Annotated in this window: 39 protein-coding genes and 2 tRNA genes (2 of these 41 only partly in view); 7 read left to right on the top strand and 34 right to left on the bottom strand. The window is 65.4% G+C overall.

Annotation, left to right across the window (positions count from 1 at the left end):
- Together FJV43_RS35530 and FJV43_RS35525 are read left to right on the top strand one after the other, a co-directional pair.
- On the top strand, positions 1 to 59 hold the 3' end of the coding sequence (locus FJV43_RS35530; protein WP_239623547.1) for a b(o/a)3-type cytochrome-c oxidase subunit 1. 1564 nt of this gene lie to the left of the window's left edge; the window shows 59 of its 1623 coding nt (coding positions 1565-1623); the start codon falls outside the window, past its left edge; it ends in the stop codon at positions 57 to 59.
- Positions 59 to 874 carry a c-type cytochrome gene (locus tag FJV43_RS35525; RefSeq protein ID WP_239623546.1) on the top strand — a complete coding sequence of 272 codons (816 nt, stop codon included), beginning with the start codon at positions 59 to 61 and terminating at the stop codon, positions 872 to 874. The genes FJV43_RS35530 and FJV43_RS35525 overlap by 1 nt, the downstream gene beginning before the upstream one ends.
- A gap of 187 nt (positions 875 to 1061) precedes the next feature.
- Here FJV43_RS35525 and FJV43_RS35520 read toward each other — a convergent pair whose 3' ends face one another.
- Positions 1062 to 1532, bottom strand: coding sequence for a type II toxin-antitoxin system RatA family toxin (locus tag FJV43_RS35520; RefSeq protein WP_239623545.1), 471 nt, complete (start codon positions 1530 to 1532; stop codon positions 1062 to 1064).
- A gap of 6 nt (positions 1533 to 1538) precedes the next feature.
- Positions 1539 to 2495 (bottom strand): lipoyl synthase, encoded by a 957-nt coding sequence (gene lipA / locus FJV43_RS35515; protein ID WP_239623544.1) that lies wholly within the window; start codon positions 2493 to 2495, stop codon positions 1539 to 1541.
- A gap of 130 nt (positions 2496 to 2625) precedes the next feature.
- Here lipA and FJV43_RS35510 point away from each other — a divergent pair, with 130 nt between their 5' ends.
- On the top strand, positions 2626 to 3228 hold the full coding sequence (locus FJV43_RS35510) for a DNA-3-methyladenine glycosylase (RefSeq protein WP_239623543.1): 603 nt from the start codon (positions 2626 to 2628) through the stop codon (positions 3226 to 3228).
- 110 nt (positions 3229 to 3338) lie between these two features.
- Here the strand turns inward: FJV43_RS35510 and FJV43_RS35505 are convergent, their stop codons facing one another.
- The 11 genes from FJV43_RS35505 to FJV43_RS35455 all read right to left on the bottom strand — a co-directional run bounded on the left by FJV43_RS35505 (position 3339) and on the right by FJV43_RS35455 (position 17347).
- Positions 3339 to 6215, bottom strand: a complete 2877-nt coding sequence (locus tag FJV43_RS35505; RefSeq protein WP_239623542.1) for a valine--tRNA ligase — start codon at positions 6213 to 6215, stop codon at positions 3339 to 3341.
- Between the two features lie 126 nt (positions 6216 to 6341).
- Complete coding sequence (locus FJV43_RS35500; RefSeq protein ID WP_239623541.1) at positions 6342 to 7109, bottom strand: DUF2497 domain-containing protein; 768 nt, start codon at positions 7107 to 7109, stop codon at positions 6342 to 6344.
- A 395-nt stretch (positions 7110 to 7504) separates the two neighbouring features.
- Positions 7505 to 8890 (bottom strand): TolC family outer membrane protein, encoded by a 1386-nt coding sequence (locus FJV43_RS35495; protein WP_239623540.1) that lies wholly within the window; start codon positions 8888 to 8890, stop codon positions 7505 to 7507.
- Positions 8891 to 9093: 203 nt separating this feature from the next.
- Complete coding sequence (locus FJV43_RS35490; protein WP_239623539.1) at positions 9094 to 9756, bottom strand: protein-L-isoaspartate O-methyltransferase; 663 nt, start codon at positions 9754 to 9756, stop codon at positions 9094 to 9096.
- A gap of 139 nt (positions 9757 to 9895) precedes the next feature.
- The gene (locus FJV43_RS35485) at positions 9896 to 10075 is read right to left on the bottom strand and encodes a hypothetical protein (RefSeq protein ID WP_028176399.1); all 180 of its coding nucleotides are present in this window, start codon (positions 10073 to 10075) and stop codon (positions 9896 to 9898) included.
- Between the two features lie 210 nt (positions 10076 to 10285).
- Positions 10286 to 10360, bottom strand: a tRNA-Asn gene (locus FJV43_RS35480).
- A gap of 271 nt (positions 10361 to 10631) precedes the next feature.
- The gene (locus FJV43_RS35475) at positions 10632 to 11015 is read right to left on the bottom strand and encodes a RidA family protein (RefSeq protein WP_061881558.1); all 384 of its coding nucleotides are present in this window, start codon (positions 11013 to 11015) and stop codon (positions 10632 to 10634) included.
- A gap of 13 nt (positions 11016 to 11028) precedes the next feature.
- On the bottom strand, positions 11029 to 13359 hold the full coding sequence (locus FJV43_RS35470; protein WP_239623538.1) for an acetamidase/formamidase family protein: 2331 nt from the start codon (positions 13357 to 13359) through the stop codon (positions 11029 to 11031).
- 160 nt (positions 13360 to 13519) lie between these two features.
- Positions 13520 to 14761: an acetamidase/formamidase family protein gene (locus FJV43_RS35465; RefSeq protein WP_239623537.1), complete on the bottom strand. Its 1242-nt coding sequence runs from the start codon at positions 14759 to 14761 to the stop codon at positions 13520 to 13522.
- A gap of 43 nt (positions 14762 to 14804) precedes the next feature.
- Complete coding sequence (locus FJV43_RS35460; RefSeq protein ID WP_239623536.1) at positions 14805 to 16427, bottom strand: amino acid ABC transporter permease/ATP-binding protein; 1623 nt, start codon at positions 16425 to 16427, stop codon at positions 14805 to 14807.
- Positions 16427 to 17347: an ABC transporter substrate-binding protein gene (locus tag FJV43_RS35455; protein ID WP_239623535.1), complete on the bottom strand. Its 921-nt coding sequence runs from the start codon at positions 17345 to 17347 to the stop codon at positions 16427 to 16429. Before FJV43_RS35455 ends, FJV43_RS35460 begins: the two co-directional genes overlap by 1 nt.
- Before the next feature lie 839 nt (positions 17348 to 18186).
- Here FJV43_RS35455 and FJV43_RS35450 point away from each other — a divergent pair.
- Positions 18187 to 18381, top strand: a complete 195-nt coding sequence (locus FJV43_RS35450; protein WP_239623534.1) for a hypothetical protein — start codon at positions 18187 to 18189, stop codon at positions 18379 to 18381.
- Positions 18382 to 18459: 78 nt separating this feature from the next.
- Here the strand turns inward: FJV43_RS35450 and FJV43_RS35445 are convergent, their stop codons facing one another.
- The 8 genes from FJV43_RS35445 to FJV43_RS35410 all read right to left on the bottom strand — a co-directional run bounded on the left by FJV43_RS35445 (position 18460) and on the right by FJV43_RS35410 (position 29808).
- On the bottom strand, positions 18460 to 18606 hold the full coding sequence (locus FJV43_RS35445; RefSeq protein WP_239623533.1) for a hypothetical protein: 147 nt from the start codon (positions 18604 to 18606) through the stop codon (positions 18460 to 18462).
- 241 nt (positions 18607 to 18847) lie between these two features.
- Positions 18848 to 19270 carry a hypothetical protein gene (locus FJV43_RS35440; RefSeq protein WP_239623532.1) on the bottom strand — a complete coding sequence of 141 codons (423 nt, stop codon included), beginning with the start codon at positions 19268 to 19270 and terminating at the stop codon, positions 18848 to 18850.
- A gap of 476 nt (positions 19271 to 19746) precedes the next feature.
- Positions 19747 to 19820 (bottom strand) — tRNA-Cys (locus tag FJV43_RS35435).
- A 94-nt stretch (positions 19821 to 19914) separates the two neighbouring features.
- The gene (locus FJV43_RS35430; RefSeq protein WP_239623531.1) at positions 19915 to 20649 is read right to left on the bottom strand and encodes a tRNA-uridine aminocarboxypropyltransferase; all 735 of its coding nucleotides are present in this window, start codon (positions 20647 to 20649) and stop codon (positions 19915 to 19917) included.
- A 36-nt stretch (positions 20650 to 20685) separates the two neighbouring features.
- Positions 20686 to 23790, bottom strand: a complete 3105-nt coding sequence (locus FJV43_RS35425) for an efflux RND transporter permease subunit (RefSeq protein WP_239623530.1) — start codon at positions 23788 to 23790, stop codon at positions 20686 to 20688.
- Entirely contained in the window at positions 23790 to 26939 is a 3150-nt protein-coding gene (locus tag FJV43_RS35420; RefSeq protein WP_239623529.1) for an efflux RND transporter permease subunit, read from the bottom strand. The genes FJV43_RS35425 and FJV43_RS35420 overlap by 1 nt, the downstream gene beginning before the upstream one ends.
- 36 nt (positions 26940 to 26975) lie before the next feature.
- Positions 26976 to 28367: an efflux RND transporter periplasmic adaptor subunit gene (locus FJV43_RS35415; protein ID WP_239623528.1), complete on the bottom strand. Its 1392-nt coding sequence runs from the start codon at positions 28365 to 28367 to the stop codon at positions 26976 to 26978.
- Positions 28357 to 29808 carry an efflux transporter outer membrane subunit gene (locus FJV43_RS35410; protein ID WP_239623527.1) on the bottom strand — a complete coding sequence of 484 codons (1452 nt, stop codon included), beginning with the start codon at positions 29806 to 29808 and terminating at the stop codon, positions 28357 to 28359. The genes FJV43_RS35415 and FJV43_RS35410 overlap by 11 nt, the downstream gene beginning before the upstream one ends.
- A gap of 758 nt (positions 29809 to 30566) precedes the next feature.
- Here FJV43_RS35410 and FJV43_RS35405 point away from each other — a divergent pair.
- On the top strand, positions 30567 to 31601 hold the full coding sequence (locus FJV43_RS35405) for a cysteine synthase A (protein WP_239623526.1): 1035 nt from the start codon (positions 30567 to 30569) through the stop codon (positions 31599 to 31601).
- A 61-nt stretch (positions 31602 to 31662) separates the two neighbouring features.
- Here FJV43_RS35405 and FJV43_RS35400 read toward each other — a convergent pair whose 3' ends face one another.
- From FJV43_RS35400 to FJV43_RS35370, 7 genes are all read right to left on the bottom strand, one after another.
- Complete coding sequence (locus FJV43_RS35400) at positions 31663 to 33906, bottom strand: tetratricopeptide repeat protein (RefSeq protein ID WP_239623525.1); 2244 nt, start codon at positions 33904 to 33906, stop codon at positions 31663 to 31665.
- Between the two features lie 106 nt (positions 33907 to 34012).
- Positions 34013 to 36256: a tetratricopeptide repeat protein gene (locus tag FJV43_RS35395; RefSeq protein WP_239623524.1), complete on the bottom strand. Its 2244-nt coding sequence runs from the start codon at positions 36254 to 36256 to the stop codon at positions 34013 to 34015.
- Positions 36257 to 36379: 123 nt separating this feature from the next.
- The gene (locus tag FJV43_RS35390) at positions 36380 to 38620 is read right to left on the bottom strand and encodes a tetratricopeptide repeat protein (RefSeq protein ID WP_239623523.1); all 2241 of its coding nucleotides are present in this window, start codon (positions 38618 to 38620) and stop codon (positions 36380 to 36382) included.
- 101 nt (positions 38621 to 38721) lie between these two features.
- A complete protein-coding gene (locus tag FJV43_RS35385; RefSeq protein ID WP_275973698.1) occupies positions 38722 to 39459 on the bottom strand; it encodes an amino acid ABC transporter ATP-binding protein in 738 nt (245 codons plus the stop codon).
- An 11-nt stretch (positions 39460 to 39470) separates the two neighbouring features.
- Positions 39471 to 40991, bottom strand: coding sequence for an amino acid ABC transporter permease (locus FJV43_RS35380; protein ID WP_239623522.1), 1521 nt, complete (start codon positions 40989 to 40991; stop codon positions 39471 to 39473).
- On the bottom strand, positions 40988 to 42193 hold the full coding sequence (locus FJV43_RS35375) for an ABC transporter permease subunit (protein WP_239623521.1): 1206 nt from the start codon (positions 42191 to 42193) through the stop codon (positions 40988 to 40990). Before FJV43_RS35375 ends, FJV43_RS35380 begins: the two co-directional genes overlap by 4 nt.
- 24 nt (positions 42194 to 42217) lie before the next feature.
- On the bottom strand, positions 42218 to 43234 hold the full coding sequence (locus tag FJV43_RS35370) for an amino acid ABC transporter substrate-binding protein (RefSeq protein ID WP_239623520.1): 1017 nt from the start codon (positions 43232 to 43234) through the stop codon (positions 42218 to 42220).
- Between the two features lie 395 nt (positions 43235 to 43629).
- Here FJV43_RS35370 and metC point away from each other — a divergent pair, with 395 nt between their 5' ends.
- Positions 43630 to 44814 (top strand): cystathionine beta-lyase, encoded by a 1185-nt coding sequence (metC, locus tag FJV43_RS35365; RefSeq protein ID WP_239623519.1) that lies wholly within the window; start codon positions 43630 to 43632, stop codon positions 44812 to 44814.
- A 178-nt stretch (positions 44815 to 44992) separates the two neighbouring features.
- Positions 44993 to 46684: a Na/Pi cotransporter family protein gene (locus FJV43_RS35360; RefSeq protein WP_239623518.1), complete on the top strand. Its 1692-nt coding sequence runs from the start codon at positions 44993 to 44995 to the stop codon at positions 46682 to 46684.
- Position 46685: 1 nt separating this feature from the next.
- On the opposite strand, the gene FJV43_RS35355 is transcribed toward FJV43_RS35360, so the two are convergent.
- The 6 genes from FJV43_RS35355 to FJV43_RS35330 form a co-directional block, all read right to left on the bottom strand.
- On the bottom strand, positions 46686 to 47024 hold the full coding sequence (locus FJV43_RS35355; RefSeq protein ID WP_061881543.1) for a lipid-A-disaccharide synthase N-terminal domain-containing protein: 339 nt from the start codon (positions 47022 to 47024) through the stop codon (positions 46686 to 46688).
- Positions 47021 to 47755, bottom strand: a complete 735-nt coding sequence (locus FJV43_RS35350; RefSeq protein WP_239623517.1) for a glycosyltransferase family 2 protein — start codon at positions 47753 to 47755, stop codon at positions 47021 to 47023. Before FJV43_RS35350 ends, FJV43_RS35355 begins: the two co-directional genes overlap by 4 nt.
- Before the next feature lie 64 nt (positions 47756 to 47819).
- Entirely contained in the window at positions 47820 to 48665 is an 846-nt protein-coding gene (locus FJV43_RS35345) for a phosphatase PAP2 family protein (protein WP_239623516.1), read from the bottom strand.
- Between the two features lies 1 nt (position 48666).
- Positions 48667 to 50409 (bottom strand): glycosyltransferase family 39 protein, encoded by a 1743-nt coding sequence (locus FJV43_RS35340; RefSeq protein ID WP_239623515.1) that lies wholly within the window; start codon positions 50407 to 50409, stop codon positions 48667 to 48669.
- A 50-nt stretch (positions 50410 to 50459) separates the two neighbouring features.
- On the bottom strand, positions 50460 to 52652 hold the full coding sequence (pbpC, locus tag FJV43_RS35335; RefSeq protein ID WP_239623514.1) for a penicillin-binding protein 1C: 2193 nt from the start codon (positions 52650 to 52652) through the stop codon (positions 50460 to 50462).
- Positions 52653 to 52682: 30 nt separating this feature from the next.
- On the bottom strand, positions 52683 to 57671 hold the 3' portion of the coding sequence (locus FJV43_RS35330) for an alpha-2-macroglobulin (protein WP_239623513.1). Its footprint extends 216 nt past the window's final position; the window shows 4989 of its 5205 coding nt (coding positions 217-5205); the start codon falls outside the window, past its right edge — the gene reads right to left on this strand; it ends in the stop codon at positions 52683 to 52685.

The following is a 57671-nucleotide window of genomic DNA, read 5'->3' as shown; positions in this document are numbered from 1 at the left end:
TGACGCTGGCGCTGAACGAGGGCACCTCGGTGCCGGCCGTCTATGTGGGAGCGCAGTGATGATCGCGCGCGACCTCTTCACCTTCCGCAACAGGCATTTCACGGCAGCCGTCGGCATCACCGCCGCGATCCTGATCGTGACTGCGATCGGCGGCTTCATCGTGCTGCCTTTCGCCCAGCCCTGGGTCCAGTTCGCCAATGTCTGGGATGCGATCTGCAGCGCCGCCGGACTGCCGCAGCGGGCGGCGACCGTGGCGGCGCCGGAGCAGACCAGGCGCCTGTCCGAGGTCGTGCTCACCTCCTCCACACTGGCGCGCCCGAACCAGGAGGCCATCGGCCGCGGCGCCACGCTGGCGCAACGCTGCGCCATCTGTCACGGCCCGACCGGCATCAGCCGCGCGGACTCGCCGAACCTCGCGGGTCAGTATGCGGCGGTGATCTACAAGGAGCTGCACGATTTCCGCTCCGGCGCACGCACCAATGCCGTGATGTCGCCATTTGCGGTCAACCTGACCGACCAGGAGATCGCCGATCTCTCGATGTACTACGCCTATCTGCCGCGGCTCCCGGCCTACCACCCGACGCCGCAGCTGCCGAAACCCAACATCGTCATCTATGGCGCGCCGATGCGCGGAATCGCGCCCTGCGGTTCCTGCCATGGCAGCCTCGACAACAAGATCGGCAGCCCGTGGCTGGAGGGGCAGTCCGAGGCCTACATGAAGGCGCAGCTCCAGGCCTTCGCCTCCGGCGAACGGCGCAACGACATCAGCCAGCAGATGCGCAACATCGCGCGCGCGATGACGCCGCAGGAGATCGATCAGGCCGCGGCATACTACGCCTCGCAGCCGCCGGATGTGGTGAAAGCGGTGGATTGAGGCGAGGATCTCGTGCCCCGGACGCAGCGCAGCGCTCCTTTAGCGGTGCGCTGCACAGCCGGGGCCCATTTATCGAGTGAGGGGCCATGGGGTCCCGGCTCTGCGGAGCAGCGCCGTAAGCCGTTTACGCGCGTCTTCGACGCGCTATGGCGCTGCGCCGCGTCCGGGACACGAGAGTTACGATAACCTACGTCGATGCCAGCTTCGGCCGGCCGTAGATCGCGTCTGCGCGCTTTTCGAACGCGGTCGAGAAGCGCGCGAAGGCGGCGTCGAACATCGAGCCCATCAGCATCGCCAGCATGCGGCTCCTGAACTCGTAGGCGAGAAAGAACCCGACGTCGCAGACGCCCTCGCCCTTGGGCTCGAACGCCCAGCGGTTTTCGAGGTTGCTGAAAGGACCCTGCAGATATTCGACCAGGATCTTCAGATTGGCGCGGTCGAGCGTCACCCGGCTGGTGAAGGATTCCTTGATCAGCTTGAACGATACCGTCATGTCGGCAACCAGCACCTCGGTGCCGTCGGGCTTTGCCAAGCGCTGACGAACCTTCAGCGCGCTGCACAGCGGCACGAATTCCGGATAGCGCTCGACGTCGGCGACCAGATCGAACATCTCGGATGCGCTGTGATTGACACGGCGCTTGCTGGAAAAACGGGGCATATCGGTTCAGTGGGCGTTAGCTGCCCGCGCGGCCTTCAGTCTCGCAAAGTCCTCGCCGGCATGATGCGACGAGCGGGTCAGCGGGCTCGCCGACACCATCAGGAATCCCTTGGTGTAGGCGACCTTCTCGTAAGACGAAAACTCGTCCGGCGGCACGTACCGCATCACGGCATGGTGCTTGCGGGTCGGCTGGAGATATTGCCCGATGGTCAGGAAGTCGACCTCGGCCGAACGCAGATCGTCCATCACCTGGAGTACCTCGTGGCGCTCCTCGCCGAGGCCAACCATGATGCCGGACTTGGTGAAGATGGCGGGATCGAGTTCCTTGACCCGCTGCAACAGCCGGATCGAGTGGAAGTAGCGCGCGCCGGGCCGCACCGTGAGGTAGCGCGACGGCACCGTCTCGAGATTGTGGTTGAACACGTCGGGCTTCGCCGCAACGACGACCTCGAGTGCCCCCTCCTTGCGCAGGAAGTCCGGCGTCAGGATCTCGATCGTGGTCGAGGGGCACGCGGCCCGAATCGCGCCGATCGTCCCTGCGAAATGTTGCGCGCCGCCGTCGGCGAGGTCGTCGCGGTCGACGGAGGTGATGACGACATGAGCGAGGCCGAGCTTGGCGACCGCCTCGGCGACGTTCTGCGGCTCGGCCGCATCCAGCGCATTCGGCAGGCCGGTCTTGACGTTGCAGAAGGCACAGGCGCGGGTGCAGGTGTCACCCATGATCATGAAGGTCGCGTGCTTCTTGTCCCAGCACTCGCCGATGTTCGGGCAGCCCGCCTCCTCGCATACCGTGTGCAGGCCGTTCGCCCGCACGATGTTGCGGGTGTCGGCATAGCCGCGGGTATTCGGCGCGCGCACGCGGATCCAATCCGGCTTGGGCGGCGAAGCGGAATCAGGCCGGTTCACCTTTTCGGGGTGGCGCGGGCGCAGCGGGTTCGAGATGGTATCGACAATAACGACCATGGGGTGTCCGGTCTGTTCAGGTCCTACCTAATCGGTCTGGCTGCCTGCCGCAACCCGGCTCGCGCCGCTTCAGGGAACATGGCAGATATGGGCAATATCCTGCTCTGTTCTCAGGCGATTCTCACCTCGAATGGCTCCAATCTCGAAGGCATCCACACCGCGGCTCGGCAAGCAGCTGAAGCGGACCTTTTTCGGCCGCAGCGTCCACGAGGTCGCACCCGACCTGATCGGCGCGACCATGCTGGTCAACGGTGTCGGCGGGATCATCGTCGAGGTCGAGGCCTATCATCATACCGACCCGGCGGCGCACTCCTATCGCGGGCCGACGCCACGGAACCAAGTGATGTTCGGCCCACCCGGCTTTGCCTATGTCTATCGCTCCTACGGCATCCACTGGTGCGTGAACTTCGTGTGCGAGGCGGAAGGCTCGGCCAGCGCCGTGCTGATCCGCGCACTGGAGCCGACGCACGGCTTGGCTGCGATGCGCCGGCGCCGGCATCTCCAGGATGCGCATGCGCTGTGCTCAGGCCCGGGCAAGCTGACCGAAGCGCTCGGCATCACCATCGCGCACAACGCGCTGCCGCTGGACCGTCCGCCAATCGCACTGCATGCGCGGACGGAGGATGTGGAGGTCGCAACGGGCATCCGGATCGGCATCACCAAGGCTGTCGAGTTGCCCTGGCGCTATGGCATCAGGGACTCAAAGTTCCTCAGCAAGCCGCTTCCCAAATGATTGTCATTCCGGGGCGGCTCGCAGAGCCGAACTCCGGTGCGCAATTGCGCACCTGAGAATCTCGAGATTCCGGATTCGATGCTGCGCATCGCTCCGGAATGACGGCGAGCTCACGACGCCTGCTTCAGGCGCTCCAGCGCCTCGAGCAGCTTGGCCTTGCGGGCCAGCGCGGCCTCGCGCTTTTCGCGCTCCTCCTCAACGACCTCCTCGGCCGCGTTGGCGACGAACTTCTCGTTCGCCAGCTTGGACTCGGCGCGCTTGATGTCGGCGTCGGCCTTGCCGATCTCCTTGTCGAGGCGCGTGCGCTCGGCAGCAACGTCGATCACGCCCTTCAGCGGCAGCGCAGCCACTTCGCCACGCACCAGCAGCTGGACCGCGCCATCAGGCGCGCGATCGGCGAAGGAGATGTCGGACAGCCGGGCCATGCGCTTGATGACATCGGTCCAGCGCGGCGCGCGCTCCCGGGTCTCGGCCGAGGCGCCGGCGAGCACCAGCGCCGTCAGTGTCGCCGGCGGGATGTTCATCTCGGCGCGCACGGAGCGGATCTGGGTGACGAGGTCGATCACCCAGCCAATCTCGGCCTCGGCCGCGGGATCGGTGAAGTCGGCATGATCAAAGAACGGCAGCACCCAGGCCGGCGAAACGAGCGCATCGGTCGGTCCCGTCGTCGCCGCGAGCATCGCGAGCTGCTCCGGCGTCGGCTCGGACGGCTTCAGCGGCCACGGCGCCAATGCGAGCAGGCCCTCGCGCTTCGCCGTCACCTCCCACAGCTCCTCGGTGATGAAGGGCATGAAGGGGTGCAGCAGCTTCAGGATCTCGTCGCGCGCCCAGGCGACCATGGCGCGGGTCTCGTCCTTGGCGGGACTGTCAGGACCAAGCAGCACGGGCTTTGCAAGCTCGACATACCAGTCGCAATAGACGTTCCAGACGAAGCGATAGATGCTGCCCGCAGCGTCGTTGAAGCGATAGGCTTCGATCGCCTCGGTCACCTCACGCGTGGTGTGCGCGGTCTCATGCGCGATCCAGCGGTTCAGTGTCTCCTTCGCGTTCGCCGGCTCGAACCCTTCAGACACGGCGCAATGGTTCATCTCGGCGAAGCGACACGCGTTCCAGAGCTTTGTCGCGAAATTGCGATAGCCCTCGACGCGGCTGGTGGCGAGCTTGATGTCGCGACCCTGCGCCGCCATCGCCGCCAGCGTGAAACGCAGCGCGTCGGCGCCGTATTCGTCGATCAGGTTCAGGGGGTCGATGACGTTGCCCTTCGACTTCGACATCTTGGCGCCCTTCTCGTCGCGGACGAGGGCGTGGATGTAGATGGTCGAGAACGGCACTTCCTTCATGAAGTGCAGGCCCATCATCATCATGCGGGCGACCCAGAAGAAGATGATGTCGAATCCGGTCACCAGCGCGTTGGTCGGATAGTAGCGCTGCACCTCGGGTGTATCGTCGGGCCAGCCGAGCGTCGAGAACGGCCACAGCGCCGAGGAGAACCAGGTGTCGAGCACGTCCTCGTCGCGGGTGATGAAGCCTTCGCGCTTGTTGCGGTCGAGCGCCATCTCGCGCCCCTGCTCGACCGTGATGACTTCCTGCTCGACGTAATAGCCGAGCGCATGACTGACAGCCTCCTCCTCGGTCTCGGCCACGAACACCTTGCCGTCAGGTCCGTACCAGGCCGGGATCTGGTGGCCCCACCAGAGCTGGCGCGAGATGCACCAGGGCTGGATGTTCTCCATCCACTCGAAATAGGTCTTTTCCCAGTTCTTCGGCACGAAGGTCGTTTCGCCCGAACGCACCGCCGCGATCGCGGGCTTGGCCAGCGTCTTGGCGTCGACATACCACTGATCTGTCAGGTACGGCTCGATCACGCTGTTCGAGCGGTCACCATGCGGCACCATGTGGGTGTGCGGCTCGATCCGCTCGACGAAGCCGAACGATTCCAGCCGTTCGACGATGCGCTTGCGCGCGACGAAGCGGTCAACCTTGTGGAACTCCTCGGCGAACTGCGCGGCGCCTTCAGGCAGGTCGCGCAGATAATCCTCGTTGTCGAGGAGATCGAGGCAACCTTCCCTGTCGAGCACGCTGATCCGGCGCAGGCCGTGGCGATTGCCGACTTCGAAATCGTTGAAGTCGTGCGCCGGCGTCACCTTCACCGCGCCCGAGCCCTTCTCCGGATCGGAGTACTCGTCGGCGACGATCGCAATCTTGCGGCCGACCAGCGGCAGGATGACGTTCTTGCCGATCAGCTTCTGATAGCGCTCATCCTCGGGATGCACGGCAACGCCGGTATCGCCGAGCATGGTCTCGGGACGCGTGGTGGCGACGACGATGAAGCTCGAGGGATCCTCGGGGCTGAAATTCTTGCCCTCGATCGGATAGCGTAGGTACCAGAGGTGGCCCTTGACTTCGACCTGCTGCACTTCGAGATCGGAAATCGCGGTCAAGAGCTTGGTGTCCCAGTTCACCAGCCGCTTGTCCTTGTAGATCAGTCCCTCGCGGTGCAGCTCGACGAACACCTTGACGACGGCTTTCGACAGGCCCTCGTCCATGGTGAAGCGCTCGCGCGACCAGTCGCAGGACGCGCCGAGCCGCTTGAGCTGGTTGATAATGGTGTCGCCGCTCTCGGCCTTCCATTGCCAGACCCGCTCGAGAAACTTCGCGCGGCCCATCTCGCGGCGGCCGGGCTGCTGACGCTCCATCAGCTGCCGCTCGACCACCATCTGGGTGGCGATACCGGCATGGTCGGTGCCGGGCTGCCACAGCACGTCGCGGCCGCGCATGCGCTCGAACCGGCACAGGATGTCCTGCAGCGTATTGTTGAGGGCGTGACCCATGTGCAGCGAGCCCGTCACGTTCGGCGGCGGGATCACGATGGTGAAGGGCACGGCATCACGGCGGTCGGGGCGACCAGCCTTGAAGGCAAGGCCGTCCTCCCACACGACGGACATGCGGGCTTCGATATCGGCGGGCTGGTAATTTTTCTCGATCATGGGGCTGCTAGAAAGCCGCGCGAGGGGGCCAAGTCAACGAAAAGGTCAGCGCACGGGCCTTCCGGCCCGGTCGACAAGCCCAATATGGCGTACGAGCGGGGCTATATAGGGGCCGCACGGCCCTTCTCAGCGGCCGCCGCGCGAGACTCGCTCGATTTCGGCCTTCACGATGCGTTCAACGAGACCCGGAAGGTTGTCGTCGAGCCAGGACTTCAGCATCGGCCGCAGCATCTCCTTGACCAAATCCTCCAGCGTCCGTGCATTGCTGCTGAGCACCGTATGGGCCAGGGAGTTGAAGGCGGATTCGACCGCGGAGACCGTCGATTGCGCGAGGATCGGCTGCTGCGGCGGCAGCGGCGGGGCGTCAAAGTCCACCGGCGCGTAGGACGGCGGCGGCGTAGGCCGCGGCGGGGGCGATTCGGCGAATTCGAGATCGTCGCGCGGCTCGACCTTGCGGAAGCTGGGCGGCGGCGGAGGCGGTGTCGGATCCACCGCCATCTCGTCCGTCAATTCGAGCACGTCGGGTTCTGGTTCTGGCTCCGGCTCGGGAGCGCGGACCTCGGGCGCAGGTGTGGCCGCGTCGAGCCCCGCCAGCAGCGCGTCGATATCGTCCTGGTTATTGGTGGCGTCCGCCGCGGGCGCGGGTGGCGGCGGCGGAGCCGGCTTCGCAACTGGCGGCGCCGGCTTCTCGGCAGCAGGTTTTGCGGGCGCGACCTTGGATGGCGGAATGTCGTTCATTGCCTGCGGCTTCGGCGGCGTCGCGGGCGCTGCGGCCTTCTCGGGCTTGGCGGCCTCAGCCGGCGGGGGCTTTGCCTCATCGTCGGCAATGATGCGCCGGATCGAGGCCAGAATCTCCTCCATCGAGGGTTCTGTGACCTTTGCAGGCTGCGTCATCTCCGACTCCACATCATCAACGCCCTCGCATGCGTCGTTTTACCACCAAGCACGACAGGATTGGCCGGTTCCGGACGGGAGGCCCCTCATTTTCGTCGCGGCAGCCCGACTTGTCCCCAGATCACGGCTCAACGTGCAGCGGTGCGCCCCTGCCCCCGGCACTCAAGCATTACGCACACGACATCAACGCGGGGCCGAATCGACCCGCATCATTCTGGCAAGGCTATGTCAGGGATTTTGACGATTGCAAGCAAAGCACCGGTCGACCTCGGCTATCGGCGATGTCGACCGAATCACTACGCATGATCCGGAGAGGTATTCCGAAAAGATCATGCTTGAACAAAAACTAAAGCGCGATGGCGATTCATCCTGATCGCATCGCGCTTTAGGAGGGATCAGCGCCCGTCGGGCGTACGCACGCCGGCCCAGCTGTCGCGTACCTGATGATAGTGAACGCTGGGGTCGTAGGTCGTGGTCCGCAGACCAAGCACCTGCGGCGACAGGCGGCCGATGGTATTGAGGACCCTGTAGGAATTCACAACGCGATCATGCTGTGCGTTCACGAGATTGATGCGGGCGTTGACCAGCGCCTGCTGCGCATTGAGAACGTCGAGCGTGGTGCGCTGCCCGGCCTTTGCCTCCTCGCGCACACCGTTCAGCGCGATTTCGGATGCTGTCACCTGGGCTTGTGCGGACGTCACCTGCGCTTTGGATGCCTGGAGCAGGCCCCAGGCAGATGCGGTGTCAGCGCGAGCCTGGTCACGAGTCTGATCAAGCGTGAGACGCTGCTGGGCCAGCGACTCCTTGGACTGTCGGATCAGGGAATATTCGGAGCCGCCCGCATAGAGCTGCCACGAAGCTTGCGCGACAGCGGAGGCGCTGAACGCCCTGTTTTGAATCAAGGTTTGTTCGTTTGCCTGCTGGGCGGTCGCCTGCAATGTGACCGTCGGCAGCAATGCGCCTTCATTGATCTTCACGTTCATATAAGCGACATCGATGCCGAACATCGCTGCGGTGACTGCCGGGTTCTCGATAAGCGCAAGCTCGACCGCTCTTGCCAACGACGGCGGCAGCAAACGATCCACCGGGGAGCCGGGCGCAAGGTTGACAGGGTCGTTGCCGATCACACGGCGATAGGTCGCGCGCGTCGCCGTCAGCGTGGCCTCGGACTGCTGCTCCAGCGTTCGCCCTGCAGCCAATTGCGCTTCCGATTGCGCCACGTCAGTGCGAGTGACTTCGCCGACGTTGAAGCGGTCGCGCGTCTGCTTCAACGTCTGCTCGAGGACGCGGACGTTGCTCTTGTTGACATCGACCGTCGCCGAATCGCGCAGATAATCCATGTACGTCTGCGCCGCCAAGAACAGAACACTTTGCTCGAGATTGCGCAGCCCCTCGCGCGCGCCGGAGACCTGATGCTCTGCGCCCCGAACCCGGTTGGCGGTTTGGTTGCCGTTGTACAGAGACTGCTGAATGGTAAGGGCGGAGCTGCGGGGGACGGTGGTCCCGTTGATTGGTCCAGTGCCCGGCGCGCTCAATATGTCCTGATATTGATAGCCGGCGCTCGCAGTCAGCGAAACTCTCGGGCGATATCCGGACAGTGCCTGAGGCACGTTTTCGTCGGTCACACGCACCTGGGCGCGCTGCGCGTTGAGCTGCGGATTGTCCTGATAGGCACGCACAAGCGCGCCTTCCATCGTCTCCGCCAAGGCAGGCATCGGCCCGGCAAGCGCCAGCAGCAGGACCGAAACCGCAGCTCCGGTGAAGAGCTTCACCCCATGCATCCCTTAAATTCCGTTCATCTAACGCCCACCCCGTGCCCACGAGCTGGGTTTACCGTCTACGAGGAGTCATCGCCCCGCCGCAACATAGGACGGAGGCAAGCGCGACGGAACTACCCGAAGGTGGTTCTCAGCGGAAACTCTTCACGTGCAGCATCCCTGCCACACTTCTGATTCGGAACGGGATTTTGGCGGGCTTTGGCCCGTCAGAACACGAAGGCGGCGGCCCGTTCCAGCCCGGGAAGGACCGGGGCTGCGGCATCGAACAGGGCCCGATGGCCGAATTCACCGTGGGTACGGGTCACGATCATGGCGCGCGGCGGCCTGGATTCGGCCGACACCCCCACCAGGCGCCCCCCCTCCTTGAGCTGCCCGAGCAGGGCTTCCGGCATAACCTCGGCCGCTCCGTTGAGGACGATGACGTCATAGGGAGCGGCAGAAGGTTCCCCTTCGGGGCACGCCGCCGCCCGGCAGGTGACATTGGCAAGCCCCAGGGCGGCGAAGGCGTCCTTGGCTTTCGTGGCCAAGGCCGAATCGCACTCGGTCGCAACAACCTGCCGCGCAAGCTTGGCGGTCAGCGCGGCGAGGTACCCCGTGGCGCAGCCGACGACCAGAACGCAGTCATCCTCGCCGATCTCAGCGGCCTGAAGCAGCTTGCCGGTGAGCGCCGGCTTGATCAGGAACCGCTTGGCGCCGCCTTCGCTCACGTCGAGGTCGAGATCGAGATAGGCCAGCGCCTGCCGGGCGGCAGGCACGAAGGCCTCGCGCGGAACCGTGAGCATGGCATCGAGAACACGACGATCGGTGACGTCATTGGTGCGCACCTGGCCATCGACCATTTTCTGGCGCGCGGTCGAGAAACCGGACATTTGCGGACCCTGCAATGCGGACGATGCCGCGGAACAAATTCGCGGCATCTTTGGAGCATGCTCGGTCAAAACGCAACATGGCCGTTGGCCCCGAGAGACCAAGGCTTCCGCAGCTGCCCAATCGGAGGGTCGACCAGTCCTACTCGATCGCCACAGCGAGGCGGCCGATCAGAGCTGCGACCTCGTCCAGCCGCGCCGAATCCGGCGTCTCGACCGCACGCGCCAGACGGGCGATGCATTCGTCGTCGCTGAGTTCGGGAACGTCGGCCGGCAGAATCGAGGGGGCCATGAGAGAACGGTCGGCCTGGATGTCTGGCATGGAATGAGCTCCGTAAATGTCCGGCGGGTCGATGCTCGATTGGAATTGAGTCGATTTGGCGCCGCCCGCATGGCGCGCCCGCGCCCGCGCACACATCCGTTCAAGCGTGATTCCACGCTGGATTGCGAAGACCGTGCTCCAAAGTCAGGCGAAGAAGATCACGCGCCGCATGAGGATGCGGACATAAATTACTGAGTTGTCAGCAAAATTTGGCTCCCCGGGCTGGATTCGAACCAGCGACCATCCGATTAACAGTCGGATGCTCTACCGCTGAGCTACCGAGGAAAAGGCGAACCGTTCGTTCGCGCGCGGCTGCGTATAACAAAGCCGCTAGCGCTTGCAAAGGACGAATTCGTCATCATCCGCAACGCACCTTGAGGAAGGTCTGGAACGGCCCCTCCTTCAGGGACTTTCCGAGGATGGGTTCTGGATGCTTGCGCTACGCTCGCAACGACGGAGCTCGAAGCAACGCCTCTCTCCAGCGACGCAAATCTCTGTTGCAGACACGCGCGCGCTTCCTCGCGGCTTGTCTCGCCCGAGCTTTGCTGAATCTTGATCACGGCCGCCGGCACACCAGATCGATCTCGATCAGCGCGTCGTAGGCAAGCCCGGTCACGCCGACGCAGGTGCGCGCCGGCAGGCGATCCGGCGCGAAGAACGTGCGGTAGGTCTCGTTCATCGCGGCATAGTCCTCCTTGAAGCGGGTCAGATACACGCGCGTCATCACGACATGCTCGAGGCCGAGATCGAGGCCGGCGAGCACCACTTTCAGGTTCTCCATCACGGCGCGGGTCTGCGCGACGATGCCTTCGGGCAGCACGCCCGGCGCCTGCGGCGTGTCCGGCATCTGGCCCGTGACGAAGACGAAGCCATCGGTTTCTACCGCATGGCTGAAAGGCGCGACCGGCTTCGGTCCGCCGCTGATCATGTGGAATTTCACTTGAGTGTCCTTGTTAAGATGCGTCCTGAAACAGGCGCTTGCTGAGGATTGCGTGCACGCCCCAATTGCCGTCGACCACCTGCGTCACGCCGAAATCGACGGCGGCCGACATCAGCGCGATCGCCTCGTCCTCGCTGAGGCCTTTGACGTTCATCAGGAAGCGCCGCATCTTGCGGAACGCGTCCTTCATGGCGAGGTCGAGCGAGGACTTGGCGTAGACCTCGCTCTGCCCTTGCGCGCCGAACTCCGCGAGATAGTTCGGGTGGCTGAAGCCGGTCAGCACCCAATCGGTCTCGGTCTCGATCAGGGGGTAAGAGAGATCGGCGAAGGGCTGGCCGGCGAGATCGGCCTTCTTGTGCAGGATCACCTCGAAGGTGCCAGTCATCGAGCACTCGATTGCGGTGCCGCTGAGCTCGCCGTCGCCCTGCGCGGCATGGGGATCGCCGACCGACAGCAGTGCCCCGGGAACAGAGACCGGAAGATACACGGCCGCCCCCTTCCCCAGCCGCCAATTGTCGAGATTGCCGCCGAAATAGGACGGCGGCACGGAATCGACGAAATCGACCTCGCGCGGCGCCACAGCGATCACGCCGAAATGCGGACGCAGGGGGATCTTGATGCCGTCGAGTACGGCATGGCGGCGCTTGATCGTGGCGGATGCGACGGGAACGCCGGGGTAATCGTAGGTGGTGTGCACGACGCCAAACGGATCGGTCTGCGGCTCCCAGCGGTAGGAATAGAGCGCCCGGGCGTGCGGCACCTCGGCGTCGTCGAAGATCTCGTAGATGGTGACCGCTTCGCGCGGCTTGGGACCGCCGAGAAACTCGTTGTAGTGATAGCCCCACCACGCCGCGACCGAGGAGCCGAACACGCGGCCCGCATGGTTCGGATTGCGGCTCGCCCGCGGCACGATGTCCAGGATGCGCACCTCCAGCACATCACCTGGCTGGGCGTCCTTCACAGCGACGGGTCCGGTGCAGATGTGCACGCCGAACCCCTCGCCGGCACCGCGGCCGAACACGCTGGCATCCATGGGCCCTGCGCCGCGGCGGTCGACGTTCTTCCTGTCCCGTGTCCAGCCGAACACGCTTTCGGCAGCGGCATCGCCGGCGATCATCAGCTCGGGATCGTCGGAGGCGTGCTGCGTCAGCGTCTCGACGGTGATGGTGTCGCCCGAGGCGATCTCGATCTGCGGCGGCAGCGAGCGGCTGAAATAGCCCCAATGGACGCGGCTGGCCTCGACCGGCAGATGGTGATGACGGCGTTCGGCGGTCGTGCGCGCCTCGGCGCCGGCGCAGGCGACGCTGCTGCGCGTCTCCACGCTCTGATGGACGCGAAGCTGCGCCAGTGCCTCCTGCGGCCAGCCGCGCTGGCCGGCGACGCCGTGCTGGGCAGTCGCGCGCTCCGCCTCCTGCTGGCGAAACTCGCGCGGCGGCAGGCCGAAGCGATGTCGGAAGGCGCGGCTGAAATGCGCGGAGTCGCCAAAACCGTAGGCGTAGGCGATCTCCGAGATCGAGCGATGCGCCTCGGTTGGGTTGGATAGGTCGGCCCAGGCGCGCTGGAGGCGGCGCTCGCGAACGTAGTGGGTGAAATTGTCCCCGACCGTCTCGAACAGCTTTTGCAGGTAACGTTCGGAAATTCCCTCGGCCTGCGCGACACGCGCCGGCACCAGATCGGGATCGTCGAGGCGACGCTCGATGGTCTGGCAGATCCGGTGCAGCAGCGCGGCCTGCGTCGCGCTCGATCCAGCATCGGAGGCCGAGGACGCCAGCTGATGCACCAGCGTCAGCAGCAGATCGACGAAGGATTGCGCGACCGAATTCCATTCGGGATCGCTCAGGGTGTCGAGCGTCCGTGCAGTGGCATCGAGCAGCCGGGAGAAGACGTCGGCAAAGCCGCTCGGTGGAACGACGCGGGGCCCGCCGAGCCGCGGCTTGCCCGAGAGGCGGCCGTGCAGCGCCTCCGATGTCACCGACAGCACGATGGCGCGCATGTCGCGCTGGAACACGATGCTCCAATCGCCGCTGCGCGGCAGCAGCACGAGATGACCGACGGGAACGATACGATGGCTGCCGGCGCTCCTCAGCACCATGCCGTCCTCGACCGGCATCAGCGCGATGGGAAGGTCATCGCTTGCTCGTGAGAGCGGAACGACGCTCTGCGCGCCCGCAGCCATGCGCGTCAGCGCGACACCGGCGGCATGCCGGTGCGATGCGGTCGCGTGTCCGTCCAATACGCTGTGGCCACCCGCCGGCTGCAGGCCGACCGCGGCCAGCACGTCCCGCCAGGCTTCTGGGCGGTCGTCTTGCGCGTAGGACTCGCTCGTGAACGGGCGGAAGCTCATCGGATCGACCCAGATTGCAGTCGATCGAAGCAACCTCCGTGCCAGACGCACGCGGTCATCCGTCGCAGCGACGGGCCGAAGACGAGGTTCGTCGGTCACCATCCGATCCTGAAAAACGGGCTGCTCTTCAGAGCGTTAGAGCAGGACGACGTGGAGAGATTCAGTCGCACCGGAAGATGTTCTTGCGGATCGTGCCGTGGACGCCCCAATTGGCGTCGACGACCTGGGTGACGCCGAAATCGGCCCCGACCGACATCAGCGAGATCGCCTCGTCCTCGCTGAGACGATGCGCGGTCATCAGGAAGCGGCGGAGCTTTCTGAACGCATCGCGCATCGCACGGTCGAGACTCGAGTGATTGGCAATCTCGGTTTGTGCATCGGCGCCGAGCGTGGCGAGATAGTTCGGATAGGTGAAACCGTAGAACGACCAGGCGTGGTCGGTCTCCAGCATCGGGTGGTCGAGGCCTTCGAGGCTGGTGCCGGCAAGGTCGGCCTTCTTGTGCAGGATGAACTCGAAGTCGCCGGTCAGCGAGGTCTCGATCGCGGTGCCGCCGAGCTCGCTGTCGCCCTGCGCGGCGTGAGGATCGCCGACCGAGAAATAAGCGCCGGGGACGGCAACCGGATAGAACATCCGCGCGCCCTTGCCGATGCGCCAGTCGTCGATGTTGCCGCCGGTGTAGCTCGGCGGAATCGAGCTGACGAAGTCGGCCTCCGACGGTGCGAGGCCCATCGTGCCGAAATGCAGTCGCGCCGGCACCTTCACACTGGAGAGGATGTTCTCGCGCTTCCTGATGGTGGCGTGGTCGACGCGGACGCCGGGATAGTCGATGGTCGGATGCACGATGCCGTCAGGATCGGTCTGCGGCGTCCAGACGTAATTGTAGACCGCCTTCGCATAGGGCTCGCCGGAGGTGTCCAGCTCGAAGATGGTGACGACCTCGCGCGGCTTCGGCTCCTCGATCAGGTCGTGATAGTGAAAGCCCCAATTGGCTGCGACGTTGGAGCCGAAGCAGCGGCCGGCATGGCAGGCGCTGCAGCTCGGCCGTGGCCGCACGTCGAGGATGCGCACCTCCAGAATGTCGCCGGGCTCGGCGCCTTCGATTGCGACCGGTCCGGTGAGCAAATGCACGCCGATCCCCTCGCCTGCGCCGCGAATGAACGGACCCTCCGTCGGGCCGGAGCCGCGGCGCGCGACGGCCTTGTGCTCGCGCGTCCACTGGAACACGCTCTCGGCGCCGGGATCGCCCTGGATCATGCGCTCGTAATCGTCATTGGCATGATGGGTCAGTGTTTCGATGGTGGCGCGATCACCTGAGCGCAGCGTCAGGGCCGGCGCGACTGTCTTGGAGAAATAGCCCCAGTGGACGGTTTTCGGCGAAACCGGCAGCGTGACATGCTTCATGAGGTGGCCTCTTCGGGAGTCTTGAACCTTGCGGATGCGCCGCTCATCGCACCGCCTCCGGAGTCTTGTCGGCTTCCATCACGCTGAGGAATCGCGCCGTCAGCGGATTGCGGGGATTGGAGAGCACCTCGTGCGCCGGCCCTTCCTCGATGATCGCACCGCCGCTCAGGAAGGCGACGCGGTCGGCGACCTCGTCAGCGAAGCGGATCTGGTGCGTCGAGATGATCATGGTGAGGCCGTCGTCGATGGCGAGGCGGCGGATCACTTCCAGCACTTCGTTGACCAGCTCCGGATCGAGCGCCGAGGTCGGCTCGTCCAGCAGCAGCACGCTCGGGTTCGGCGCCAGCGCGCGGGCGATGGCGACGCGCTGCTGCTGGCCGCCGGACAGATGCCGCGGCAGCGCGTGGGCGCGATGCGAGAGCCCGACGCGGTCGAGCAGCTCGGCGGCGCGACGGTCGGCATCGATGCGGGTCATGCCGTGAACCCAGCGCAGGGGACCGGCGATGTTCTCCTTCGCCGACAGATGCGCGAACAGATTGAACTGCTGGAACACCATGCCGACGCCGACACTGGCGCGCTCATTGGCGATCGCCCGCGGCGACAACGGCTTGCCGTTCTCGCTGAAGCCGAGGCGCCGGCCGCCGACGCGCACGGTGCCGGCGTCCCAGTTTTCGAGATGGTTGATGCAGCGAAGAAGCGTGCTCTTGCCGGAGCCGCTGGGCCCGAGCAGCGCGACCACTTCGCCGACGCGCACCGTGAGGTCGAGACCGGCGAGCACCTTCTGGGGGCCGTAGCTCTTGGTGAGGTCCTTCACCTCGACCGCGATATTGTTGCGCGCAATCGTCGCGGCGCGGCGGGCGCGCTCCTCGCGCGTCAGGGCCAGCGGCGGGGTGGCGGCCAGCTCTGCTGGTGCGGGCTCGGGATCGGCGACGGTCGCATCGGCGAGTTCGAGCTTGGTGACCAGATCGACACGGCGCCAGGGCAGATAATCGGCGAGCTTGCGCTCGCGGCGGGTGGTGCGGTCGAGATCGAGCAGCCATTCGACGAAGAGCTGGATCGCGCTGATGGTTGCGGTCAGCACGAGATAGAGCAGACCCGAGGCGAAGAAGATCGAGAAGAAGTCGAAGGTCGAGGACGCCAACTGCGTCGAGCGCAAGGTCAGCTCCTGCACCGCGACGACGGAGGCGAGCGAGGAATTCTTCAGCGCGCTCACCGCCTCGTTGCCGAAGGCCGGGATCGTGGTGCGGATGGCCTGCGGCGCGATGATCCTGCGCATCAGCACTGACGGCGTCATGCCCAGCGCCTGCCCCGCCGTCAGCTGCCCGCGGTCGACGCCGAGCACGCCGGCACGCAGCATCTCCGCGATGAACGGCGCCTCGTTGCAGGCGAGCGCGAGGCCGGCGGCCAGCACCGCCGGCAGCTTGATGCCGATATGCGGCAGCGCGTCGTAGGCGAACACCATCTGAAGGATCAGCGGCGTGCCGCGGAAGATCACGGTATAGGCCCTGGCGATCGCCGCCAGGGGCCAGAAGCGGGATAGCTGCATGCCGGCGAGGATCAATCCGAGGATCAATCCGCCGCCGAGCCCGAGGGCAGTCACCTCGAGGGTGAGCTCGATGCCCGCGAGCAGATACGGCATGCTCAGATAGTGGAGGAACAGCGACATCAGTCGGCCGTGAGAATTTCCGGCTCCATGAAGTTGTTCACATCGAGCCCATGCTTCTTCAGAAGCTCCATGTGCGTGCCGGCCTTCTGCACCTCGATCAGCGCGGCGAGCACGGCGTCGCGGAATTTCGGCTTGTTCTTGGGCACGGCGATGCCGACGGAATACGGGATCGTCACCGCGATCGCCTTCTCCAGCTTGTCCGGATAGGCTTTTACGGCGCTGTCGACGGTGTTGACGTCGTTGATGTAGGTGTCGGCGCGGCCGGCGAGGATCGCCTGAATGCAGTTGGCGTTGTTGTCGTAGAGCTGGATGGTCGGTTCGGGCTTGCCGGCCTTCTTGCACTCCGGGATCAGCGCCTGGATCAGGGGCACCTCGACATAGCCGGTGTTTTCGGCGGCAGCGGCGCCGCACAGCGACATGTTGATGCCGTTGATGCCCTTCGGATTGCCCTTGGCGACCAGCACGCCGTCGAACACCTTCGAGTAGGTGATGAAGTCGGCGGCCTTGGCGCGCTCCTTGGTGGCGTAGATGTCGGAGATCACGATATCGGCTTGTCCGGCGGCGAGCGTGGTCAGGAGTGCCGCGAACGTCACCGGCTTGTAGGTCAGCTTGAAGCCGAGACATTCGCCGATGGCTTCGCCGAGATCGATGTCGAAGCCGATATACTTGCTGGGATCCTTGGGATCGATCGTCTCATAGCCCGGCGTGTGCGGGTTGATGGCGTTGACGAGCGTCTTGCCCTTCCAGTCCGGGTACTTTTCCTGGAGCGCGGCGCAGGCAGCGGGCGCTGCGGCCTGCGCGCTCAACGGAGCGGCAACGACGAGGCCGAAAGCAATGGCGGCACCGAGCAAGAGCTTGCGCCGTGGCAATGATGCGCGCGCCACTCCCCGCTGCGCCTGGGGCCAAACCGATTTCTCCATCTCGCCAGTTCCTCCGAAATGTCATGGCGCCTGCCATGGTCCAGTGATCGGGGCGGAAGGGTGCGGGAGTGCGCTGCAAAAAGCTTGTCCGCGGACGTACAAAAAATTGGATGGAGTGCGCCCGGCGTTTGGGCAGACGGCTGCACAAAAACTGTTCGCATGCCACGAAGCGGTGCGGGGCGGGATTTTCGAATTCGGGAGAACCAAATAATCCCGGCTGCCGCAGCGATATGCCCGATCAGAGAATCATTTGGTGAGATGATTTGACAGAGATGTAACATTTTCCGATGGAGATGCGCCCCCGGACAGAAGCATCTACGGTCGGCATCCGCAGCAAATCCACCGGCCCTACACAGCCTGTCCGCAGCATATCCACAGGCTCACTATGCCGGATTCGTGAGCCCGTGCGAGGTACTTGCTGCGCACAAACCCACAGGCCGCACAACTCAGCCGCCAGCCTGATCGTGCCGCGCGACAGGCCTCGTTGAGGCTGGACCGGTTGCGGCGCAAGCAGGCCGTGATGGCGCGGACGTCGGGGATCTCGCCGGCGCAGAGGCGGTAAACAGGGGTGCATGCCCCTCGCTGCTCCGTTCCGCGCTGGCCTCCCGGCCTGCGCCGGGCGACTTTGGTGCGAAGAGCCAGGAGAAATAAGCCAGTGGGAATGTGATCTCTTTCACACCAACGAGGCCGTGGCGGCACGTAGGATTCGCGCGGGACTTTTTCAGGAATCGCTAACCAATCGGGTCCCGATCGCCGGATCGTTAAAATGCGAGCGATCGGGTCAATCCGAAAACAAGCCGGCTTTGCGACATTGCCTCATCCGCGTTCCGGAGGGTGTGATGAGCGAAGCCGAATTCAACTTGCTGCTGGATGCCGTCAGGGACGTCATGGTCCTTGAAGATCTGGCTCCCGCGCCGGAGGAGGAATTCGTGCCCCGCTCGTGGAGTTTCGACGCGATGCCCAAGGCCGCCAATGACAACGAGGGCGCTTGGCCCCTCCTGCCCTTTCCCGACGGCTGGTACGCGGCCTGCTGAGGGCGCTTTCGCCTGACCGGATGCGGCCCCCTCGCGGGCGCTTTGGCAATATCGAGCCCGGGCCGGGCGCGACCAGGATCAACTCTTGATACGTTCCTCGCCGTCCTGCGGCGCCCGGTCGGGTGCAGCCGGCGGAAAGATGCTGTCATAGATCGCACGCGCCTCACGAATGAGGCGAGCCCGCTCCAGCTCGGATTTCGGAACAAATCGGACGATCTCGCCCACGGTTTCTCCAGCGCTCGATTGATCGGATATTCCACCTCACCGATGCGAACTCTATGCCAGTGGGCCTAAATCGCTGGTTTGCGGGAGGCCCGGACAAACCCGGTGTCAGCCCGCCACCCCGTTTGGAACTGGCGGAAGGTAGAATGCAGCCGCTCAAAGGCGGCCAGACGAAGGCTGGCAATCCGCCAGCGGGCCACGACCAGAATTGAACTGGTGTACACGGTTTTGCAGGCCGCCGACGTCAAACGGATTGCGGCGCGACTGCGATATAAGGAATGCAGGCCACGACAGCGGCAACTTGGACCGCGTTGCTCAGCATGCCGCCCCAGTGTAGCCGTCGCAGCTGGCGTGCGGCGTCAGCTCCGCTCTCACTGAGCCGGGCATCCATCCGCCGCAAGAACCAGCGGCGAGACAAGGCCGCGAATGCGGCTATCAAGCCTATTCCAGCGGTTAGAAGTAGACGGCCAGTCACTGCGAGGGCCATCGTTCCAACGACGCCGGCAATTGCCACAGTCAGGAAATAACCACTGAACATGGAGCGCAATAGCAAGGCAACGGGTGGGATGTCCAATCTCACCAGCAGAAAGGCCGGTGCTGCTAGCAGGAAATAGGCCATCGGAAGCAACAGAATGATGATGGCGAACAAAGCGACGTTGTCTGGCATCCTACGGACTTTCCCGAGTACCGGTTTTCCGGCGGCAGTCGCAAAAAAATCGCGTCGGCCATCAGGTTTGGCCGGATCCAAACTCAAACTTAGCATGAAGGTTGTTCAGGACAAGATGTCTCTGCCCGAGGCAATAGCGGACCAATCGTCCACTTCCTCTAAGCGCCCGGCGATGTGAACGCCTGCCGCCTCCGCAATGTGGGTGGAAATCCACTAGCTCGCGCGTACCGAGCGTGCGTGCGCATCACCTTTTGAAGTAGTAGCCGAACCCGTCATCCGCTTCGACGCCGCCAAGGCTATCGGCGCTGGCATCGGCAGGCGGAGACTCGATAACGGCCCGACGGTGAAAGACCTGCAATTGTCGGGAACTCACACTCGGTACCCCGAGTGTTCCAGCGAGCCCCATCCCTCTGAAGAAGGGTCCCTAGCGGGTCCCCAACGCAGCTCTTGGCCCCCGACTAAGTCATTGATTTAAATGGAGGCCACGTCGGGACTCGAACCCGAGTAAACGGTTTTGCAGACCGGCGCGTAACCACTCCGCCACGTGGCCCCGTAAGGGCGGAGCAATATAGGGGATGAAGCGTTTAGGCAACCGCCTTCGTCCGACCATGGCGGCGACGGGGCTCTTCCGATGTGGATCGAAGTCAGGCGCGTTTGCGACGCCGGAAGTCGCGCTGGCGGCCCTTCGGGGCAGGTTTGGGCGCCAATTCCGGCATCTCGGCCTGGACCTCGCGGTATCGTGTCAACAGCCGCTCAAAACTCGCATGCAGCGTGTCGGCGATGTCCGGACGCCGCTCGAGCCCGGCGAGGATCGTCGCCGCGGCCTCGATGGTCGAGAGCCCGTCGCTGCGCGGCTCGCGGCGCAGACGTCCGTAACGCGAGGGGTGCGCCGGATTGAGGATCACGCGCTGGCACTTGAGCATCCACGGATTGCGCCACCACAGCGCCTTGGCCTGGCTCCAGGTGCCGTCGAGCAGCACCACGCCTTCGAGCTTGCCGAGGATCGCGCGCTGGTTCTCGGCGACCTCACCCTTGCGGTTGAGCGCGACGATCTCGCCTTCGGCCTCGAGATCGGCCGCGCGCGCCGAGCCGAGGTAGAGCACGGCCCAGTGCGAGGCGTTCTCGACCGGCCGCCCCAGCGCCTTGGACAGGCTCGGCCAGGACAGGCCGACCCGCACTGTGGCATCGGCGAAATGCCTGGCAAGCAGCCGCGCGGTGCCGAGCGCCCTGTCCTGCTCCTGCGGATGCTGGAGGATCAAGAGCGACAGCCGGTTTTCGATCGGGGTGACGCTGTCGCAGATGCACAGCGGCATCGGCTTCTGGCAGTGCGGGCATTCGGGAATGGGATCGGCAGCGGCCGTATCAGCTGGGTTCGACATGGGCGCGCTATACGCTTCGCGCGCCGCTTCAACAACCTATTCCGCCGGTGCCGGCAGCGGACGCGGCTCGGAACGGCGCCGCAGGCGGTCGATCAGGAGATAGATCACTGGCGTGGTGTAGAGTGTCAGGATCTGCGAGACGAACAGGCCGCCGATGATGGTGATGCCGAGCGGGCGGCGCAGCTCCGTGCCGGGGCCGGTCGCGACCACGAGCGGAATGCCGGCGAACAGCGCCGCCATGGTCGTCATCAGGATCGGACGGAAGCGCGCCTGGCAGGCCTCGAAGATCGCCTCCGCCGAGGACAGGCCGCGCCGGCGTTCGGCGTCGAGCGCGAAATCCACCATCATGATGCCGTTCTTCTTGACGATGCCGATGAGCAGGATGATGCCGACGAAGGCGATCACCGTCAGCGGCGTGTTGGTGATCTGCAAGGCGAGCAGTGCGCCGAGCCCGGCCGAGGGCAGCGTCGAGATGATCGTGAGCGGATGGGCAAGGCTCTCATAGAGCACCCCCAGCACGATATACATCGCGACCAGCGCGCCGAGGATCAGGAGCGGCTGACGGCCGCTGGTCCTGGCGAAGTCCCCGGCATTGCCGTCGAAGCTGCCGCGAATGCCCTCTGGCATGTGCAATTCCTCGACCGCGCGCTGGATGTTCTGCGTTGCGGCCTGCAGCGGCACGTCCGGCAGCAGGTTGAACGACACTGTGGTCGAAGGGAACGATTGCGAGTGATAGACCGCCAGCGCGGCGAGCCCGCGCGTCGCATGCACCACGGCCGAGAGAGGCACCTGGGCGTCGCCCGCGCCGGCGACATAGATGCGATCGAGGTTGGAGGGATCGACCTGGAATTTCGGGTCGATCTCCAGCACGATCATGTACTGGTTGCGCTGGGTATAGATGATCGAGATCTGCCGCTGCGCGAACGCATTGTTGAGCGCGTTGTCGATGTCCTGAACCCTGACGCCGAGCGCCGAGGCTTTCTGGCGGTCGATGGAAAGCGTGAGCTGAAGCCCGCCAGGATCGCGATCGCTGGAGATGTCGGTGATGCCCTCCACGCTCTCCATGCGTTTGGCCACGATTGGCGCCCATTTCTGCAACAGGCCGAGATCGGTGCTGGAGAGCGTGTACTGGTAATCGGAATCGCTCTGCCGTCCGCCGGCGCGCACGTCCTGGGCGGCGAACATGAAGAGGCGGATGCCGGGGACGGGGTACAGCGCGCGCCTGAGGCGGTCGATCACGACCTGCGTCGAGACGTGGTCGCGCTCTTCCGGCGGCTTCAGGCTGATGAACATGGTGCCGCGGTTCGAGGTCGCCCCGCCCGGCCCGCCTCCGCTGCCGACGGTCGAGCCGATGCCAGCCACGGCCGGATCCTGCATCACGATGTCGGCCAGCCGCTGCTGCAGACCAAGCATCGACTGGAACGAGATGTCGGCCGAGGCGCGCGTCGCGCCGATGATGAAACCGGAATCGTCCGTCGGGAAATAGCCCTTGGGGACCTTGATATAGAGTGTCACCGTGAGCGCGATGGTCGCGAAGAACACCAGCAGCGTCAGGAGCGGAAATTCCAGCACGGTGCGCAAGGTGCGGGCGTAGAAGGCGACGAGGCGCGACAGCGAGCCTTCGACGACGCGGTCGAACAGGGTCGCGGTGCCGGACGTCGTCTGCCGGATGTAATGGGCGCAGATCATCGGCGTGACCGTGAGCGACACCAGCGTCGAGACCAGGATGGCGAAGGTCAGCGTCAGCGAGAACTCGCGCAGCAGCCGGCCGACGATGCCGTCCATGAAGATCAGCGGCGTGAACGCCGCGATCAGCGACAGGCTGATCGAGACCACCGTGAAGCCGATCTGCTTCGCGCCCTCCTGCGCCGCTTGGAACGGCCGCATGCCATGCTCGAGGTTGCGGTACATGTTCTCGATCATGACGATGGCGTCGTCGACCACGAAGCCGACGGAAATCGCCAGCGCCATCAGCGACAGATTGTCGATCGAGAAGCCCGCGACCCACATGCCGGCGCAGGTGCCGGCCAGCGCCAGCGGCACCGAGATGCCAGCCGCGATGGTCGGGGTCAGCCGCCGCAGGAACACGAACACCACGGCCATCACCAGGAACGCGGTCGCCAGCAAGGTCCACTGCATGTCCAGCACGCTGGCGCGGATCGTGCCGGTACGGTCGACCAAAGTGGAGATCTCGACGCCGGCCGGGATCCACTGCTTCAGCGCCGGGATCAGCGCCTTCACACTGTCGACGGTGTCGATGACGTTGGCATCACCCTGCTTGGTGATCTGGATCAGCACCGCCGGCTGCTTGTTGAACCAGGCGATCGAGCGGGCGTTGCGGACGGAATCCTCGATGTCGGCGACGTCCGAGAGCCGCACGAAATTGCCGTTGGAGCTCTTGATGATGATGTCGCGGAACTCTTTCGCAGTGCGCATCTGCCGATTGAGCGCCAGCGTCTCGCTCTGACGCTCGCCCTCGAAAATGCCGACGGGACCGAGCGGGTTGGCGTTGATGATCGCGGTCCGGACGTCGTCGGTGGCGATCCCGGCGTTCGACAGCGCCACGGGGTTGAGCTGCACCCGCACGGCCGGCTGGTCGGCACCGGACACGGTGACGTCACCGACGCCCGGCACCTGCGAGATGCGCTGCGCCAGCACGGTATCGGCGACGTCGTAGATCGCGCTTGCCGACAGCGTCTTCGAGGTCAGCGCCAGCACGAAAACCGGCGCTCCGGCCGTGTTCGCCTTGCGGAAGCGCGGCAGCGTCGGCAGGTCGCTCGGCAGGTCGACCATCGCGGCATTGATCGCCGCCTGCACGTCGCGTGCGGCCTTGTCGATGTTGCGGCCGATGTCGAACTGGAGCTGGATGCTGGTCGTGCCGAGGGTCGAGGTCGAGGTGATCTGGTTGATGCCGGCGATCTCGCCCAACCGCCGCTCCAGTGGCGAAGCCACCGTGGCCGCCATCACGGACGGATCCGCGCCGGGCCGGCTGGCCGAGACGAAGATGGCGGGAAAATCGACGTTCGGGACCGAGGCGACGGGAAGGAAATGGTAGGCGACGACACCCAGCAGGAACAGCCCGATCGACAGCAGCGTGGTCGCAACCGGGCGGCGGATGAAGGGCTCCGAGATCGATGCCATCACTGCATCCCCTCGGTCGCGCCGGCGACCGGCGGCCCGCCGGATTCGGCGGGCGGCAGCGCCTGCTCGAGGCGGCGGTTGATGCGGTCGAGTGCGAGATAGATCACGGGGGTGGTGTAGAGCGTCAGGAGCTGGCTCAGGAGCAGGCCACCGATGATGGAGATGCCGAGCGGGAATCGCAGCTCGGCGCCGGTGCCGCTCTCGATCGCGAGCGGCAGCGCGCCGAACAGCGCCGCCAGCGTCGTCATCATGATGGGACGAAAGCGCAAGAGACACGCCTGCACGATCGCCTCGTTCGGCGACATGCCCTGCCGGCGCTCGGCCTCCAGCGCGAAGTCGATCATCATGATCGCGTTCTTCTTGACGATGCCCATCAGGAGGATGATGCCGATCAGGCCGATCACCGAGAGATCCTGACCGCACAGCATCAGCGCCAGGATCGCGCCGACACCGGCCGAGGGCAACGTCGAGAGGATCGTGATCGGATGGATGTAGCTCTCATAGAGCACGCCCAGCACGATGTAGATGGTGATCACGGCAGCGAGCAGCAGCCAGGGCTGTCCGGCGAGCGCCTTGGCGAATTCGGCGGCATCGCCGGCATAGACGCCGACGATGCTGTTGGGCATGCCGATGCGGGTCTCGATGGTCTTCACGGCCTCGACGGCATCGCCAAGCGCCGCGCCCGGCGCGAGGTTGAAGCTGAGCGACACGGACGGGAATTGCGCCTGGTGCGAGATCGCGAGCGGCGCCGTTGTCCGCTTCAGCGTCGCCACCGCCGACAGCGGCACCTGGGCGTTGGGCGCGCCGACGGTGGTGCTGGCGGCGCCCGGCAGATAGAGCTTTGACAGGATCGAGGGATCGCGCTGGTACATCGGCAGCGCTTCCAGCACCACACGGTACTGGTTGGCCTGCCCGTAAATGGTCGAGATCTGCCGCTGGGCGAAGGCATCGTTGAGCGTGTCGGTGATGGCCTGAAGGCTGACGCCGAGCTGGCCGGCGCGGGTGCGGTCGACATCGAGCTGGGCCCGCAAGCCCCCCTCTTGCGCCTCGGAGGAGACGTCCCGGAACAAGGGATCGCGCCGCATCTCCGCAACCAGCTTGCGCGCCCATTCTGAGACCAGCGTCGCATCGGTGCCGGTCAGCGTGTACTGGTATTGCGAGCGGCTCGACTGGGTCGAGATCTGCACGTCCTGCACCGGCTGGAAATAGACGGTCATGCCGGGGATGCCTGATACCCGCTCTTTCAGCCGGGCCACGACGCCCGTGATGTCGTCACGCCGCTCGCCGCGCGGCTTCAGGCTCATGACGAGCCGGCCGACATTGGTGGTCGGGTTGACCGAGCCCGCGCCGATCACCGAGACCACGCCGACCACGTCGGGGTCGGCCCTGATGGCGTCGGCCGCCTCGGCCTGCCGTCTCTTCATCTCCGCAAACGACACGTCGGGCCCAGCCTCCGTCACCGCCGTGATCGAGGCAGTGTCCTGCAGCGGGAGGAACCCCTTGGGCGCGACAACATAGAGCACGAGGGTTGCGATCAGCGTGGCGAAGGTCACGACCAACGTGGCGCGCTGGCGCTCCAGGACCCACAAAAGCGATCTGTGATAGCCATCGACCGTACGGTCGATGAAGCGGCTGATCGCGGCCAAGCCCGGCACCGCCAGCTCCTCATGGGCGTGCTTGAGCAGGCGCGAGCACATCATCGGCGTCAGCGTCAGCGAAACCACCGCCGACGTCACGACCGCGATCGTCAAGGTCAGTGCGAATTCGCGGAACATGCGCCCGACGAGACCCGACATGAACAGCAGCGGAATGAAGACTGCTATCAGCGACACCGTCAGCGAGATCACGGTGAAGCCGATCTCGCTGGCGCCTTTCAGCGAGGCCTCCATCGCACTGTCGCCGTTCTCCATGTGGCGGACGATATTCTCGATCATGACGATGGCGTCGTCGACGACGAAGCCGGTGCCGATCGTGAGCGCCATCAGCGAGAGATTGTCGAGGCTGAAGCCGGCAAAATACATGATGCCGAAGCTCGTGATCAACGACAGCGGCAGCGCGACGCCGGCAATCAGCGTGGCGCGCAGCGAGCGCAGGAACAGCAGCACCACCAGCGTCACCAGCACGACGGCAAGGATCAACGTAAACTGCACGTCACGCACCGAGGCGCGGATGGTGACGGTGCGGTCCGAGACGATGGTGAGGTTGACGCCGGCCGGGATCGCGCGCTGGACCTTTGGAATCTCGGCGCGGATCTGGCTGACGACGTCGATGACGTTGGCGCCGGGCTGGCGCTGGATGTCGATGATGACCGCCGGCGTGCCCTGGTACCAGCCGCCGGTGCGGTCGTTCTCGAGGCCGTCGACGATCTGGGCGACGTCGCCGATGGTGACGGGCGAGCCGTTGCGATAGGCGATGATGACCGGCCTGTAGGCGTCGGCGGCGGCGATCTGGTCGTTGGCTGCGATGATGTAGGATTGCTGCGCGCCGTCGAGCGAGCCCTTCGGCCCCGAGACATTGGCATTGGCGATCGCAGTGCGCAGATCTTCCATGGCGATGCCGTAGGCCGCAAGGCGCGCGAGATCGGCCTGGATGCGCACTGCCGGCTTCAGCCCGCCGAGGACCGAGACCCGTCCAACGCCCGAGATCTGGCTCAAACGCTGCGCCAGAATGGTGTCGGCGATGTCGCTCATCACGCGCAACGAGATCGTGTCGGAGCGCAGCGCCAGCGTCATCACCGGCGCATCCGCCGGGTTCACCTTGGCGTAGGTCGGCGGATAAGGCAGCGTCTTGGGCAGCACGCCGGCCGCGGCATTGATCGCGGCCTGTACGTCCTGGGTCGCACCGTCGATATCGCGGTTGAGGTCGAACTGGAGCGAGATCTGGCTGACACCGAACGAGCTGGTCGAGTTCATCGCCGACAGTGATGGGATCTGGCCGAGCTGCCGCTCCAGCGGCGCGGTGATCAGCGAGGCGATCACGTCGGGGCTGGCGCCCGGAAGCTGCGTCGTCACCTGCACGGTCGGGAAATCGACCTGAGGCAGCGCCGAGACCGGCAGCGCGAAATAGCCCAGCAGCCCGCCGATCAAGAGCGCAATGCCAAGCAGCGAGGTCGCTATCGGCCGTCGGATGAAGGGTTCGGAGACACCCATGGGATCTGCCTGCCGCTCAGGCGGCTGTTGTCGGGATCATGGCTGCTTCGCTCCACTTCCCGATGCTCCCGGCCCCGGTGCCGGCCCGGTCTGTCCCTTCTGGTCGCCCTCGCTGCTCTTCCGCTTGGCGCGGAATTCGCCCTCCTTGCCTTGGCCGTCCTTCTGGCCTTCTTTGGCACCCTCCTTCTTCTGGGCGTCCGGCCCGCGCGAGCGCTTGCGCGGCGCGAGATCGGCCGACGGGGTCTGGTCGTCGCGGCCCACGATCACCTTGGAGCCATCGGACAGATTGGCAAAGCCCGTGGTGACGACCTTGTCGTTCGGCGAGAGGCCGCTGGCGATGACGGCGTCATGCTCGTTCTGCTGGGTCACCGTCACGGGCTTGGCCGAGACGATGTTGTCCTCGCCGATGACGTAGCTGAAGGTCCCGATCGGACCGCGCTGCACCGCTGAGGTCGGCACCACCAGCGCCTGCATCAAGGTCTCGACCTTGAGGCGGACATTGACGAACTGGCCAGGCCAAAGCTGGTACTGGGCGTTCGGAAATTCCGCCTTGAGCTTGAGCGTGCCGGTGGTCTGGTCGACCTGGTTGTCGATGCCGGTAAGCTTGCCGGTGTCGATCACGGTGATGCCGTCGTTTCCGAACACGTCGACGGCGAGCGTGCCCTTTGCGGCGGCCGCGTTGACGCGCATGATCTGCTGCTGCGGCAGGCTGAACCACACCGCGATCGGCTGCAATTGCGTGATCACCACGAGACCCGTGGTGTCGGAGGCGTGGACGATGTTGCCCTGATCAACCTGGCGCAGGCCGGCCCGGCCCGCGATCGGCGCCACGATCTTGGTGTAGCTCAGCGTCGCGGCCGCGTTGTCGATCGCGGCCTGGTCGGCTTTCACCAGCGCCTCGGTCTGCGCCACCAGCGCGCGCTGGGTGTCGGCCTGCTGCTTGGAGCCGGCATTGGAAGCGGCGAGCTGCTCGTAGCGGGCGAGATCGATGCGCTGATTGGCGAGCTGGGCCTCGTCCTGCGCCTTCTTGGCCACCGCCTGGTCGTACTGCGCCTGATAGATCGCCGGATCGATCTCGCCTAGCACGTCGCCCTTCTTGACGTCCTGGCCCTCCGTGAAGTTGACGGCGATCAGCTTGCCGTCGACCTGCGAGCGCACGGTCACGGTGTTGAGCGCGCGGATCGCCCCAACGCCGTCGAGATAAACCGGCACGTCCTGGATGCGCGGGCTCGCCGCCAGCACGGGCACCGGCAGATCGGGACGCTGGATGCGGTTGTTGGCCTGTTGCTGTTGCGTGACGATCCAGCCGAGGTAGCCAAGGCCGCCCAGGATCGCGAGCGTGATCAGAGTCATGACGAAGCCGCGGCCGCGCGATTTTTTCGCCGTCCCCTTTTCCGCGCCCTGCTTCGTATCCGGCTTAAAGAGCATTGACCGGTTTCTCCATTCGCGGCTCCCAACCGCCGCCGAGCGCCTGGTACAGGCTGACGATGGCGAGAAGCCGTGCGAGTTGCGCCTGCGACAGCACGTCTTCCGCCTGGAACAGGGTCAGTTGGGTGTTGAGCACGGTCACGATGTCGGCAGTGCCGGCGCGCAATTGCTGCTCCGACAGATCGAAGGCGCGGCGCGAGGCGGCCACGACGTCGCGCTGCAATTGCAGCCGGATCGTGGTCTGCTTGATCGAGAACAGCGCATTGTCGACGTCGGCAAAGGCCTGGACGATGGTCTTGCGGTAGGTCTGGAGCAGCTCGTCCTGGCGCGCCTTGGCAAATTCGAAATTGCCGAGGATCCGGCCGCCGTCGAAGATCGGCTGCGTGGCGCTGCCGACGAGCTGGAAGAAGGCCGCGTGCGGCTGGAACAGCGAGACCAGCGCCGAGCTCTGGTAGCCGCCATTGCCGGTGAGCTGGATGGTCGGAAAGAACTGCGCGCGGGCATTGCCGATGTTCGCGGTGGCGGAGGCGAGCTGCGCCTCCTGCCGGCGGATGTCCGGTCGCTGCGTCAGCAGCTCCGACGGCAGGCCGGGCGTGACGCGTGGGATCGCGATCCGGTCCAGCGAGCCGCCGAGCACGCGCACGCTCTCCGGCGGGCGCGAGACCAGCACGGCGAGCGCGTTGACGTTCTGGTCCAGCGTCTGGCGCAGCGGCGGCACCAGGGCTTTCTGGTTCGCAAGCACGCTCTCCTGCTGGGCGACGTCGAGATCGGTGCCGGTGCCGGCCCTCCGGCGTTCCCGGACCGCATCGAGAATGCGCTGCGCGCTCGCGATGTTGCGCTGTGAGGTCCTGATGCGGTCCTGCGAGGCCAGCACCTGGAAATAGGCGTTGGCGACCGCTGCGAGCGTCGTCAGCGCGACCGTGTCGCGATCGAAACGATTGGCGTTTGCGGTCTCCTCCGCCGTCTGCAGCGCGTCGCGGTTCTGGCCCCAGAAGTCGAGCTGATAGCTCGCGCTGAGCGAGGCCGAATAATTGACGACCTCGCGCCCGCCGATGGACAGACCGGAGGCGCTCGAACCCGAGGTGCGCGAATAGGTTTCCGAGCCGGCTGTCGACAGGCTCGGCAGCAGCGCCGCGCCCGCCTGCCGCGCCTGGGCATCGGCCTGGACGATGCGCGAAACGGCAGCGGCGATGTCGAGGTTGACAGTCTGCGCCTCCACCATCAGCTGCGTCAGCTCCGCTGAGCGGAAGCCGCGCCACCAATCCAGTGACGGCGGCACATCCCCTTTCCCGGGATATTTGTATTGCGCGGGAACATCGAGCGCGGGGTCGGGCAGATCCTGCGTCAGCACGCAAGCGCCTGAACCGGCGGAGAGGCTCAGCACCGCAAGCCAGCGCGCCGCACGACACGTCCAGGACGCAGAGCGCAATGATCGCCACATGGCGATCGCCGGAACATGTTGTGTCACATCCACCCCCCGCCGGGCAGATCGAGCCGCCACCCCGCCGCGGGATTAACCGATTCTCGGCAGGACGGTGGGGGGGCTTTCGGCAACTCGTTCACAGGCGATGCTTTCTGCGGAACCTCAAGCTTCATACTAGCCGGGCACGGAACAGGGGGACAGTGTCGCGGTTGCGAGATACCCGTGCCAACGAGCGGGCGCGAAACTGACAGGAATGAAAAAAGTGCCTGTCTCGCAGAGACTTCTCTCACTACGTGACGTCGGGAAACGCGATCAAGCTTACCAAGATTTCATGTGATATTGCTGCCACACCGGCTGCTAAGCTTCAATTCGACTGCACCACGCAGCTTTCGGCCCAGTCGCGCCTTCGAGCCACATCACAAGACCGTCAATTTGCCGAAAGCGATTCCATCCATCGCCCCGACATGTCTTCGGCCTTCCACGCGCTGCCCACGCTCCTCGATTTCGACCCGTCTCGTCCCTGGCAAGAATTGGTCGCAAGACCGCTCACGACGCGCGCTATCGTTTCGTCCCCCGACGGCATTCAGTGATTTCCTCCTACCGGTATCCCGCCTCGCGGCCGAGCGCATCACCGCCGGTCTCGCCGCTCGGAATATCACTGTTTGGGCGGGCGTTTCGGTCCGGTTCGCCGCAGCGCAAAAGCCTTCCCCTTTGGCTTCCCAAGCACTAGGTTCTGGCCAAAGCTGATCAACCCCTTGCCAGTGATTTCCCCCGACATGACCATTCGAAACGACGTTGTCGAAGCCATCGGCAACACTCCGCTGATCAAGCTGAAGCGCGCCTCGGAACTGACCGGATGCACCATTCTCGGCAAGGCCGAGTTCATGAATCCGGGCCAGTCGGTCAAGGACCGCGCCGGCAAATGGATGATCCTGGAGGCCGAGAAGCGCGGCGAGCTCAAGCCCGGGGGTCTCGTGGTGGAAGCGACCGCCGGCAATACCGGCATCGGGCTCGCGGTCGTGGCGAGCGCGCGCGGGTACCGCACCCTGATCGTGATTCCGGAGACGCAGAGCCAGGAAAAGAAGGACTTTCTGAAGCTGTGCGGCGCCGAGCTGATCGAGGTGCCGGCCCTGCCCTATGCCAATCCCAACAATTACCAGCATGTGGGTCGGCGGCTCGCCGACGAGCTGCGCAAGACCGAGCCGAACGGCGTACTGTTTGCCGATCAGTGGAACAACCTCGACAACGCCAAGGCGCATTACGAATCCACCGGCCCCGAGATCTGGGAGCAGACCGGCGGCAAAGTCGACGGCTTCGTCTGCTCGGTCGGCAGCGGCGGCACGCTGGCCGGCGTCAGCCGCTATCTGAAAGAGAAGAGCAAGAACGTCCGGATTGCCTGCGCCGATCCGCACGGCGCCGGCATGTACGAGTATTTCAGGACCGGTGAGGCCAAGGCGACGCCCGGCGGCTCGATTACCGAGGGCATCGGCCTCAACCGCGCCACTGCGATCGTCGAGACAGCCAAGGTCGACGAGACCCATCTCATTCCTGATGCCGAAGCCGTCAGCGCGATCTACGAGCTGCTGCAGCACGAAGGCCTGTGCCTCGGCGGCTCGACCGGCATCAACGTGGTCGGCGCGATCCGCCTTGCCAAGCAGCTCGGGCCCGGCAAGACGATCGTCACCGTGCTGTGCGATTCCGGCAGCCGCTATCTGTCGAAGCTGTTCAACGCGGACTTCATGCGGGCCAAGAACCTGCCGGTGCCGGAGTGGCTGGAGAAGCGCAGCAACATCAAGCCGCCCTTCGTGTGATCGTCGCAGGAAGGCGCACGTCGGCGACGTGCGCCCGCAAGGCGCCCCCGGTTCGGTCCGCTTATGCGACCTCGCCGCCTTTCGGGGCCGCGGCACAATGGTCGCGCCAGAACTGGCGATAACCCGCCTCGACCTTCCGCGTGTAGATCTCGACGTTGCCGGCGGGCGAGGCTGCGATCCGGGCCGGCAGTTCCGCGCGCAGCTTCGCCAGATGGTCGGGCTGCGCGGCATATTTGCACGCGATTGCGGCATAGCCTTCGTCGTCCTCGGCGACCCAGTCACCGAGACCGACGGCCGCGACGATCGAGCCGCCGGCGCGCGACGAGGCGCCGTTGCCGAGCTTGGCGACGACCGGAACACCCGCATAGAGCGACTCCCAGGTGCTGATGCCGCCGTTCTGCGGGAAGGTATCCAGCGAGATATCCACGTTCGCGAAGGCCTGCAGATGCTCGGCGCGCGGGGTCGAACCCATGCAGACGACGTTGTCGTCGACGATACCCTCTGCCACGAACCGCGCGACCAGGCTGTCGCGCAGCAACGGGTCGTCAAGCAGGGTATGCTTGATGATGATCTTCGATCCGGGCACCGCGCGCATCACCCTCGACCACACACCGATGGCCTCGTCCGAGATCTTGTAGATGCGATTGAACACGCCGAAGGTCACATAGCCGTTGCGGAGCATGGGCAGCTCCGACGGAGGCACATCCAGGATGGGATCGATCGTGATCAGGCACGGCAGATCATGGACTTTTTCCGCCAGCAGATGGCGCGCCGATTGCGGAATGAAGATGGGGTCCGCGAGCACGTAGTCCATGGTCTGAAGGCCGGTCCCCGTGGCATGTCCGAAACCTGTGACCTGGATGGGGGCCGGCTTGCGAGCGAAGACAGGAAGCCTGTTGCCCGACGAATGCCCGGATACGTCGATCAGGATGTCGACCTTGTCGGCCTGGATACGATCGGCCAGCTCGTCGTCCGAAAGCTGCCAGGCGTCGACCCAGATGTCCGCATAGGAGTTGAATTCGGCGGTCATCTCATCTCGTCGCGGCGAGCATGAATAGCAGACGATCTCGAACCTGGCGTGATCGTGATGGCGCAGCACCGGCAACAGGGCGAACGCCGCCGAGTGGTACCAGAACTCGGCCGCGACATATCCGACCACGATCCGCTTTTCCGGATCGAGCTCCCGCGCTGCCGGCGTCCTTCGCGGCAGTTTGGCGCCGATCGCGTCCCACCAATATTTGCGCGCGCCCTGCTGGACCGCGAAATCGGCATCGGAGAGAAAGTCCAGGAAGAAAATCTTGCGCGCGATCAGGTCCGCATTGTCCGGCGCGATCGCTAGCGCGGCGTCGAGATGCGCGATGGTGGATGCGATCTCTCCCTGGTTTGCGAAACAGGCGCTCAGCAGGGTCATCGCGATCGCTGAACGCGGATTTTCCGCAAGCAGGATCTTGACGGCCGCAATCGCCTCGGCCGTGTTTCCCAACTGGATGCTGACTTGCGCCTTGCCCTGCAAGGCGACCTCGAGCCTGGGCGAAAGCGCAAGCGCTGCGTCGAAGTCCGCAGCCGCCTGCTCCAGCCGCGACAGCTCGAAATGGAGCCGGCCGCGGTGCGCCAGGGTCTTCGCCGAACCCGGCCGGATCGCGAGCGCCGCTGCGAGCGCGGCTTCCGCCTCGTCGTATTGCTTGAGGTCGATACAGACCACGCCTTTGCCGACGAGCGCTTCCGCGTGACGCGGCTGAAACACCAGAGCACGCTCGAAACTTTGCTTGGCGCGGTCGAACTGGCGCAGCGCCAGCTCTGCCAGGCCGCGATTGCAGAGCGCATCGGCCGAGTCCGGCTTCAGCCTGATCGCGCGATCGTACTGTTCGATGGCCTGCTCTGGGAAATTCAAGTGAAGCAGCGTATTGCCGAGATTGGCCAGCGCGAGCGGAAAATTCGGCTTCAGCGCGATGGCCATTTCGTGGCACCGGCGCGCATCCTCGAAGTTCCTGAGATCGAAATGCACGGCTCCGAGATGGCTATGGGCCTCGTGCGAACGAGGATCCAGCGCGATCGCGCGCTCGAGCAGCCGCTGCGCCTCCTCCAGGCGCCGGCCGTTTTGCGCGCACAGACCGAGCAGGTGCGTGGCGTCGAAATGATCGGGAACAGCTTGCAGGATCTGACGGCAGAGCGCCTCGGTCTCCGCATATCGGCCCTGGCCATAGGCGCTCGCCGCGGCGGCGATGACGGCGTCCGCCTGCTTCTTCAATTTCTTCTGCAATCGCGCGTTCTGGAATGCGCGCGCGCCGGCGCCGCTGCTCTGCAAAGGATTGTCTCCGGAGGATCGCCCGGAAAGAGTCTAGCCGATTCGCAGGCCGGGCCGGCGGGTTACTGGACCAGCATCGCCTCCGGGACTTTCCGGTCCCCAGCGCCTACGCCACGTCGCCGCGTTCCGCGGCTGCGGCACAATAGTCGCGCCAGAACTGGCGATACCCCGCCTCGACCTTCCGCGTGTAGATCTCGACGTTGCCGGCGGGCGAAGCCGCGATCCGGGCCGGCAGTTCCGCGCGCAGCCTCGCCAGATGGGCGGGCTGCGCCGCATATTTGCACGCGATCGCGGCATAGCCTTCGTCGTCCTCGGCGACCCAGTCATCGAGACCGACGGCCGCGACGATGGAGCCGCCGGCGCGCGACGAGGCGCCGCTCCCGAGCTTGGCGACGACGGGAACGCCGGCATAGAGCGATTCCCAGGTGCTGATGCCGCCGTTCTGCGGGAAGGTATCCAGCGAGATGTCGACCTTTGCGAAGGCCAGCAGATGCTCGTGGCGCGAGGTCGAGCCCATGCAGGTGATATTCTCTGCGGCGATGCCGTGCGCCACGAACCGCGCCACCAGGCTGTCGCGCAGCAAGGGGTCGTCAAGCAGCCCGTGCTTAATGATGATCTTCGATCCGGGCACCGCGCGCATCACCTTCGACCACACCCGAATGGCCTCGTCCGAGATCTTGTAGATGCGGTTGAACACGCCGAAGGTCACATGGCCGTTGCGGAGCATGGGCAGCTCCGACGTCGGCACGTCCAGCACGGGGTCGATCGTGATCAGGCATGGCAGATCGTGAACCTTCTCGGCCAGCAGATGGCGCGCCGATTGCGGAATGAAGACCGGATCGGCGAGCACGTAGTCCATGGTCTGAAGGCCGGTCCCCGTCGCATGTCCGAAACCCGTGACCTGGATGGGCGCGGGCTTCCGGGCGAAGACATGGAGCCTGTTGCCGGTCGTGTGGCCTGATACGTCGATCAGAACATCGACCTTGTCGGCCTGAATACGATCGGCCAGCTCGTCGTCCGAGAGCTGTCCGGCGTCGACCCAGACGTCCGCCAAAGGCTTGAAGCGTTCGGTCATCTCATCCGGCAACGGAAAGCAGGAATAGCAGATGATCTCGAATCTGGCGTGATCATGATGGCGCAGCACCGGCAACAAAGTGAGCGCGGCCGAGTGGTTCCTGAATTCGGACGCGACATATCCGACCACGATCCGCTTGTCCGGATCGAGCTCCCGGGGCGCGAGCGTCCTTCGCGGCAAATTGGCGCCGACCGCATCCCACCAGGATTTTCGCGCGGCCTGTTGGACCGCAAAACCGGCCTCGGAAAGATAGTCCAGCAGGAAAATCTTGCGCTCGATGGCGTCCGCATAGTCCGGCCTGAGCTCCAGCGCCTTGTCGAGATGCTCGAGCGCCGTCGCGATGTCTCCCTGGCTCGCATGACACGACGCCAGCAGCGCCATGCCGATCTCGGAGCGCGGGTTTTCCTCGAGCAAGGTCTTCACGGCCGAAATCGCCTTCGCCGTATTCCCCAGGAGAATGTTGACTTGTGCCTTCCCGCGCAGCGCCAGCTCGAGCGTGGGCGATTGCGTCAGTGCGGCATCGAAGTCCGCGGCGGCCTGCGGCAGCCGCGACAGATCGAAGTTGAGCCGTCCGCGCTGGGCCAGCATCCTCGCCGAATTGGGCTTGATCGCCAGTCCCGCCGCGAGCGCGGCTTCGGCCTCGTCGAAGTGCCGCAGCTCGACGCTCAGCATCCCCTTGCCGGCGATCGCTTCGGCGTGACGCGGCTGAAACAACAGGGCGCGATCGAAACTCTCCCTGGCGCGATCGAACTGACCCATCATCAGTTCGGCCATGCCGCGATTGCAGAACGCATCGGCATAGTCCGGCTTGAGCTTGATGGCGCGATCGTGCAGTTCGATGGCCTGCTCGGCGAGCTTCATGTGCAGCAGGGTATTGCCGAGGTTGGTCAGCGCGAGCGGGAAGTTCGGCTTCAGCGCGATCGCCCTCTCCTGGCACCTGCGCGCATCCTCGAATTTCTTCAGATCGAAGTAGACGGTCGCGAGGTTGCTGTGGGCTTCGTGCGAACGCGGATCGAGCGCAGTCGCGCGCTCGAGCAGCTCTTGCGCCTCCGCCAGGCGACGGCCGTCATGGGCGCACAGGCCGAGCAAGTGCGTGGCATCAAAATGATCCGGAAGCGCCTTCAGGATCTCGCGGCAAAGCGCCTCGGTCTCCGCATATCGGCCCTGGCCATAGGCGATCGCTGCGGCGGAGATGACGGCATCCGCCTGCTTCATCAGTTTCTTCTGCAATCGCGCGTTCTGGAATGCGCGCGCGCCGGCGCCGCTACTCTGCAAGGTTGCTCTCCGAAGGATGGCCGCACGGAGAGTCTAGCTGATTCGTCGTCAAGGCCGCCCGGTCGGCTGGAGCGGCAAGGCCCCCGGGGTTTCCCGGTGCTCAGGGCAAGACTGGCCCCCGGCCTACGCTACGTCCCCGCCTTCCGGGGCCGCGGCGCAATAGTCGCGCCAGAACTGGCGATACCCTGCCTCGACCTTGCGCGTGTAGATCTCGACATTGCCGGCAGGCGAAGCTGCGATCCGAGCCGGCAATTCTGCGCGCAGCTTGGCCAGATGAGCCGGTTGCGCCGCATATTTGCACGCGATGGCGGCGTAGCCTTCGTCATCCTCGGCGACCCAGTCGCCAAGACCGACGGCCGCGACGATCGACCCTCCGGCGCGCGACGAGGCGCCGCTCCCGAGCTTGGCGACGACGGGAACGCCGGCATAGAGCGATTCCCAGGTGCTGATGCCGCCGTTTTGCGGGAAGGTATCAAGCGAAATATCGACCTTCGCAAAGGCCCGCAGATGTTCGGCGCGCGGGGTCGAGCCCATGCAGACGACGTCGTCTTCGGCGATACCCTGTTCCACGAACCGCGCAATCAGGCGGTCGCGCAGCATGGGATCGTCCAGCAATCCGTTCTTGATGATGATCTTCGATCCTGGCACCGCGCGCATCACCTTCGACCACACACCGATGGCCTCGTCCGAGATCTTGAAGATGCGGTTGAACACGCCGAAGGTCACATGGCCGTTGCGGAGCATGGGCAGTTCCGAAGGCGGCGCATCCAGGACGGGATCGATCGTGATCAGGCACGGCAGATCGTGAACCTTCTCAGCCAGCAGATGGCGCGCGGATGGCGGAATGAAGACCGGATCGGCGAGCACGTAGTCCATGGTCTGAAGCCCGGTCCCCGTGGCATGTCCGAAGCCCGTGACCTGAATCGGGGCCGGCTTGCGGGCAAAGACATGGAGCCGGCTGCCGGTCGTATGTCCCGATACGTCGATCAGGATATCGATCCCATCGGCCTGGATACGATCGGCCAGTTCGTCGTCCGAAAGCTGCGCGGCATCGACCCAGACGTCCGCGAGAGGCTTGAATCTCTCGGTCATCTCGTCCTGCGACGGCCAGCAGGAATAGCAGACGATCTTGAACCTGGCGTGATCATGATGGCGCAGCACCGGCAACAGCGAATACGCTGCCGAGTGGCGCCTGAATTCGGAAGCGACGTAGCCAATGACGATGCGCTTGTCCGGATCGAGCTTGCGCGGCGCAAGCGTCCTTCTCGGCAACTTGGCGCCGATCGCATCCCACCAGTATTTTCGGGCCGCCTGCTGCGCGACGAAATCGGCTTGGGGCAGATAATCCAGCACGAAAATCTTGTATCCGATCGCCTCCGGAAAGTCCGGCGCGATCTCCAGCGCCGCATCGAGATGCGCGAGCGCCGTCGCGATGTCTCCCTGGTTCACATGGCAAGCCGCAAGTAGCGCCAATCCCATCTCCGACCGCGGATTGACTTCGAGCAGCGTCTTGACGCCCGCCATCGCTTGCGCCGTGTTCCCCACGAGGATGTCGATTTGCGCCCTCCAGCACAGCGCGAGCTCGAGTCGTGGCGATTGCGTTAGCGCAGCATCGAGGTCCGCTGCCGCCTGCTCCAGCCGGGACAGGCTCAGATTGAGCCGTCCGCGCTGCAGCAGAATCCTGGGTGACCCTGGCTTGATCGCGAGCGCTGCGTCGAAGGCGGCGGCAGCCTCGTTGAAGTGCCTGAGCTCGAGGCTCACCATGCCCTTGCCGGCGATTGCCTCGGCATGGCGCGGCTGAAGCGACAGGGCGCGATCGAAGCTCTCCTTGGCGCGCTCGAACTTGCCGGTCATCAGCTCCGCCATGCCGCGGTTGCAGAATGCATCGGCATAGTCCGGCTTCAGCCTGATCGCGCGGTCGTGCAGCCCGATCGCCTCTTCGCCGAGACCGATGTGCAGCAGCGTATTGCCGAGATTGGTCAGGGTGATCGGACAATTCGGCTTCAGCGCAATGGCCTTCTCCTGGCACGCGCGGGCGGCCTGAAATTTCTGGAGAGCGAAATACACGGCCCCGAGATTGCCATGGGCGTCGGGCGAACGCGGGTCGAGCGCAATCGCGCGCTCGAGCAGGAATTCCGCCTCATCGAGCCGGCCACCGTCGAACGCGCGCAGGCCGAGCAGGTGCGTGGCGTGGAAATGATCCGGAACCTCTTTCAGAATCTCGCGGCACAGCGTCTCGGCCTCGGCAAGTCTGCCCTGCCCGAGCGCCTCGACCGCGAAGGACATGACGGCGTCCGCCTGCTTCCTCAATTTCTTCTGCAATCGCGCGTTCTGGTATGCGCGCGCGCCGAGACTGCTCTGCAAGGTTTCTCTCCGGAGGATGGTCCGAAAAGAGACGAGCTGATTCGCATGGTGCCAAGCTTGCGGCGCCGGTCAGGCCGGTGAGGCCACCGGGTTGCGGGGGCTCACCGCAGGATCTGGCTCAGGAACAGTTTCGTGCGGGCATGCCGTGGGGCGGCGAAGAACTCCATCGGCGTATTGGCCTCGATGATCTGGCCGGCGTCCATGAACACGACGCGGTTGGCGACCTCGCGGGCAAAGCCCATCTCGTGGGTGACGACAAGCATGGTCATGCCCTCCTCGGCAAGATCGACCATGGTGTCGAGGACCTCCTTGACCATCTCGGGGTCGAGCGCCGAGGTCGGCTCGTCGAACAGCATCACCTTCGGGTTCATGGTCAGCGCGCGGGCGATCGCGACGCGCTGCTGCTGGCCGCCGGACATCTGACCCGGAAACTTGTTGGCCTGGTGCGGGATCTTGACTCGCTCCAGGAATTTCATCGCGGTCGCCTCGGCGTCTTTCTTGGGGATGTTGCGGACCCAGATCGGCGCCAGCGTGCAATTGTCGAGCACGGTCAGATGCGGGAACAGATTGAAGCTCTGGAACACCATGCCGACCTCGCGGCGCACGGCATCGACGTGCTTGAGGTTGGGACCGAGCTCGATGCCGTCGACGACGATCTCGCCCTCCTGGAATTCCTCCAGGGCATTGATGCAGCGGATCAAGGTCGACTTGCCCGAGCCCGAGGGCCCGCAGATCACGATGCGCTCGCCCTTCGCGACCGCCAGGTCGATGTCCCGCAGGACATGGAATTCGCCGTACCATTTGTTGAGGCCGGAAATCTTGACGATGGGGTCGGACATGGTGGCCTCGATCAGCTGCGGCGGTGGGCGTTGAGGCGGCGCTCGACGAACAACGAGTAGCGCGACATTCCAAAGCAGAAGATGAAGTAGATGATCCCGGCGAAGGCGAAGCCGGTGAACGCGGTCGACGGCGTCGACCATTTCGGATCCGAGAACGAGGCGCGAAGCGAGCCCAGGAGATCGAACAGTGCCACGATCGAGACCAGCGAGGTGTCCTTGAACAGCGAGATGAAGCTGTTGACGAGGTTCGGAATGACGTGACGCAGCGCCTGCGGCAGCACGATCAGGGAGGTCGTCTTCCACCACGACAGTCCGAGGGCGGCGGCCGCCTCGCCCTGCCCGCGCGGGATCGCAGCGAGCCCGCCGCGGACGTTCTCGGCCTGGTAGGCGCCGGTGAACAGCGCGATGCCGATCAGCGCCCTGACCAGGCCGTCGACGGTGAAATTGCCGGGCAGGAACAGGGGCAGCATGTAGGTGGCGAAGAACAGCACGGTGATCAGCGGCACGCCGCGCCAGAACTCGATGAAGGCGATCGAGAAGATTCGGATCAAGGGAATGGTGGAGCGGCGGCCGAGCGCCAGCGCGATGCCGATCGGCAGCGAGGTGACGATGCCGGTGACGGAGACCACCAATGTCACCAGGAGGCCGCCCCATAGATTGGTCGTCACGATCGGCAATCCGCCGCGATCCAGGCCCATCAGCTTGATGACGATCGCGATGGCAATGAAGGTGGCGATGCTGGATGCCAGAGCCCGCCCGCCGGTGCGAATGCCGCCAGCAAGAAAGAACGCGACCAGGCTGACAATCGCGGCCGTGATGCCGAAATCGGCCCAGACCGGCTGCCCGATCACGTGGACATAATCGCGCAGCCAGGTGAGCGGAAAGATCAACCAGGAGATCGCCGTGCCGACCAGCACGATGAGGCTTCCGACAACCCACAGCAACGGTGCGATGGCGGACGTCTTGCTGAGACTGAGGAGCGCCTGCCCGGCACCGATGATGCTCTCGTCGAACAGTTGCAGCAGGCCGGCCGTCCAGCTCAGGCCGAAGCCCTTGATGCCGCCGCCGTGCAGCAGGAAGAATGCGACCACCGGAAAGGCAACGAAGAACAGGCCGGCATTCAGGCTCTTTGCCGGCAGCCGCGGAACGAGCAGCGGAAGCAGCAGCACGACCGCGAGCAACATCGTGAGGTCGACCCGCCAGCGCTCCGCCTCTGGATAGAAGCCGTAGATCAGTTGCGGCAGTTTCGCCTGGATGTAGGGCCAGCAGGCGCCGACAGCAAAGCCGGCGTTCTCGGCGAGGCACGCGGTTCGGTCCTGGCCGCTCCAGACCGCATCGACCATCAGGAACCTGACGGAGGGAATGATGGTGAACCAGAGCAGCAAGGCGCCCACGATCGTGAGCAGGATATTGGTCGGCGAGTTGAACAGGCGCGTACGCACCAGGCCGATAAAGCCCGTGGTCTTGATCGGCGCGGGCCGCTCGGCGAGCAGGTCCTGGCGGACGAAGCTGCTTGAGCTGATATCGGTCATGCGCCCAGACTCCGGCTGACGCGCCAACCGTAGACGCTCATGACGGCGCTGGTGAGCAGCGAGATCAGGAGATAGATGCCCATCGTCATCGCGATGATCTCGATTGCCTGCCCGGTCTGGCTCAGCGACGTGCCGGCGAACACCGACACCAGGTCGGGATAGCCGATCGCGACCGCCAGCGACGAGTTCTTGGTGAGATTGAGGTACTGGTTGGTCAGCGGCGGCACGATGACGCGCATGGCCTGCGGCACGACGATCAGGCGGAGCGTGGCGCCGCGGCTGAGCCCGAGCGAGGATCCCGCCTCCATCTGTCCCTTGTGAACGGACAGGATGCCGGCGCGCACGATCTCGGCGATGAAGGCGGCGGTATAGGTCGACAGCGCCACCGTAAGCGCCACGAATTCCGGAATGATACGCGAGCCGCCCGCGAAGTTGAAGCCCTTGAGCTGCGGCAGCTCGAAGGTGAAGGGCAAGCCGAACACCAGCATGGTCGCGATTGGCAGCCCGAACAGCAGGCCCAGCACATAGGGCCAGATCCGGATCATGCGCCCTTCCTGGAACAGCGCGCGCCGCGCATGGAAGCGCAGGGCCAGTGACGCCACGATACCGAACACCAGCATCGCCAGGAACGGCTCGAGGCCGCGCTCGCCGATCGGGCTGGGAACGACGAGGCCGCGATTGCTGATGAAGGCGATGCCGAACAGGGAAATGCTCTGCCGCGGATTGGGCAACGCCGCGAGCACCGCGAGGTACCAGAACAGGATCTGGAACAGGAGCGGAAGGTTGCGGATGACCTCGACATAGAGCTCGCCGACGCGCGACAAGAGCCAATTGGGCGACAGCCGGCACAGCGCGACGATGAAGCCGATCACGGTGGCGAAGACGATGCCCACCACCGAGACGACGAGCGTGTTCAGCAACCCGACCACGAACACGCGCAGGAACGTGTCCGAGCCGGTATAGGGGATCAGGGTCTGGTTGACGTCGAAGCCGGCATTGTTCCTGAGGAAGCCGAAGCCGGCGGCGATGTGCTGATTCTCGAGGTTGGCGCGGGCATTGGAGACGATTTCATAGCCGATCCAGCCCAGGATCGCCGCGAAGGCAAACTGGACGGCAACGCCGTTCCAGCCTGCCTTGCCGCCCAGGATGCGCCGGATCTTCAGCGCAATCTGGGCCGGCGGTTTTCGGGCTTCGGTGCTCATGCCGTTGCCGGCCGATCGGGGCGATCAGCGGATCGGCGGCGCGTACTGAAGACCACCCTTGTTCCAGAGATTGTTGACACCGCGATTGATGGCGAGCGGCGAGCCCGCGCCGACGTTGCGGTCGAACACCTCGCCGTAATTGCCGACCGCCTTCACGATCCGCACCACCCAATCCTTGGTCAGGCCGAGCTGTTCGCCGAAATTGCCGTCGCTGCCGAGCACGCGCTTCAGTTCCGGATTTTCCAGTTTCGCCTTCTCGTCGACGTTCTTCGAGGTGACGCCGAGCTCTTCGGCGGTGATCATCGCAAACAGCGTCCATTTCACAATGTCGAACCACTGGTCGTCACCGTGGCGCACCATCGGACCGAGCGGTTCCTTCGAGATGATCTCGGGGAGCACCATGTGATCGTTGGGACTGGCGAGCTTCAGACGATTGGCGTACAGGCCCGACTGGTCGGTGGTGAAGACGTCGCAGCGGCCGGCTTCATAGGCCTTGACGGTTTCGTCGTTGGTGGCGAACGCGATCACCTCGTACTTCATGTTGTTGGCCTTGAAGTAGTCGGCGAGATTCTGCTCGGTGGTGGTGCCGGTCTGCACGCAGACCGATGCGCTGTTGAGCTCGAGCGCCGAATTCACCTTGAGCGACTTCTTCACCATGAAGCCCTGCCCGTCATAGTAGGTCACGCCGGTGAAATTGGCGCCGAGCGAGGTGTCGCGCGAGATGGTCCAGGTGGTGTTGCGCGAGAGCACGTCGATCTCGCCCGATTGCAGCGCCGTGAAGCGGTCCTTGGCGGACAGCGGCACGTACTTGACCTTGGTCGGATCGTTGAAGATCGCCCCCGCAATGGCGCGGCAGACGTCGACGTCGATGCCGGTCCAGTTGCCCTTGTCATCCGGAGAGGAGAAGCCGGGCAAGCCCTGACTGACGCCGCAGGACAGCATGCCCCGGTCCTTGACGGTCTTGAGAGTTTGCGCATCGGCGGCTTCGGCAGAGAGGCCGGCGGCGAGAGCAAGGGTGAGAGCCAGGGTTACGCGTTTCATGGGCTTTGGGCCTTTCAAGGTCGTCTCAAGATCAGGAATGTTGTCTGTGGGGTCATCTCTGCCAGGGCTAATCGTACCAGGGCTAGCCTTGCAAGAGTCATGCTGGAACACCTTGCCGAACACCCGCCGATCCTGGGAGGCCATACCTTAATCCCCGCCGCAGGCGCCCGCCATTACGGCTGTGGCGCAAGGTCCGGTCAGACATTGGATCGAAGGTCGCGGCAGGCCCCTCAACATGCGGCGACTGAATAGCACCTGCGCATCACAGAACGACTGGCCTGCCGGGTCAAGGGGTTGACGAGACTCTTCTGTGTTCTGTTATTAACGACGACGGCCTTTCGGCCCGCCCGCGGGCGCAACGCGCCCGGCGGAAACGCGATTTTGAAAGCAGACGCATGGATTCCTCGCACCCCCAGCAGCAGCACGCCGAGACCCGGCTGGTCACCTCCGGCCGCGACACCAAGGCGCAGAAGGGGTTCGTCAATCCGCCGGTGTTCCACGGCTCGACCGTGCTCTATCCGACCGCCGAGGACCTGCACGCCCATCGCGGCGAGTTCACCTATGGCCGGCACGGTTCCCCCACCACCAAGGCGTTTCAGGAGACGCTGATGGCGCTGGAGGGACCGCAATGCGCCGGCGTCGGCATCGTGCCGTCCGGGCTTTCGGCGATCTCCACCACCCTGCTCTCGGTGCTGAAGACCGGCGACCATATTCTGGTGGTCGACAACGTCTACCGGCCTTCGCGCAATTTCTGCAACGGCATGCTGGCCCGCTATGGCGTCGAGACCACCTATTTCGATCCGCTGATCGGTGCGGGCATCGACAAGCTGTTCAAGCCCAACACGCGTGCGGTGCTGGTCGAGGCGCCGGGCTCGCAGTCGTTCGAGATGCCCGACATCCGCGCCATCGCCGAGGTCGCGCATGCCCGCGGCGCGCTCGTCATCGACGACAACACCTGGGCGACCCCGCTCTATCACCGCTCGCTCGAGCAGGGTGTCGACATCAGCATGCAGGCGGCCACCAAATATATCGGCGGCCATTCCGACATCATGTTCGGCACGATTTCTGCCAATGCCAAGGCTTGGCCGCAGATCCTCGAAGGCATCCGCCTGCTCGGCGTCTGCGCGGGCCCCGACGACGTCTTCCTGGCGCTGCGCGGATTGCGCACGCTGTCGGTGCGATTGGCGCAGCATCATCGCTCCGGGCTCGACATGGCGCGCTGGCTCGCTGCCAGGCCCGAGGTCGCGCGCGTGCTGCATCCGGGGCTCGAAACCGATCCCGGCCATGCGATCTGGAAGCGCGACTTCACAGGCGCGTCAGGCCTGTTCAGCATCGTGCTGAAGCCCGCGCCGCAGAAGGCGGTCGACACCATGCTCGATACGCTGAAGCTGTTCGGCATGGGTTTCTCCTGGGGCGGTTTCGAGAGCCTCGCGATCCCCTTCGATTGCGATGCCTATCGCACCGCGACCAAGTGGGCGCCCGGCGGCCCGACGCTGCGCCTGCACATCGGGCTCGAGAGCGTCGATGATCTCAAGGCCGATCTCGATCGCGGCTTCGCTGCCCTGAAAGCGGCAATGTGAGCCTGCTCGCGAGGCAACGCGCCTCGGGACACGGCAACCACGCTCCGGCGGACGCGCAATCGCGCGTCGCGGGAACGCGCCGCTGCCGCAAACGTTAACGTCGATGCGCCAACAAAGAGTTTGATCGGCTCCCGTTTGGCGCTAGCCTCGCCAATCGACTCCAATCCGGACACGGAGCATGGGAACGTTGGTTCTGCTCGATCTCATGGGCGGCGTTGCCCTGTTGCTGTGGGGCCTGCACATGGTCCACAGCGGCATTTTGCGCGCCTTCGGTCCCGACCTGCGGCGCCTGCTCGGCAAGGCACTGAGCAATCGCGCCAGCGCATTCGCCGCCGGCCTCGGGCTCACTGCGCTGCTTCAGAGCAGCACGGCGACGGCGCTGATCACGAGTTCGTTCGCGGCCGAGGGCCTCGTCAGCCTCGCCGCTGCGCTCGCCATCATGCTGGGAGCCAATGTCGGCACGACGCTGATCGTGCAGGTGCTGTCGTTCAACATCGCAGCCGTTGCGCCGATCCTGTTCGTGCTCGGACTCGTCGCCTTCCGCTCCGGCCCGCGCTCGCGGATCAAGGACATCGGTCGCGTCTGCATCGGCCTCGGCCTGATGCTGCTCTCGCTGCACATCCTGCTCGACACGCTGGCGCCGGCGGAGAACGCGCCCGGCGTCCGCGTCGTGATGTCGGCCATCACCGGCGACCCGGTCCTGTGCATCGTCATCGCCGCCCTCGTCACCTGGGCGGTGCATTCGAGCGTCGCCAGCGTGCTGCTGATCATGTCGCTGGCCTATTCGCAGTTCATCTCGCCCGAGGCGGCGCTGGCGCTGGTGCTGGGAGCCAATCTCGGCAGCGCCATCAATCCCGTGTTCGAGGGCGCCAAGCGTGACGATCCCGCGAGCTATCGCCTGCCGGTCGGCAATCTCGTCAACCGCGTGGTCGGGATCGTCCTCGTCCTGCCCTTCCTGAGTGCGATCGCTGGGCACATGCACGCCTGGCAGCCCGATCTCGCCAAGATGACGGCGGCTTTCCACATCGCCTTCAACGTCGGCACGGCCGTCGTTTTCATCGGCCTGCTCGACACCATGTCGCGCCTGCTCACCCGCCTTCTGCCGGATCGCGTGCACGAGGCCGACCCGGCCCGGCCGCGCTATCTCGACGAGACCGCGCTGGAGACGCCGTCCCTGGCGCTCGCCGACGCCGCCCGCGAGACGTTGCGCATGGGCGATCTCGTCGAGGTCATGCTGCGCAAGGTGATGGCCGCGATGATGACCGGCGACCGTGCGCTGGTCGATCAGGTCTCCAAGATGGACAATCTCGTCGACGGTCTCGACGAGGCCATCAAGCTCTACGTGACCAAGCTGATGCGGGGCAGCCTCGACGAGACTGAAGGACGCCGCGCGATGGAGATCATCTCCTTCGCCATCAACCTCGAGCACATCGGCGACATCATCGACAAGAGCCTGAGCGAGCTCGCCACCAAGAAGATCAAGCGGCGCTTCCAGTTCTCGGCGGAAGGGGCCGACGAGCTCGCCGCCTTCCACAAGCGCACGATGGACTCGCTGCGTATCGCATTCGGCGTCTTCATGTCGGGGGACGCCAACGAGGCGCGCAAGCTGCTGGTGGAGAAAACTGCGCTGCGCAACACCGAGCTTGCCGCGGTCGAGCGGCATCTCGACCGCCTGCGCGAGGGCCGTCCCGAGACCATCGAGACCACGTCGCTGCATCTGGACGTGCTGCGCGACCTGCGCCGCATCCACTCGCATATCTGCTCGGTCGCCTATCCCGTGCTCGACGCGGCCGGCGAACGCTACCGCAGAGCCGAGGCGGATACAGCCACCCTGCCTGCGTCAGGCGCGGCGTCGGCGCTGCCGCGATAGATCAGCGATCCAGCGTCTTCGAAGCGCTGCCGCGGTTCTTCCAGATCAGCATGATGTTCCTGATGTAGATGATGGTCGCGAGCGACTGTCCGAGGATGATGACCGGCTCGCGCTTCACGACGCCGTAGACCAGCGTCATCAGCCCGCCGCCCATCGAGCAGAACCAGAACGCCATCGGCACCACGCTGTTGCCGGCGCGCTCGCTCGCGATCCACTGCACCAGGAAGCGCGCGGTGAAGAACAATTGCGCGACGAGCCCGAATGCGAGCCAGAAATCGAACTTGGCGACGAAGACGTCGTAGAGATAATTGCTCAGCGCCTGACCGTATTGAATGATCATGCGTTCACCTCGGTCACCTCAGGAGTCGGCTTCTTGCGGCGGATCAGCCACCACACCCCGGCGAGATCCATGATTCCGATCCACAGCCGGTCGAAGAAGCCGTAGTTCGATACGCCGGAGTGGCGCGGCCGGTCGATCACGTCGACATAGGCGATCTCGTAGCCCTCGCGGCGCACCAGCGCCGGCAGGAAGCGGTGCAGCCCGTCGAAATAAGGCAGCATCAGGAAGACGTCGCGCCGGAACGCCTTCAGTCCGCAGCCGGTGTCGCGTGTGCCGTCTTTCAGGATGGCGTTGCGAACGCCGTTCGCCACACGCGACTGGAACTTCTTGAAGCCGGTGTCCTTGCGTCCGACCCGCTGGCCAGCAGCCAGCCCGACGCGCGCGCTTTTCTCGACCGCCGCGATCAGGTCCGGCAGGAAGGCGGGATTGTTCTGGCCATCGCCGTCGAGCGTCGCCACGATGTCCCCGCGCGCCGCACGCACACCACTGCGCACGGCCGCCGATTGGCCGCCAGACCGCGCATGGCGGAGCTGACGCAGATTGCCCCGCTGCTTCATGATGGCGGCAAGCCGCTCGCCGGTCGCGTCGGTGGAGCCATCGTTGACGTAGATGATCTCATAGGCCCAGCGGCCATCGAGCGCCGCACCGATCTCCGCGATCAGCGGCGCAATGTTCTCGGCTTCGTTGCGCACGGGAACGACGATGGAAACCGAAGGCTGGGGCGTCGACAAAGGAGGCTCTTGGTTGGATTCGGCCTGCGCCTTGGGAACCGGCGGTCCCCGCAGGCAGCCGCTTTTATGGGGCGGATGCCCCGTGGGCAACCCTTTTGAGGCGCCCCCGGGCCGCTCCCGGAAGAGGCACGATGGTGCCGTCGGCGCGGATGGCAAAGCCGAGCCGCCGGGCCGCGAACCAGTAACGCACCGTCATGGCGCCGACCATTCCGACCAGGGCGCCGGCCACGACGTCGCTCGGATGATGCGCGAGCAGCACGAGGCGCGTCAGCAGGATCACGATTGCGTAAGTGAACATGAATACCCGCAGGCGCGGCCACAGCGCCGAGACCGCAAACGCCAGGGCAAACGCGGCCACTGCATGTCCCGACGGCAGGCTGGCATAAGCCCCCGTCCCCTCGAACGGCACGAAATTGAACGGATTGGCCTTGCCGCCGACGAACGGGCGGCCGCGGCCGATGAGATATTTCAGGATCTCAGCGACAAGCGCCGACAGGGCAACAGACAGAAATATGTATTGAAGCCGCGTGCCGAAGCCGAGGAGCACTGCGCGGCGAGTCCCGTGCAGCCCTGCTGCAAAGAACGCCACAGCCACCAGCGCAGCCCCCAGCACGATCAGCAGATACTCGTCCTTGCCGAAATCGGTGAGGATGCGGATCGGCCACAGGCTGGGCGTGCCGCGCGGCGGCATCAACAGGATCTCGGTCTGATCGAACCCGACCATCAGCACGATGACCAGCGCCGCGCTCACAGCGCTCAGCCAGAGCGAATGCCGCGCCAGCTTTCGGGCGGCCTCGGCCCGGCGCGAATGCGAGGGCGAGCGCACGAGTTGCGCCAGCCCGCGCCAGGACACGGCGAGCAATTGTGCGGGATAGCCGGCACGCGGCGCAATGTCGGTCGGCGCCCGCATCCTACTCGGTGCCTTCGGAACGGAAGATCGAGATCGAGATCGCGCGCCCTTGCGAGAAGTTATAGCCGTCGATGCGCGCACCGACCTTGTAGCGCAGCCCGATCGCCTCGGCGCGCTGCACGAAGCTGCGCTCCGAACGCTGCTCGATCAGCGCGAAGCGGCAGCTGCCCTGCCGCAGGAAATCCGCCGCACCGGAGCCGTCGGTGAGCAGGGTCCTCGTCCCCACCAGGAAGACGAGGCTCGGCTCGTGATAACCGGCCGCAGCCGCCTTCGGTCCGACGCAGGTGACATTGCGAAGCGCGCGCGCGATCTCGATGCTCGGAAACAGCGGCGTCAGCGACGGCAGGACGATGCCGTAGACCGCCACCGCCAGCATCAGGGCTGCGACCAGCGCGTTGAGCAGCGAGCGTTCGGCACGATTGTTGTCGTAAAGCCACCAGGCGAACAGGCCGAAGATCAGCGAGGCCGCGATGAACGGCCAGGCCACGAAGGCCGGCTGCCGCGTCAGCATCACCGACCCGACGACCGCGACGATCGAGGCGGCTGCGGGGATCGCGAACCACCAGGCCGAACCGCGCATCAACCAGGAACGCGACAGCACGCGCCGCTCCACCGCGCCTGCGGTGAGGATCGCGATCGCCGGGTAGAGCGGCAGCACGTAATGCGGCAGCTTGGTCAGCACGGCCTCGAACACAATCCAGGACGGGATCAGCCAGGCCAGCAGGAACTGCGCGCCGGGCTCGCGCCGCGCCCGCCACACCGCGGGCGCCGCCATCGCCGCAAGCGGCGCGCCGGGCCAGAACGTGATCCAGAACAGCGCCAGGTAAAGCCCGGGCGGCGCGCCATGGGATTCCTGGGCGCCCAACTTGCTCAGCATGTCGCCGCCGACGGAGTCCGCGAAGAAGGCCTCTCCCGCGCGCCAGAAGATCGCGACGAACCACGGCAGCACCAGCACCAGCATCCACATCAGGCCCCAGACCGGACGCAGCTTCCACAGCCAGGAGGCATCGCGATCCTGGATCGCGAGCGCGACGATGGTCAGGCCTGCAAACATCAGGATCAGCGGGCCCTTGATCAGGATGCCCACCGCAAGCGCGGTCCAGAAGATCGCGGGCCAGCTCCAGGGCGGATGCGTCTCGTCCTCGGCGCGCTGCCACGACAGATAGGCCCGCGCCATCGCCCCCATCGCGGCGACCACGCAGAGCAGCAGCATGGCATCGGTCTTCGCCAGCCGCGCCTCGACGCCGAGCAGCACCGAGGCGCACATCATCAGCGCCGCCAGCACCGCGGCGCGCCGCGTGACGAAGCCGAGCGCGGCCCAATAGGTCATGAGCACGGCGCCGATCGCCCCGAACAGCGACGGCAGCCGGTAGACCCAGATCCGCAATTCGGCCTTCGGCAGCTTGAGCATCGACGCAGCTTCGACGGTCGCCGATTGCAACCAGTAGATGCCGATCGGCTTCTTGTAGCGGACGTCCTCCTGAAAGCGGATGTCGACGTAGTCGCCGCTCTCGACCATCTGCTTGGTGGCCTGGGCGAACCGCGCTTCGTCGCGATCGATCGGCGGGATGGTGAAGAAGCCCGGCAGAAACAGCAGCAGCGCGCACAGCACCAGGAAGCCGACCGCGCGCGCATGGCTGGCCGTGACGATGTCGAGCATGCGCACGAGTCCACTGCCCGGATTTGCGGGTGATTTCGACTCGCGGGGTGCTCCAAAACGGGGGCTTGGGTAGGTCTCGGCCATTGGTTCCGCTTACGCTGAAACCGCCATCGCCACAACCGCTTAAGGCAGGGTCATTGAATTCGAATGACGACTGTGTCCGCGGCGCCCGTGGCGTCGATCACGGTGACCCGGGCAAAGCCCGGTCCGGGCGGATCGATCAGCCGCTGGCGGCGGCCGTCGATCTCGCCAAGCGCGGTGCCGTTAACCATGATCGTCATGGGCAATACGCCGCCGGCGACTTTGACCGGCATGGCTGCGTTCTCCCGGCTGCCTGATCGATCGATATCGATCCGCGAACCGTTGAGCGGAAACTGAATGTGCAGCGCCTGCTCGCTTCCGGTGCGCACCAGTTCCCCGACCGGGCGGAACCGCTTCAAGGGTAGCGGCAGCTTGGCGTTGCCCGCCACCAGGGTTCCCCTGGGCGCCTTTGGCAACGGGGCGAGCGTCTTGCCGGTCCTGGCAAAGGCGTCGAACAGGATCGGCGCGGCAGCGACGCGCCCGATCAGTCCGGGAACCGGAGCGCCGTCGGGCCGGCCGACCCAGACGCCGATGGTCATGCGGCCATCGAAGCCGACCGACCAGGCGTCGCGATAGCCGTAGGATGTGCCGGTCTTGAACGCGATGCGGTTGTGGGCAGCGTTCTCCGGCGGGGGCGTTCCCAGCAGCACGTTGCCGACCTGCCAGGCCGCGACCTGATCCAGCAGCCGGAGCGGCTCGCGGTCGTCCTGTTCAGTCACGACCTCGCGCAGCGGCTTGGTGGTGCCAAGGCGGGCGAAACCCGCATAGAGCTGGGCGAGGTCCTGGAGCGTCACGCCAACCCCGCCGAGACCCATGGCGAGCCCTGGCGTCTCGTCCTTGGGCAGAACCAGGTTGCCGCCGGCCTGCCGCAGTCGAGACGCCAACCGGCTGGAGCCGACGCGGTCGAGCAGCACGATGGCCGGTACGTTCAGCGACAATTGCAGCGCCTTCCTCACCGGCACCGTGCCCTGGAAGGTCATGTCGAAATTCTCCGGCGCGTAGGAGCCGAAGCGGACCGGCCGGTCGTCGATCAGGCTGTCGGGATGGACAAAGCCGTCCTCGAAGGCGAGCCCGTAGATGAAGGGTTTCAGCGTCGAACCCGGTGAGCGGACGGCGCGGGTCATGTCGACCTGCCCTGCCCGGCTCTCGTCGAAATAATCCGCCGAGCCGACGCGCGCGAGCACGTCGCCGCTTTCGTTGTCGACGACGATGATCCCGACCGAGATGTTCGGCCCGAGCGCGATGGCGCGGTCGCGCGCCAGCGGCTCCAGCACCTTCTGCAGGTTCGCATCGAGCGTCAATTTGATGACCGGCGCGTCCTTGACCGTCGAAAGCGCGGCATCCGAGGCATGCGGCGCCAGGATCGGCATCGGCTTGCGCAGCTTCGGCACGGGCACCGCCTTGGCCTGCCTGGCATCGTCTGCGCTAACCACATGCTCCTCGACCATGCGGTCCAGCACGCGGTCGCGCGCCTTGCGCGCCGCGTCCGGATGGCGGTCGAGCCGGCGGGTTTCCGGCGATTGCGGCAAAGCGACCAGCAGCGCGGCCTCCGCCAGCGACAGCCGCTTCGGCTCCTTGCCGAGATAGGCGATGGAAGCCGCGCGGATGCCTTCGAGATTGCCGCCGTAAGGCGCGAGCGCGAGATAGAGATCGAGGATCTGCTCCTTGCTCAGCGTCCGTTCCAGCTCGATCGCGCGCACGATCTGCCGCAGCTTGGCATGAAGCGAGCGCTGCCGCCGCGGCTCCATCAGCCGCGCAAGCTGCATGGTGATGGTCGAGCCGCCCGAGACGATGTGGCCGCGCGTTCCGAGCTGCAGCGCCGCGCGCGCCAGCGCCAGCGGGTCGAGGCCGTTGTGGGCGTAGAAGCGCTGGTCCTCATAGGCGAACAGCAGTTTCAGATAGGTCGGATCGACATTTGCCTTTGTCTCGACCGGCAGCCGCCAGCGTCCGTCCGCCATGGCATAGGCGCGCAGCAGCTTGCCGTTGCGGTCGACGATGGTGGTGGAGACTTGCCGAGCCTCGTCGAGCGGGAGAGGACCGAGCGAGTAGACCCAGCCGACGAAACCGACGATGGCGAGGATGAGGGTGAACGCGAGGGCTGAGAGGGCACGAAGGCCCCTGCCCCGCACTCCGTCATGGCCGGGCTTGTCCCGGCCATCCACGTTCTTGCCAGCGGCGCCCAAGTCCGTGGATGCCCGGGACAAGCCCGGGCATGACGACTGAGAATGTGGCGCCGCGCCGCTCATACAATCCCGCTTACGTTCGAACCCACCATCTCACTTCGCCGTCCGCACCTCGACCGTACCCGTGCCGGTCCGCCCATAGCGCGAAGGATTATACATGTCCTCGACATAGGCCTGCGGCAGCACATATTTGCCGGGCGAGACCGCGCGCACGACATAGGCGACGGTGAACACCGATTTGGAATCCGAGGCGCGGTCGACCGCTGCGGTGAAGCGGTCGTCGCGGAACTCGGTATCCTCAGGCTCCTCGCCGTCCTCGATCCAGTCCAGCGTGCCGCTGTCGCCGGAGGACACCAGCTTGGGATTGTCGATCTCCAGGCCCGCCGGCAGATAGTCGGACACCATGATGTGACCGTACTCGGGCTTCGCCTCGGTGATCTTCAGCACCACCGCAAAGCGCTGGTTCTGCTTGACCTTGCTGATATCGGCCGGCTTGCCGTCGAGCGTGAAGTAGCTGCGCTCGATCTTGAAGCCGTTGGATGCGGCGGGCTCCGGCGTCACCGGCGAACCCGACACCGACACCACCGCCTGGACAGGCGCATCACCGGTATTGGTGATCTTCAGCGGCTTGCCGCTCAGCGTGTCCGCCTTGTAGCTGCGGTAGAGCGCGGTCTTGACCGGCTGGCCGTCCACTTCCATGGAGAGGTTCTCCTTGGCCAATGCCCGCGCCGCCAGCACCAGCCACGCATTCTCCTGCGTGGAGGTGTAGGGCGTCAGTCCGCGCGCGGACTCGACCCGCGACACTGCCTGCGTCAACGTCGCCTTCGGCGCGTTGCCTTCACTGGCGAGCGAGACAAGCGCTGCGGCATCGCGCAGCTGCGAACCGTAATCGGTACGGCCGAACTCCAGCACCGGCTTGGGCGCGAGGCTGTCGAGCGCGGCGGCATAGACCCGCTCGGCGCGATTGCGGTCGCCGACCAGTGCAAGAGCTGCTGCAAGCTGCGACTTTGCGATCGGCGTCGCAAGGTTGTTCAGCTTGGTATCGGCGAGATAGCGGAGATCGCCGATCGGAGCCGCGCCGTTGCGTGCCAGCACGTAGAGGCCATAGGCGAGATCGCGGCCGCCATCCTTCTCCGGCTCGTCGGCATTGACGACGGAGTTGCGGATGCGATCGAGCGCGTTCTTGAACAGCACGTCCGGCACCGCAAAGCCCTTTTCGCGGGCGCGGGTGAGGAAGTCCGTCACGTAAGCATCGAGCCAGGCATCGTCGCCGCCCGCCGACCACAGGCCGAAGGAGCCGTTCGAGCTCTGGCGGGCCAGCAACCGCTCGACCGCGTCGCGGATGCGCTGGTCGACCTCGGTGTCCATGGCGAGATGCGCGCCGGCGGCGAGATCGTTGACATAGAGCAGCGGCATGGCCCGGCTCGTGATCTGCTCCGAGCAGCCATAGGGATAGCGATCGAGCGCCTTGAGGATCGTCGCCGCATCGAGCGCGGTGGACAGGCTGGCCGAGACCGAGACGCTGCCGGTGCCCGGCACGAGGTCGGAGAACATGTCCGAGGTCAGCGTCAGGCTCTCGCCTTTCGCCAGGGTGCGGATCGAGCGCCGTGCCAGCACCTGCGTCGCCGCCTTGACGTCGAAGGCATAGTGGCGCGCCAGCGCGAGGCCATTCGGGCCCCTGATGTCGACGTCGAGCGTCGCCTGCCCCGCCGCAGTCGCGTCGATCGCGAGCGAGAACGCGTTGCGCTGCTTGGCGGCGAGCTTCACGGTGGTCGCGGGATTGCCGGTCATCTTCACCGGGCCGCCCGTCTTCACGTTGATGACGTAGTCGCCAGCCTGGCCCTCGACATTATCGATCTCGAGATTGACCGTGCCGTGGTCGCCGTTGAGCAGGAAGCGCGGCAGGGTCGTGGTCAGCACCACGGGATCGCGGATCACGACGTCGGTGTTGGCGCGGCCGAGCTTCGTGGCGGTCCACGCCGCCGCCATCACCCGCGCGGTGCCGGCGAACTCCGGGATGTCGAAGCTCACTTCGGCCGTGCCGTCAGCGGCGACCGTGACGATGCCCGAATAGAGCGCGAGCGGTTTTTGCGCTGGCGGTGAGCCCTGGAGCTCACCAGCGCCGGCGTCGCCGCCGGACTTGATCTGGCCGCGCGTGCCCGACATGCCGTCGATGAGTTGCCCGTAGAGATCGCGGATCTCCGCGCTCAGGCGGCGCTGGCCGAGATAGTAATCGTCCGGCGCCGGCGGCTTGTAGTTGGTGAGGTTGAGGATGCCGACATCGACCGCGGCGATGACGACCTTGGCGTCCTCGCCCGGATTGAGCCCATCGAGCTTGACCGGGATCTTCAGCGCCGAGTTCGGCCGGATCAGCGAAGGCGGCGACAGCTTCACCTGCAGCGTCCGGGCCTGCTTGTCGATGCCGAACCATTTCAGCCCGATCGCGCGGCCCGGCATGCGCTGGGCCGCCGCATCGAGCGGACGGCGCAGCGTCGCCACGACGTAGGCGCCGGTGCCCCAGTCCTTGCCGACCGGGAGCTTCACCTGCGCGGTGCCTTCCTTGACGTCGATGGTCTGCGTCGTCAGGAGGCGGTCTCCGACCACGTTGACGGTCAGCTTGCCGGCGCTGCGGACATTGACCGACACCGTCATGGTGTCGCCCGAGGCGTATTGAGGCTTGTCGATCGAGGTCTCCAACAGGTCCGGCGTGTCGGCGCTGCCGTCGGAATACCAGCCGACGTCGAACTGCACCGAGGTCACCGGGCCGCCGGCATCGTTGGATTTGACGTCGAGCCTGTAACGACCGGGCTGGGGGCTGAGCGAGATGCGCGATGGCTTGTCGGCAGCAATCGTCACGTCGCCGTCGGCCACGCGGGAGGTCGACTTGACCGGCTCGTACTCCCAATAATTGTTCTGGCGGTACCACTGGTAGCGCGACTCCATCTTCAGGAGCTCATAGCGCAGACCATCACGCGGCAGCGTCTTGCCCTCGGGCGAGACGAACACGATTTCGAACTCGGCCTTGTCGCCCTCGGCGACGTTCTTGTCGCCGAACAGGGGCTTGATGCCGATCTGCGCCGCGGCGGGCGCGACCGACAGCACGATCTTGCGCTCGACGGCGCGGCCGCCGGTCTCGACCATGCGGATGAAGATCTGCGCCTCCTGCGGCCGGGTCGAGGCCGGCTGCTTGTCCAGCGTGACCGGGAAAGTCGCAACGCCGTTGACGTCCGCCTCGGGCAGGTTCTCGAGCGGAGTGCGCTCATTCGAGCTGGTCTCCTCGTCGTCGACGCCGAACTGATAGCCGGCAAAGCCCGGCCGCTCCTTCGCAGGCGCCACCAGCATGTCGCCCTCGAGCTGAAGGCCCGAGGCCGGCGCGCCATAGAGGAAATGACCGTCCGCCTTCAGCTCCACTGGAGCATTAACTTTGATCAGCTTGTCCTTGGCCGACAAATCGAATTCGATCCGATCGGGGACGTAATCCTCGACCAGGAAGGTGGTCTCGCCGACGGACGATCCCTTCGGATCGGTGAAGGCGCGCACCCGCCACGTTCCGGTGGGGACGGCCGAGTTGAGGGGCACGGCCAGCGTGCGGCCGCCGGCGCCCTGGTCGGCCAGTACGGCACGGCGGAATTCGACGCCGTCGGGACGCTCGATCACCAGCGTCATCGGCCCGCCGGTGACGGCATTGCCCTGACCGTCGCGCAACAGCGCGGTCAGATAGACGGTCTCGCTGGAGCGGTAGACGCCGCGCTCGGCATAGACGAACGCGTCGGCGCCGGCCGGCACCGCACGCCCCGAAACGCCGCGGTCGGACAGATCGAAGGCGGAGGACTTGAGGCTGAGAAAGGCATAGTCGGCCTTCTCGCCGGTGACGGTGAGCATCGCCGGCGACAGGCCGCCCTCACCGCGCGCGAGCCCTGCTTCGAACAGCACGTGGCCGCTGTCGTCGGTCTTGCGGGTAGCCAAAATCTCGTTGTTGCGGGCAACTAGCCGCACCTCGGCCTTGCCGACCGGATCGGTCGAGGCCAGCGAGTTGACGAAGACATGGATGCCGTCATTGCCGGAATAAGCGGAGACGCCGAGGTCGGAGACGATGAACCATTGCGTCGCGAGCTGGGACTCGTCGTCCGAGCCCGGGCCCTTGGCCGCGGCGGTCATCACGTACACCCCGGGCTGGAGCTCGCCGAGCGCCTGGTCCACCGGGAATGCGGTGGTGACGTCCTGGTTCAGCGTCATCGCGGTCGCGAGCTCGCCGAACCAGACCTTGACGCCGCGCTGGTCGCCGAGATCGGAGAGCTGGTATGTCGACAGCGTCCTCTGGAAGTCGCTGTCGACCACCGTGTTGATCAGATTGCGGTCGCCGATCCGGAAGACGGTGATGTTGACCGCGGGCGTGTTGACGCTGACCACGGGAATGCCGCGCTGGCCGGTCCGCGGCAGCACATAGGCGCGGCTGGTGAAGCGCACGAAGGGCTTGCGGTCGCGGACATAGATGTTGAACTCGGCCGATTTCGGCAGGCCCTCCTTCACAGTGGACGGCAGGCCGGCGCGCAGATTGATGTTGTAGCGCTCGCCGTGCTTCAGCCCGTCGACGCAGAGCTGCTTGCCTTCCGCCGACAGCGCCGGCTTGTCCTGCCCCGCCAGCGCCAGGAACGGCGCGAAGTCAGTCCGCTTGGCAAGCTCTTCCGAGAACTGGAAGCAGGCGCGCGGGCTCGCCGAATCCGAGTCCACGGTGTAGTCGAGCAGCCGGAAGCCGTGCTCGTCGCGCATCTTCTCATATTGGCCGCGGACGTCGGCAACCTCGCGCATGTCGAGCGACAGCCGCAATGCATCCAGCGCCGGCCGCCACAATTTTCGTTCGGCCAGCGACTTGCCGAGCACGGCGAGTGCGTCGGCCTCCTCGCCCGGGTTTCCGGCGCGCTGATAGGCGATATAGGCGGCGGTCGAGGCCCGCTCGAGCAGGAAGGTCTGCTCGCTCGAGCTCTTCGGCGAGATCTGGAAGATGACCTTGGCAAGCCGCAGCCAGGTGCCGGCATCGTCTGGCATAGTGGCCGCGATCTGGCCGAGCACGGACAGCCCGGT

Source organism: Bradyrhizobium sp. I71, from assembly GCF_022354745.1.
In the GTDB taxonomy this organism is placed as follows: Bacteria; Pseudomonadota; Alphaproteobacteria; order Rhizobiales; family Xanthobacteraceae; genus Bradyrhizobium; species Bradyrhizobium liaoningense.
The sequence above is the reverse complement of the archived record's forward strand: the minus strand, read 5'-3'. Positions and strand labels throughout refer to the sequence as shown.

Bases quoted from the DNA above. Each gene is read 5' to 3' on its own strand.
- FJV43_RS35425 (WP_239623530.1), bottom strand. From the start codon at position 23,790: ATGGCATCGATCTCGGAGCCCTTCATCCGCCGCCCGGTTGCGACCACG.
- FJV43_RS35465 (WP_239623537.1), bottom strand. From the start codon at position 14,761: ATGAAGCATGTCACGCTGCCGGTTTCGCCGAAAACCGTCCACTGGGGC.
- FJV43_RS35440 (WP_239623532.1), bottom strand. From the start codon at position 19,270: ATGCCAGACAACGTCGCTTTGTTCGCCATCATCATTCTGTTGCTTCCG.
- FJV43_RS35405 (WP_239623526.1), top strand. From the start codon at position 30,567: ATGACCATTCGAAACGACGTTGTCGAAGCCATCGGCAACACTCCGCTG.
- FJV43_RS35460 (WP_239623536.1), bottom strand. From the start codon at position 16,427: ATGTCGCTGTTCCTCCACTATCTGAGCATGCCGTATCTGCTCGCGGGC.
- FJV43_RS35415 (WP_239623528.1), bottom strand. From the start codon at position 28,367: ATGCTCTTTAAGCCGGATACGAAGCAGGGCGCGGAAAAGGGGACGGCG.
- FJV43_RS35495 (WP_239623540.1), bottom strand. From the start codon at position 8,890: ATGCATGGGGTGAAGCTCTTCACCGGAGCTGCGGTTTCGGTCCTGCTG.
- FJV43_RS35380 (WP_239623522.1), bottom strand. From the start codon at position 40,991: ATGACCGATATCAGCTCAAGCAGCTTCGTCCGCCAGGACCTGCTCGCC.
- FJV43_RS35430 (WP_239623531.1), bottom strand. From the start codon at position 20,649: ATGTCGAACCCAGCTGATACGGCCGCTGCCGATCCCATTCCCGAATGC.
- FJV43_RS35420 (WP_239623529.1), bottom strand. From the start codon at position 26,939: ATGGGTGTCTCCGAACCCTTCATCCGACGGCCGATAGCGACCTCGCTG.
- FJV43_RS35375 (WP_239623521.1), bottom strand. From the start codon at position 42,193: ATGAGCACCGAAGCCCGAAAACCGCCGGCCCAGATTGCGCTGAAGATC.
- FJV43_RS35505 (WP_239623542.1), bottom strand. From the start codon at position 6,215: ATGATCGAGAAAAATTACCAGCCCGCCGATATCGAAGCCCGCATGTCC.
- pbpC (WP_239623514.1), bottom strand. From the start codon at position 52,652: ATGAGCGGCGCGGCGCCACATTCTCAGTCGTCATGCCCGGGCTTGTCC.
- FJV43_RS35410 (WP_239623527.1), bottom strand. From the start codon at position 29,808: ATGTGGCGATCATTGCGCTCTGCGTCCTGGACGTGTCGTGCGGCGCGC.
- FJV43_RS35450 (WP_239623534.1), top strand. From the start codon at position 18,187: ATGAGCGAAGCCGAATTCAACTTGCTGCTGGATGCCGTCAGGGACGTC.
- FJV43_RS35520 (WP_239623545.1), bottom strand. From the start codon at position 1,532: ATGCCCCGTTTTTCCAGCAAGCGCCGTGTCAATCACAGCGCATCCGAG.
- FJV43_RS35360 (WP_239623518.1), top strand. From the start codon at position 44,993: ATGGGAACGTTGGTTCTGCTCGATCTCATGGGCGGCGTTGCCCTGTTG.
- FJV43_RS35355 (WP_061881543.1), bottom strand. From the start codon at position 47,024: ATGATCATTCAATACGGTCAGGCGCTGAGCAATTATCTCTACGACGTC.
- FJV43_RS35370 (WP_239623520.1), bottom strand. From the start codon at position 43,234: ATGAAACGCGTAACCCTGGCTCTCACCCTTGCTCTCGCCGCCGGCCTC.
- metC (WP_239623519.1), top strand. From the start codon at position 43,630: ATGGATTCCTCGCACCCCCAGCAGCAGCACGCCGAGACCCGGCTGGTC.
- FJV43_RS35470 (WP_239623538.1), bottom strand. From the start codon at position 13,359: ATGAGCTTCCGCCCGTTCACGAGCGAGTCCTACGCGCAAGACGACCGC.
- FJV43_RS35490 (WP_239623539.1), bottom strand. From the start codon at position 9,756: ATGTCCGGTTTCTCGACCGCGCGCCAGAAAATGGTCGATGGCCAGGTG.
- FJV43_RS35345 (WP_239623516.1), bottom strand. From the start codon at position 48,665: ATGCGGGCGCCGACCGACATTGCGCCGCGTGCCGGCTATCCCGCACAA.
- FJV43_RS35455 (WP_239623535.1), bottom strand. From the start codon at position 17,347: ATGGAGAAATCGGTTTGGCCCCAGGCGCAGCGGGGAGTGGCGCGCGCA.
- FJV43_RS35485 (WP_028176399.1), bottom strand. From the start codon at position 10,075: ATGCCAGACATCCAGGCCGACCGTTCTCTCATGGCCCCCTCGATTCTG.
- FJV43_RS35340 (WP_239623515.1), bottom strand. From the start codon at position 50,409: ATGGCCGAGACCTACCCAAGCCCCCGTTTTGGAGCACCCCGCGAGTCG.
- FJV43_RS35510 (WP_239623543.1), top strand. From the start codon at position 2,626: ATGGCTCCAATCTCGAAGGCATCCACACCGCGGCTCGGCAAGCAGCTG.
- lipA (WP_239623544.1), bottom strand. From the start codon at position 2,495: ATGGTCGTTATTGTCGATACCATCTCGAACCCGCTGCGCCCGCGCCAC.
- FJV43_RS35385 (WP_275973698.1), bottom strand. From the start codon at position 39,459: ATGTCCGACCCCATCGTCAAGATTTCCGGCCTCAACAAATGGTACGGC.
- FJV43_RS35500 (WP_239623541.1), bottom strand. From the start codon at position 7,109: ATGACGCAGCCTGCAAAGGTCACAGAACCCTCGATGGAGGAGATTCTG.
- FJV43_RS35525 (WP_239623546.1), top strand. From the start codon at position 59: ATGATCGCGCGCGACCTCTTCACCTTCCGCAACAGGCATTTCACGGCA.